Consider the following 57671-nt stretch of genomic DNA (forward strand, 5'->3'; position numbering starts at 1 on the left):
GTCCTCGGCGGCCAGCCCGGACGCGAACGCCAGGCCGCGGCGCCCGCCCTCCAGGGCCGCGAGGTTCTCCTCCAGTGCGGTCCTGGTGGGGTTGGCGCTGCGGCTGTACTCGTAGCCGCCACGCAGACCGCCGACGCCGTCCTGCTTGTAGGTCGAGACCTGGTAGATCGGCGGGACGACCGCGCCGGTGAGGGGATCGGCGGTGTTGCCCGCATGGATCGCGAGGGTCTCGAAGTGCTGACTGATGTGCCTGTCGCTCATGGGTCCTGAGCGTAGTGCGCGCCGGGCGCCGCCGCCGGACGGTGGCCCGTGAGCGCCGGGAGCCGAGGGTTTTCCCCAGGTGCGGGGGCCCGTGCCGGAGGTTTTCCACAGGCGGGCGGGCCGGGGTTGGCCAATTGTCGGCGGCGTCTGGTTCGCTTGAGGCATGGAGATTCTCTGGGTCCTGATGGCGCTGCTCCTGCTGAGCTTCGTGGCGGTTCCGGCGCTGCGTCGCAGGCGCGGCATGATCGAGCGCGTCTCGCCCGACCACCCGGACGCGGCGGACCCGGCGAACTACGGCTTCGTGCGCGAGGAGGAGCTGGACATCCGCATGCCCGGCCCCGACCAGGACCTCCTCGACGTCCTGGAGCTGGTCCAGCGCACCCAGGACTACCGCGCGGCGGCCCAGCTCCTCGCCGGGACGGAGACGGAGGGCGAGCTGCGCTGGCAGCGTGTGCAGGCGTTCGCGGGCGCGGCGGCGCTGGAGCTCCAGCAGCGGCCCGGCGGGGTCAGCGAGACGCCGGGCGGGCAGTGGCTGCGGGTGTGGCGGGCCGAGCAGCCCAAGGACGCGGGCGCGGCGGCGGTGCACGCGGAGTTCCTGGTGCAGCAGGCGTGGCGCACGTCGACGCCGGGCACGGACGACTTCCGGATCATCATGGAGGAGGCCAGGGACACCTGTGGGCAGGCCGCGCTGCTGGCCCCCGGCGACCCGGTGCCGTACATCGTCGAGCTGTCGGTCGCGCGCGGACTGAACTACCCGCGGCCGGAGTTCGAGAAGCTGTGGCTGAAGATCCTCGACCGCGCCCCGGCCCACATGGGCGCCCACCTGGCGGCCCTGCACTACTGGTGCGAGAAGTGGCACGGCTCGCGCGAGCTGGCGTACGAGTTCGCGCAGTCCGCGGCTGCCCGCGCCCCGCGGGGTTCCCTGCTGGCGGCGATGCCGCTGTTCGCGGTGTTCGAGCACCTGCCCGAGGTGAACCTGGTGAGCGGCTTCTACCGGAGCGAGGTCGTCACGAAGGCGATGCACGGCGCGCTGCACGCGGTGCACGCCGCGCGGGCCGACGACCCGATGGCGGCGCACGTGCGGCATCTGCTGGTCTTCTTCCTGGTGCGGGCCGAGCGCTGGGCCGAGGCCATGGACCAGCTGATACACGTCGACGGGCACGTGGGCGCGCTGCCGTGGACCCTGTCGCCCGAGCCGGCCGCCGAGTTCGCGGTCTACCGCGCCCTGGCGGTGGCGGGCTACGAGGCGAACGGAGGCAGCCCGGCGACGCTGCTGAGCTGAGCCGCGGCCGGGCCACACCGCGTCGCACGGACCCCGACCGGGCGGAGCCGGGAATCCGAATTGCCCCTCTGACCTGCGGTGGTGCATACTCCGCATCTGCTCGGCGTCCCCCCACACGCACCGACCACGATGACTGTGCACGGTCATCGGCCGCCGTTCGTTTTGTCATGTCCGGTTCTGGGGTCCTGTGGGGGGATCTGCCCGATGGGCGCAACTCTGCGCGCGCTGCGCGCTCTTGTACTGCTGTGCGGCTTCTATCTGCTGAGCCTCGTGCTGCTCGCGGTGCTGATAGGGCTCGACGTCGCCGCGTTCACCTGGCTGCACGGCCCGGTCGCGGGCAAGCTCGTGATCGTCTCGGTGGTCCTCGCGATCCCCGTCGTCCAGGGCCTGCTGATGCTCCGCACCCCGAAGGGCGAGGACCCGGCGGGCATCCTGGTCACCGAGGCCGACGAGCCCCGGCTGTGGGCACTGGTGCGGGAGCTGGCCGAGGCCGCCGGCACCCGGGCCCCGGGCCGGATCGTGCTCACGGGGGACGTCAACGCGGCGGTCGGCGAGGAGCCCCGGCTGCTCGGCCTGCTGCCGGGACCGCGCCGCCTCTACCTGGGCGTACCGCTGCTGACCGGGCTGAGCGAGGCCCAGCTGCGGGCGGTGATCGCCCATGAGTACGGGCACTTCACCGGTGGTGACACCCGGCTGTCCGCCCTCGTCGTGCGCGGCCGGGTGCAGATCGGGCGGATCGTGGAGCGGTTCCACGCCAAGGCGGACGGCAAGCGGGCCGCCGAGCGCGCCCGGCAGGAGGAGGCGGCCGCCAAGCGCGTCGCCAAGGGGAAGAAGGCCAAGGGGGTCGACACCTCGGGGGCCGGGGTGACGTACCGCGCGATGGCCGCGATCTACACGGCGTACGCCAAGGTCTATCTGCGGGCCACCCTGGCCACGGCCCGCGGCCAGGAGTACGCGGCGGACCTGACGGCCGCGCGGATCGCCGGCCGCGACGCCACCGCGTCCGCGCTGCGCGAGATACCCGCCCTGGACGCGGCGCACGGCTTCTACCTCGACTCGTACGCCGCGCTCGGCCTGCCCCTGCGGCTGATGCCGCCGCGCGGGGAGTTCTTCGGCGGGTTCGGCCGGATGCTGAGTGCCCGCGAGCTCGAACTGGTTCGGCTGCGCGCGGAGTTGCCGACCGAGCCGGAGTCCCCCTACGACTCGCACCCGCCGATCGCCGACCGGGTGCGGCGGATCGAGGAACTGCCCGCCGACGGCCGCGCCGACGAGGGCCGGGGCGCCGCCCTCGACCTGCTCACCGACCCGTCGCGGACGCTGGCCGCGCTGGAGGACGCGGTGCTGGTCGAGGACGTACGGGCGTTCCGGCGCACCGGCGGCTGGGAGGAACTGCTCGACGCCGCCATGACCGAGAACCTCACCGGCCTCGACACCCCGCTGCACCGGGCGCTCGCCTTCTACACCAAGGAGAAGCCGACGCTGCCCGTGCTGCTACGGGTGGTCGAGGAGGGGCAGCTGTGGCGGATGGCGCAGCGGCTGCCGCTGTCCGACCAGGCCGCGGCGGCGAAGGGCCGGGCGTTCCGGGAGTTCGTACGGCCCGTGCTGCGCGAGTCGCTGCGGACCATAGTGCTGGCCGAGTTCAGCGCGCGGTCGCTGCTGCGCTGGGAGTTCTCCTGGGAGCGGGCGGCGACGGCGCTGCTGCCCGGGGAGGCACCGGAGGGTGACGGAGCGGGTGCGCCCGGCTCGGCCGATTCCGCCGAGTCCGCAGGGCCAGCCAGGTCAGCCGGGTCAGCCGGGTCGGCCCGTGCGGGGCTGGAGGCGGCGCTCGACGCGATGCTGGCGGACCGGCCCGACACGGCTCCGCTGCGCGCACTGCTTCCGCCGGCTCCCCAGCCGGCCTGACCAGGCGCCGCACACTCCACGTCCCCGGCCGCACCCACGTCCCCGGCTTCCCCGCCAACCCCCACCCTTCCCCTGCCTCATCTACACCGTTCGCCCCACTCAACCCCCGTCCCCCGAATGAGAAACGGACGACCCCGATGACCGTACTGCTCTGGATCCTGGGCATCCTGGCCGTCCCCACGGCGTTGTTCGCCCTGTGGCTGGCCTGGGTGTTCGTGAAGGAGTTCTTCTCCGCGAGCGCCGACGCCGACGACACCGACGCGCAGGAGGACGCCGAGGCCGCGGAGGGCGCGGCGGCGGCCGAGAAGCTGGGCCTGCTGCCCGTCGAACGGCAGGACACGCGGTACGCCGCCCCGATCCCGGCCGAGTGGCAGTCCGCGCTGGACGCGGCGCGCGGCGGTGACTGGCGTCCGGCCGCCGAGGTGCTGGGCGGCATCGGCCGGGACTGGGACCGCCGGTCGGCGTTCGCGTATCTGCTGGGCAAGAGCGCGGCCGAGGAGGACGCCTGGCTGCTGGCCTGGGAGTCCGACCGCGCCGACGACCCGGACGCCGCGGTGGTCAGGGCGCGCAGCACGGTGATCCTGGCGTGGGAGATACGGGGCGCGAAGCGGGCGCAGTACACGACGCGGGAGCAGTTCGACGGCTTCCACCGGACGCTGGAGCGGGCCCGTGAGGACATCGCGCGGGCCGCGGCGCTCGACCCCGACGACCCGACGCCGTACGTCGCGGAGATCTGGGTCGCGCTCGGGCTCGGCTACCCCAACTCGGAGATGGACCGGCTCTGGAAGGAGATCACGGAGCGGGACCCGTACCACTACGAGGCGCACTTCTCGGCGTTGCAGTACTGGTGCAAGAAGTGGCGCGGCTCGGAGCGGCTGGCGTTCGACTTCGCCGAGCGTGCGGCGGCCACCGCGCCCCAGGGCAGTCTGCTGACGGTGCTGCCGCTGATCGCGCACTTCGAGCACGACGAGTCCGACACCAACGAGGTGGACCGTACGCCGGAGATGTTCGCCCGCGTCGACGCCGGCCTCGCGGACGCGGCCGCGGCGGACCCGGCCCACCCGCGCCTGCCCGAGCTGCGGCACCTGCTGGCGTACTACCTCCACCTCCAGGGGCGCGACGAGGCGGCGGTGGAGCAGTTCAGGCTGGTCGACGGCCATGTGGACGCGATGCCGTGGCGGTACCGGGGGAACAAGGCGGAGTACTACTGCCAGATCCGCAACGCGGCGGTACGGGGGGCGGCGGAGACGGCGTAGGGGGGTACGTCGGCGGGGGGCGGCCGGCCGGAATGCGAAGGGGGACGGGGGACGTTGGAGGGATTGCCGCTCAGGGCGGCACCCCAGCCGGACCGACAGGGAGACCCCATGTTCTTCGGCCGTACACCGCAGCTGCCCACCCGCGAGCAGGCGCTCCAGGGTCGGCCGGTTCCGGTGTTCCAGGTCCCCGACCGTCACACCGTCCTCGGCACCCCGCTGCTCGGCCCGTACCCGGAGGGGTTGGAGACCGCCGACTTCGGTCTGGGCTGCTTCTGGGGCGCCGAGCGCACGTTCTGGCAGCTCCCGGCGGGGGTGTGGACGACGCTCGTCGGCTACCAGGGCGGCTACACCGAGAACCCCACGTACGAGGAGGTCTGCTCGGGCCTGACCGGCCACACGGAGGTCGTCCGCGTGGTCTTCGACCCGGGGCTCGTCTCGTACGACCGCCTCCTGAGGACCTTCTGGGAGTCCCACGACCCGACGCAGGGCTTCCGTCAGGGCAACGACGTGGGCACGCAGTACCGTTCGGCGATCCACACCCACGGGGCCGGTCAGCAGGCCACGGCGGAGGCGTCCCGCGCCACGTACCAACAGGCCCTGACGGCCTCCGGCCACCGCCACCCCATCACCACAGAAATCCTCCCGGCGTCCCCCCGCCCCCTCTACCCGGCCGAGCACTACCACCAGCAATACCTGGACAAAAACCCGGCGGGCTACTGCGGCACGGGGGTCAAGCTAGGTACCCCGTAACGAACTCGGGAGCGTCCTGCCCCACGGTCATCGCGCCGACACCTCAGGAGGTTACGGACAAGTAGCCCGCACCTCGAAGAGCCCAGACGAAGGGTCGCAGCACCCTCGTTCGCAGTGGTACTGCGGCCGGTGCGGCTCGTCGTCGTTCCGGTATCGGGCGAGGTACTTGCGGCCCCATTCTCGAGAGCGTGTCAGATCCGGCTGCGACACCGCACCCGCGCCTGGCCCGCTGGCTGAGCGAGTTCTCCGTCATGCCTGCGCTCACGCTCTGAACCTTTGGCACCGCAGGCTTTGCCGGGGAGGGGTAAGCCAAGCACTCCGTTCGAGACAGACTGAGAAGCGTCGTGCACCACGGGAATCCCTAGATCACGCAAAACGATTCCAAGACCGGGTGGAACAGCTCGCGAGACACGCTGCCGTACCTGCTTGATCACCCTCCGGTTCGCACTAGTGACGCCTAAACCAGGCGCATCCTCTGCGTACGGACGGTAGATTGAGACTGGCGTTCGCATACAGATAAGCGGCGTTGACACGGGGGAAGGGGAGGACGCGTTGGCCTGGGACGAGTGGGAGCAGCTCAAGGCGCTAGCAGCTGAGCGGCACGCGACGAAGATGCAACTGAACCAGCTTCCGGCGGATGCAGGAGGGTCCTTCACGGCGCAGCCAGGGACGAGTTCAGGCGGTTATCACGTCAGCGCATCCTCGCTCGACGGGAGTTCGCATCTGCTCATCGAGATCGCCGGCGTGCTGTACGAGGGGCGCATGGATGGAGAGAACGCCACGATGTGCAGGTCCCCACGCGCCCACGAAGACGTGTCGACCAACGTCACCAACTTCGCCCGCTTCGCGCAGGACCAGTACAACGACATGGTCGTGCTGCTGGCCGCCTTGGCGGGCAATGTCGAGTCGGCGGGCAACACATACACGAAGTACGATCAGCGCGTGAAAGGTCAGTTGCACTCTGTCCTGGTTTGCGGAAGTTACGTAGACCCGAAGGACAGGTGACGGTCGTGGCCTATCGCAAAGACGTCGAGTTCCTGGAGGACTCGAACCCCGCGCTCATCGATCGGAACGCCGCCGAGTTCCGTCGCCTTCACAGGCTGATCGAGACAACGGACGATGGCTTCAGCAAAGCGAACAAGGTCAACTGGCAGAGCGAGGCTCGCGAGCTGTACGCAAGGCGCCTCAAGGAGGCAAAGGAGCTGGCCGACAAGCTTTCCGATGCCTTCCGGAAGGCGAGCGGCGCCTTGGCTACATACGCGGACGCCGTTACGGTGGCCAAAGAGCACTACAAGAACGGAAAATCCAGCGAGGTAAAACTCGTCGAGGTGATGTCACGGGAAGCAAAGGCGGTCACTCCGACGGCCAAGGCCGCCGAACCCCTCCGCCAGTGGGAGGACCTGAGGGCGACGACGGGTGTTGGCGACTGGTTCATGGAGCTGGGCGTCGACGTGGATTCAATCCGTGAGGAAGCCGAGCGCTACTACGGCCAGACGAAGGATCACTACAGCGACGCCTTGCGTGTGGAATCCGAAGCACGCGCGAAGTGCCTGGCAGACATCAAGGATGCCTACAAGTCGATTCCCGATTTCCGGAGTCCGGTCTCGAATCCTGGGGAGTTCCTCAAGAACCTGGGCCCCTTGCAGGCCGAGGCGCGGCAGGCGAGCAGCAACCCCTACGCTCAACTCCCAGGTACAGGTACGAAAGTGGACGCGATTCCCACTCAAGGGAGCAACGTCGTCGCCAATGAGGCTCTCACGCGCATTCAGACTCGCGTCGACGGGCTCCCTGAAGCTGCTGGCGGCAATTACTGGTTGCCGTCGAACTCGGACGACGAGCGCCGCAAGTACATCTCCGACAACAAGGAGCTCATCAAGGCTGCGGCGAAGGACTCCGGCCTGCCGCCCGAAATGATCGCCGGCATCGCATGGCAGGAAGTGCAGGGCGACCCGGGATGGCTGGACGACCTTGCCTACGAGGGGCGCCAGAACCTCCCTGGCACCGACGACCCCGACAGGACATCGATGGGACCCATGTCCATCCAGGTCCGCCGGGCAGCTGAGGTCCTCGGCTACGATCCGCACCACCTCACCGACATGCAACGCGAACAGGTCGTGAGCGCTATCAAGGATCCGGCGAAGAACATCTTCATCTCCTCCGAGTATCTGGCCCAACTCAAGGCGGAGAGCGGCTTCGCCGACACGCCACCGGAGCAGATGACGCGCGAGCAGATGAAGGAACTCGCCGCACGCTACAACGGCGGCCCGTATTACGAGAGTGGTGCCGCGCAAGCGTATGGTCGCGGCTTCGACAGTAAGCTTGACGACGCCAAAGGGGCTTTGCAGTGAACAACGGTGCTGCCTCCCGGGAAGAAACACGTCGAGAGAGCGAAGGTCCCGTTCCGAGCCGAACCGGAACAATCATCTGCGCCTTGCTCCTCATCGCCGGCCACCTGGTAACAGGATTCGTGACGGTCACGGCGTACATGGTCGCTCCGGCGGGCCCCTGGGACACGGAGTCGGTCGCCCACTCAGGCTTTGCCTCGGGCCTTGCACTGGCACTCGCCACGGCCACGGCGCTGCTGACACTCCTCTTCCGAAAAGCGGAGTGGCTGAGGCGCGGCTGGTGGTACGTCCTTCCGGCAGCCCTCGCGGCAGCGGCGCTGCTGCGGCTCTCACTGCTGGCGCCGGAAGTCTGAGCGTGGACGCCTTCCACACGACGAGCACGCCACCCACAGCAAGGGCTGAGGCCCCCGGATGTGTTCGCCCTCAACTCCGTACGAACAGAACGGTCACATGGCAGAGCAGGCTCGCTGGCACGGGCGTCTCCTGCCCGATCGGTGTGGCGCTGGCTGAGGGATGAGCGGCGACCTCGACAGGGACCGCCTGTCCGCACTGTGGCAGCGCCAGTATCCGAAAGGGCCTCCTGCCGCCCACGAACTGCGCACTGTCTACGGCGACGTCATCACCGTGGCATGGTCCTGGGAACCGGGCGGACCGGAACTCCCGGCAGAGCGGCACGGGGTGCACCCCCAGGGCGCCCGGTGGACGACGCTCGCTTACGACGACGATCCCGAACTCCACAGCCGCAGCGCGAGATCCGTGCGGCCCACGGAGCGTCCACGGTCACCGTTTATCAGGCGTACGGTCCGGAGCTCGGTCCGCCCGCCGCCCGGAGGGCAGGTTTCCCGCCGCCTGGAAGCGGGACCGGATGACCTGGATCAAGCCCTCCTTCCTGTGGATGATGTACCGCTGTGGCTGGGCCACGAAGGAGGGTCAGGAGACCGTGCTGGCTGTCGAGATCAGCCGTGACGGCTTCGACTGGGCGCTGCGGCACGCCTGTCTGTCGAGCTACGTCCGCGGTGTGCATACTGATCGCGCCGCCTGGCAGCGTGAGCTGCGACGGGCGCCGGCCCGTGTGCAGTGGGACCCCGAGCGGGATCTGCGCCTGCAACCCCTGCCGTACCGCTCCTTGCAGCTCGGCCTCTCCGGTGAGGCCGTACGGCGTTACGCCGACGAGTGGACGGTCGCCATCCGCGACGTGACCCCGCTCGCCCAGGAGATCCACGCCCTCGTCCGCAACGGCGACCTGGACTCCGCGGCCCGGCTGCTGCCCCAGGAACGTCCCTATTCGGTGGGAGACACGTCCCTCGCCCACCTCCACGGATGACGAACCGCGTCGCCCGGTCTCAGTGGTTCGGGTTCTTGTCGCGGTGGTGTGAGACCTGTTTTCTTGCCGTGTGCCAGCGGGAGCGGGTCTGGTCGACCACGCTGTTCCACTGTCGGCGGACCTCGTGTTCGGACGGGCGGTGGCCCTGGCGGATGCGGTCGAGTTCGTCGGAGACTTCCCGTCCCAGTGCCGCCGACGCGACGATGATGAGCATGGCCGCGAAGATGGCCGAGATCATCGCGAAGACGGCGCCGACCACCCCGTAGCGGGACGCGTAGGAATTGAAGAGTCGCGGCAGGTAGAAGCTCGCGCCCACCGAGTAGGCCGCCGTCAGGACGGCCGCGGTGATGCCGAAGGGGAGCAGGTCGGGTCGGCCGATCCGCTTCGCCGACAGGATCCAGCCACTCCACACGAGGAACACGGCGGTCACCAGTACCAGGCAGGCCGAGGCCGCCAGACCCAGCCAACTCCTGCCGGTGACCGCGGAGAGCAGGCCGGTGACCACGGCGTAGGCACCGAGCGTCAGGATCCACCACAAGCCGTTGCGCGTGTTGCGCACGCTGAGGGGCAGCAGCTCCCACGTCTGTTCGAACAGTCGCTGCGACGCCCGCGCGAAGCTCAGCACGGAGATCGTCAGGAACACCACCCCGAAGACACCCACGCTCACCTCGGCGCCTTCGGCCGGGGAGAAGAGGGAGCTGACCGCCGTGGCGCCCGCTCCGGTGAGGTTGTAGCGCCTGATGATCCGCTCTGCGGCGTCGTAGTGCACGAAGCTGCCCAGCACGGTGCCGACGAGGACGGAGAGCGGGACCAGTGCCGTCAGCGCGCTCGACGCCAGGGCCATCGAGCGGTCGAAACCCACGATCTTCTGAAAGCGGTTGACGACCCGCAACGCGAAGGCGGGGCGCAGCCAGAACGTCAGCGTCCTGGCGAGGCGTTCGCGATTGATCCTCGCCGTCCTGCCCTCCGTACGGATCGGAACCTGTGGAGCGGCGCGAGCCTAACGAAGGGTCGTCGGACGGCCGGAGAGCGACACACACGGCTCACCCGAAGGGCTGTCCCGGCCGTGACCGGCGCGGTGCTGATCGCGGTGGACATCGTCCGCCCCCGCGTCCAGAATGCTCGTGATTCGCAACCACCAACAGCACATCGAGATGTCTGCCCGGTGACGGAGTCGGCGCGGGGTGTGTGTCCCCCTCCGTGCCAGCACTGGACGGTTCCAGGCGGTGACCACGGGTCGGTACTTCGGACACCGACGACCCAGGTGGCCCGTCCCGCCGGGCGGCGAACAGGACTCGCCGTGTCATCGGCGAACTACCGTTCCCTGCTGCGCACCCCCGGCGCGGCGGCCTTCTTCCTGCCGGCCTCGCTCGGACGCGTCGGCGTCGCGATGACCGGCCTCAGCATCGTCTGGCTCGTGCACGGCCGCACCGGCACCTTCGCCACCGCCGGCCTGGTCGGCGGCGGGTTCGCGGTGGCCGAGGCGCTCGGGGCGCCTCAACTGGCCCGGCTCGTCGACCGGTTCGGGCAGACCCGGGTCCTGCCGCCCGCGCTGCTCGCCCACGCCCTCGCGGTCGCCGTCCTCGTGTCCCTGCTCGCCGCGGACGCCCCCATCCCCCTCCTGGTCCTGGGCGGTGTACTGGTCGGGGCCGGTGTTCCGCAGCTCGGCGCGTTGTCCGCGGCCCGCTGGGCGGCGCTCCTGCGCACCGGCCGGGCGGCGGAGCTTCCCACCGCCTTCGCCCTGGAGTCCCTCACCAACGCGACGGCCTACCTCGTCGGGCCGACGCTGGTCAGCGCACTCGCCGCGGCCGGACACCCCGTGCTCGGCATCGTGCTGGCCGCCTCCCTGTCGGTGGCCGGCGGGCTGCTCCTCGCCGCGCAGCACGGCAGCGCGCCCCCGCCGGCGGCCGACGGCGTCGCCCGTGCCCGCGAGGACCGGTCGCTGCTGCGCGGCGCGGTCTTCCTGCTGATGGGCCTCAATCTCGCCATCGGGCTCTACTTCGGCGCCATGCAGGTGTCGGTGACCGCCTTCGTCGTGGAGCACGGCGCCCCCGACGCCGCGGCCCCGGTCCTCGCCGTCTCCAACTGCAGCGGGCTGCTGGCCGGATGGCTCTACGGGCTGCGCCGGTGGCGTACCAGGGCCCCGGCGCAACTGACGGTGGCGACCGGTGTGCTGGCGCTCGGCACGCTGCTCCTGCTCACGGTCGGCTCGCCGTTCGGGCTCGCCCTGGTCGTGGTGGTGACCGGTGCCGCGGTCCCGCCCCTCCTGGCGCTGTTCTCCGTGCTCACCGAGTCGACCGTCCACCGGACCGTCCTGACCCAGGCGTTCTCCTGGCTCGGCTCCGCCAGTGCGGCGGGCTCGGCCGCCTCGGCCGCGGTCTCCGGCTGGGCGATCGACGCGCTCGGGCCGCGCGGTGGCTTCGCGGTCGCCGCCGCGGCCGCCGGCGCCATGGCGCTCCAGAGCCTGGCCGGCCCGCGCCTGCTCCGCCCGCCGGAGGAGGAGCCGACCCGTCCGGAGCCGGGGGCTCGGTGACACGGCCGACGGCACGATGGCAACACGGCAACACGGCAACACGGCAAGACGGCAAGACGGCAAGACGGCAAGACGGCCGTCGGCAGGAGGGTCCAACAGGCCCGTCCGGGCCGGAAATTCGTTTGCCCCCGGGCGACCCGATGCGCGGTAATACGGCGCATGGCGGATATCCAGGGCTCGTACGACGAACTCTTCACGGCGGTGCCGAACATGCTGGCCGGGTTGCTGGACGCCGGGGACGTCGGCGGCTCGGTCGCGGTCTTCGTGGACGGCGAGCCGGTGGTGGACGTCTGGGGCGGTTTCACCGACGCGGACCGCACGAACCCGTGGCAGCGGGACACGATCACCGGTGTCTGGTCCGTCACCAAGACGATGACGGCCCTGTGCGCGCTGATCCTGGCCGACCGCGGTGAGCTCGACCCGGACGCGCCGGTGGCCCGGTACTGGCCCGAGTTCGCCGCGGCGGGCAAGGAGGGGGTGCTGGTACGGCACCTGCTCTCGCACACCGCGGGTCTGCCCGACTGGGACGGGCCGATCGACGAGCTCTACGACTGGCAGGCCGCCACCGCGCGGCTGGCGGCGCTGGCCCCGCAGTGGGAGCCGGGGACCGCGGCCGGCTACCACTCGCTCACGCAGGGGTATCTCGTGGGCGAGGTCGTACGGCGGATCACCGGCCGGAGCGTGGGCGAGTTCTTCGCCGAGGAGGTGGCCGGACCGCTGGGGGCCGACTTCCACGTCGGGCTGCCCGCCGAGCACGACCACCGGGTGGCGCTCGCCGTCCCGCCGCCGTCGCGGGACGAGGACTACGCCGCGAGCGCGCCCGGCGGCAGCACGTCCGCCTCCGGCGCCACGGCCGTACGGCTCCGGGACGGGAACAGCACGGCCTGGCGTCGCGCGCAGATCCCCGCGGCGAGCGGCTACGGCAACGCCCGCTCGGTCGCCCTCGTGCAGTCGGTGCTCGCCTGCGGAGGCGCGGTGCGCGGGGTACGGCTGCTGTCGCCGGCGGGCTGCGACCGTGCGCGGGAGGAGCAGTTCAACGGCGAGGACCGCCTGCTTGGCATGCCGGTCCGTTACGGGCTGGGCTACGGGCTGTTCGGCAACACCTTCGGCTGGGGCGGTTGGGGCGGCTCCCTCGTCATGGTCGACCCCGACAGCCGTATGACGGTGGCGTACGTCACCAACCAGATGCGCGAACCCGGAAACGACACCCGCGGCCTGGAACTGGTGATGTCGTCCTACGACGGCCTCAAGGGCCTGCGCGCCTGATGCGAAGGGCGGGCGAAGCGCGGGAGGGGGCGTGAGCGGGGTGGGCCGCTCCGCCCCAGTGGTGTGTGCCGCTCCGCCCCGGTGGAGGGCGGAGCGGCACACGCCCGGAAAGGGATTCGGCGGTTCGTTCAGTGGGTGCGGGTCGGGAGGATCTGGAGGGTGTCGCCCACGGGACGCTCCCCCGTCGCGTCGGACGGGTTGTTGACGAGCGCGCCGCGCACGGCCATCGCCGTCGAGCCGCCCCCGTCCAGGTTCAGCGCCTGCACCGCGCCGAGCGAGCGCATGAAGTCGGCCGCCTCACGGATGGTGAAGCCCTCGCTGCCTCCGGTCTGCCGGCCGTCGACCGTGACGAGCAGCAGCCGGCCGTCCTTGTCGACGCCCGCCATGGTGCGCGGCTGGCGGACGTTGGCCCACGCGTAGCCGAAGGACAGGTCCTTCGGGTCGACGACGCCCTCGGCCGCGGCGTCGATGTCGACCCGGCCGTTCTTCACGAGGGTGGGCGCGGCGCTCACGATCGAGTCGTCGCCGTCGAGTTCGACCCGCCGGCCGCTGGTGTCGCGTACGACCTCGTCGACGCGGACCCGGCTGCCGGGCGCGGCGTGCGCGGTCAGCCAGTCGGCGGCGGAGCCGATGCCCTGGAGGACCCGTCCGCCCGCCGGCACCCGTCCGCCGCGCGCCCCGACCGAGACGACGCGGCCGGACCCGTCGAGGACCGCCTGGACGCCGGGCCCGGTGGGCAGGTCGGCGCCGAACGCGGGCGTGAACTGCACCAGGTCGTCGGTCAGTCGGCAGGTGACGTCCTGCCAGGGCAGGTCGCTGGGGGAGGCGCCGGGGCGACCGCAGTCGCGGACGAGTCCCGGCACCCGGTTGACGCCCTGGACGGCGTACGAGGACCGGCCCGCGCGGGCGGTGACGGTGGTCGTCAGGTCGGCGACGCGGATGTGCCGGCCGCCGTCGCCGAGGATCAGCGCGGCGCGGGAGCCGGCCGCCATCGAGCCGAGCCGGCCGTCGTAGGCGCCGAGGCCGGACATGGTGCCCTGGACGCCGTCGGCGTTGGAGGTGACGAAGAAGCCGCCGTTGACGGCGACCAGGGAGCCGAGGCGGGCGGCGACGGACGACGTGGTCGCGCGCTGGGCGACGTTGCCGTCGTGGGTGCCCTCGATCGTGCCCTTGAAGACGCGCGGGTCGACGACGGCGACGTGGATGTTCTCGCGGTCGGCCGGTACCTGGGCGTCGTAGCCGGTCCAGGTGACGGCGGTGTGGAAGCCGGCCGAGGTGAGCGCGGTGGCGGCGGTCTGGGCGGCGGCCTGGGTGGGGAAGGAGCCGACACGGACGCGCAGGCCCATCAGGCCCTGCGGGGTGTCGGCGTAGCCGGGCCAGCGGACGCTCTCCACGCGCGGGTCGTGGCCGGCGGCGCGCAGCTTGTCGGCGGTGGTGTCGGCCCAGTCGCGGGTGCCGACCTCGGACCAGGTCGCGGCGCCGGTCAGTCTGCTGACGGCCGGGGCCTGGACGGCGACCGTCCAGGTGGGGGTGGTGTCGTTGCGGACGGTTCCCGTACGGACCTGGACGCCCGGCGCGACGGTCTCGGTCGACCACTGCGCGCTCGCCGCGCCGTGCCGCGCGGTGCCCGCCTGCGCGGTGTCGGCCTGCGCGGCGGCGGGGACGAGGGTGGGGGCGACGACGGCGAGTACGGCGGCGGTGGCACCGAGGCCGGCGCGCACGCGGGGAGTACGGCGACTGTGGTTCATGACTTCCTCACGGCTGGAGCGCGGTGGCCGGTGGGGGCAATGTCTTGCGGCCGTGTGCGCGCCCCATCCCAGACAACGCCCACGACCACCGCCACTCACCCATGTGAAGCCCAGGAAAGAGACCGGCGAACAACGATCGGCCCCGCAGAGTCCTCCCCGGTTCAGCCCAGGCGTTCCTCCAGGAAGTCCTCCCAGGTGTGCTTGCCTTGGTCGGCGTCCTTCAGGGTGAGGTTGGCGCCCGCTCGGTAGGCGCGGCCCGCCTTGCCGGGGATGCGGACCGGGAGGGCGGGGCGGCGCTTGCCGCGGAGGCGGAGGTAGGGGGCCGCGAGGGCGCGGATGTCGTAGACCCGGGGACCGGTCAGGTCGGGGACCGGGCCCGACGGCTCACCGAGCGTCAACTCGGCCATCCGTGTGGCGACTTCGCGTGCGTCGACCGGCTGGAGGCGCAGGCCCCCGGGCACCGGGAGGACGGGCAGCAGGGTCATCTTCTCGACCATGGTCAGGGCCAGGTCGTGGAACTGGGCCGCCCGCAGTGTCGTCCACGGGATGCCCGACCCGGCCACGGCCCGCTCCGCCTCCAGCTTGGCGCGCAGCCACGCCAGCGGCACGCGGTCCGCGCCGACGACCGAGATGTACACGAGGTGCCGTACGCCCGCCGCGGTCGCGGCCCGCACCAGGTTGCGGGTTGCGACGTCGTCGCCCTTGGGGCCCCCGGCCAGGTGCAGCACGGTCGTCGTGCCGGCCACCGCCGCCTCGACGCCGTCGCCGGACAGCAGGTCGCCGGTGACCTGGTGGACGCCGTCCGCCGACGGGCGCGCGTGCCGGCTGAGGACGCGCACGTCGTGGCCGGCCGCGCGCAGCAGCGGGACGACATGGCCGCCCAGCGTGCCCGTGCCGCCGGTGACCAGGATCGGGGTCGGTGCGTTCATGGCTCCTCCTTCGTCGGACACGGCCGCCGCCTCGCCGGGCACGGCCGCTCCCTCGTCGGACCGGGACCCTTCGGTGGTCCCCCTCCGCTCCCCTGACCCCCGGCGAAGAAGGGATGTGACAGGGCGGCGGAAGGAGCACCGCGCACCCGCCCGCGAGCCCGTCACAAGGGCAGCGGAAGGCCGAGCACGCCAAGCGCACGGAAAGAGCCCCGGCGGGGAGTACCGCCGGGGCCCTCGGTGGGTGGTCAGGCCGTGATCGTCTCCGTGTCGATCACGAACCGGTAGCGGACGTCGCTCGCGAGCACCCGCTCGTACGCCTCGTTGACCTGGTCGGCGCGGATGACCTCGATCTCCGCGCCGAGCCCGTGCCCGGCGCAGAAGTCCAGCATCTCCTGGGTCTCCCGGATGCCCCCGATGCCGGAGCTGCTCAGGGTGCGGCGGTTGCCCATCACCGAGGACAGCAGGATCTCGACCGGCTCCTCGGGCACGCCGACGTTGACCATCGCGCCGTCCGTGCGCAGCAGCGACAGGAAGGCGGCGAAGTCGATCGGCGCGGACACCGTGTTGAGGATGATGTCGAAGGTGCCCTTGAGGTCCTCGAAGGTCTGCGGGTCGCTGGTCGCGTAGTAGTGGTCGGCGCCCAGCTTGACCCCGTCGTCCTTCTTGCGCAGGGACTGCGACAGCACGGTCACCTCGGCGCCGAGCGCGTGCGCGATCTTGACGCCCATGTGGCCGAGCCCGCCGAGACCGACGACGGCGACCTTCTTGCCGGGGCCCGCGTTCCAGTGCCGCAGCGGGGAGTACGTGGTGATGCCCGCGCACAGCAGCGGCGCGGCCTCGTCCAGCGCGAGGCCGTCCGGGATCCGGACGACGTAGTTCTCGTCGACGACGACCTTCTCGGAGTAGCCGCCGTAGGTGGGCTCGCCGTCCTTGCCGATGCCGTTGTAGGTCATCGTGGCGCCCTTGGAGCAGTACTGCTCCAGGCCCGCCCTGCAGTTGTCGCACTCGCGGCAGGAGTCGACCATGCAGCCGACGCCGACGCGGTCGCCGACGGTGAACCGGGTGACACCCGGGCCGACCTCGGAGACGATGCCCGCGATCTCGTGACCGGGCACCATCGGGAAGATCGCCTCGCCCCAGCCCTCGGTGGCCTGGTGGATGTCGGAGTGACAGATACCGGCGAACTTGATGTCGATCAGGACGTCGAATTCGCCCACCGCGCGCCGTTCGATCGTGGTCCGCTCCAGCGGGGCCTTCGCGGCGGGCGCGGCGTACGCAGCAACAGTGGTCATTCCGGAGTTCTCTCCTTGTGGGGTTTCGCGTCCGGCTCTCTTGTCCACCGGCCGCTCCCCCAGCGTGCCCGCGCCCGCGCCCGTCACCCAGACCACACCTCTGCCTACGTCCAGGGTTCCTACCACTGGCGGGGTCAGGCTGGCGGGCGTACGACGGCGCGGGACGACCGATACTGGCCCCATGGAGTCCATGGACGTACAGGCCGAACCGGCCGGCCGGACCCTGGACCGGCGTGCCGAGCTGAGCGAGTTCCTGCGCACCCGGCGGGCCCGGCTGAAGCCGGGGGACGTCGGGCTGCCGGACTTCGGCCGGCACCGGCGGGTGCCCGGGCTGCGCCGGGAGGAGCTGGCGCAGCTGGCCGGGGTGTCCGTGGCGTACTACACCCGCCTCGAACAGGGCAACGGGCGGAACGTGTCGGCGGAGGTGCTGGACTCGATCGCGCGGGCGCTGCGGCTGAGCGACGCCGAGCACGCGCACCTCACGCATCTGGCGAAGCCGAAGCAGCACAAGAAGAAGCCGGCGGGCCGGGCCCAGCAGGTGCGCGTGTCGCTGCGGCAGCTGCTGGACACGATGGACGGCGTCCCGGCGTACGTCGTCGGCCGGCGCGCGGAGATCCTGGCGTGGAACCGGATGGCGGCGGCGCTGTTCGGCGACTGGGCGGAGCTGCCGCCCGCGGAGCGCAACTGGGCGCGGCTGGTGTTCCTGCGCCCCGACTACCAGGACCTGTTCGTCGACTGGGAGCAGAAGGCGATCGACATCGTGTGCGCGCTCCGGATGGACGCGGGCTGCTACCCCGACGATCCGCGGCTGTCCGCGCTCGTCGGGGAGCTGTCCGTGAAGAGCACGGACTTCCGCCGGCTGTGGGCGACGCACGACGTCAAGGAGAAGAGCTTCGGCGTCAAACGCTTCCACCACTGCCTGGTGGGCGAGCTGTCCCTGAACTACGAGTCCTTCAAGGTGACCGACGACAGCGACCAGTCCCTGGTCGTCTACCACCCCGAGCCCGCCTCCCCGTCGGCGGAGGCCCTGCGGCTGCTGGGCAGCTGGGGGACGGACGCGACACGGACCGTGCCGTCGGGGTGAGACCGTGCCGCCGGGGCGGGCCGGGCGCCGGTCTCAGGCGCCGGCGTTCTCCTTGACGGTGATGCGGCCCTTGCGGATGGTCGCGAGCCTGGGGGCCTTGCGGGCTATCGCGGAGTCGTGGGTGACCATGACGAACGTCAGCCCGTGCTCCTTCCACATGCGTTCGAGCACGTCCATGATCTCGTCGCGCATGCTCTCGTCGAGGTTGCCGGTGGGCTCGTCGGCGAGCAGCACCTTGGGCTGCTTGACGAGGGCTCGGGCGATGGCGACGCGCTGCTGCTGGCCGCCGGACATCTCACCGGGCAGATGGCCGAGGCGTTCGCCGAGGCCGACGGAGGTCAGCGCCTCGGCGGCCCGCTCGCGCCGCTCCTTGGTCTTCACGCCCAGCGGGACGAGGGCGGTCTCGACGTTCTCCTGCGCGGTGAGCGTGGGGATGAGGTTGAACGACTGGAAGACGAAGCCGATGCTCTCGCTGCGGACCCTGGTCAGCCGGGCCTCGGACAGCTTGGCGAGGTCGGTGCCGTCCAGGACCACCTCGCCGGAGGTCGGCCGGTCCAGGCCGCCGAGCATCTGGAGGAGGGTGGACTTGCCGCCGCCGGTGGGACCCTGGATGACCAGGCGGTCGCCGTCGGGGATGGTGAGGTCGACGTCGTCGAGGGCGTGGACGGTGTCCTTGCCCCGGGTGTAGCGCTTGGTGACGTTTCTGAGGTCGTACATATGTTCTGGCTCCTCTTTGGCGGTTCGGGGGTGCGGGTTTTCGTCGAGTGCGGGTGAGTGGGGGCTGGTCGCGCAGTTCCCCGCGCCCCTGAAGGGGTGCGTTCGTCGCATCCCTTGTGACAAAGTCGCGTACGGGCCGCTACTCCACCCTGCGCAGGGCGTCCGCCGGGCGCAGCCGTGAGGCGCGCCAGCCGCCGAACGCGCCCGCGATCAGTCCGCCGGCCACCGCGAGGAGCACCGCGAGAGCGATCGTCGTGGCGCTGACCGGTGCGGTGAGCGCCACCTCCAGGGTGCGCGCCGTCTGCCGGCCGCCGCCCCCGAAACCGCCGCCGCCTCCGCCGCCGAAGCCGCCGCCCCCGCCGCCCGGTCCGCCGGCGTTGCCCCCGCCGGCGCCGAGCTGCGCCTGGAGGGTCGGGCTGATCGCGGAGACGACGTAGGCGCCCGCGAGACCGAGGGCGATGCCGAGCGCGCCGCCGACGAGTCCGTTGACGACGGCCTCGCCGACCACCTGCCGGGTCACCCGGCCCGACTTCCAGCCCAGCGCCTTCAGCGTGCCGAACTCGCGCACCCGGCGGGAGACCGCGGAGGAGGTGAGCAGCCCGGCGACCAGGAACGCGGCCACCAGCACCGTGATCGACAGCCACTTGCCGACGCTGGTGGCGAGGCTGGAGGCGGTGGACAGGGAGCCGGAGACGGTCTTGGCGAGGTCGGCGGAGGTGGTGACCGTCGTACCGGAGACGTTCTTCTGGATGGCGCTCTTGACCGTGTCGATCTGCTGGGAGTCGGCCGTCTTGACGTAGATCGTGGTGACCTTGTCCTTCTGGTCGGCCAGCGTCTGCGCCTGCTGGAGCGGGATGTACAGGTTGGCGGCCGAGTCACCGCTGTCGGCGGTGGCGATGCCGACGACCTTGTACTTCACGTCCTTGATCGTGACGGTCGAACCGACCGCGTACTTCTTCTCCTTGGCGTACGCCGAGTCGACGACGGCCACCTTGGCGTCGGTCTCGTCCGCCGTGAACGTACGACCGCTGGTGATCTTCGAGGAGGTCAGCGGGCCGAGCGCCGACTTGGTGACGTCGGTGCCGTAGACGGTGTACTGGTTGATGTCGAAGTTGGCGCCGCCGCCCTGAACTTCGCCCTGCGGGGCGCCGCCGCCGCGCTGGAATCCGCCACCGCCGCCGTTCTGCTGGAACTGGCCGCGGGTGAACTGGCCGCTGACCTTGAAGACGTGGAGGTTCAGCCCGCCGACGGCGCCCGAAACCCCCTTCTGGCCCGCCACCTGGGTCACGGTCGAGGAGGCGAGGGTGGTGAAGCCCTGCACCGTGACCCGGTCGCTGCTCTGGGTGGAGGTGTCGCCGGAGCCGCGCGCGTCGAACTGGAAGCGGGGCCGCTGCGAACTGCTCGCGGTGGGCGCGGATGCCTTGGTGACGGTCATGTCCGTACCGAGGCCGTAGAGCGACTGGAGGACCTTGTCCTGGGCCTTCCCCATGCCGCTGGACACGGAGGTGACCACGATGACAAGTGCGATGCCCAGCGCGAGACCGGAGGCGACGACGAGGGCCGCCTTTCTGCGGCGGCGCAGTTCGCGCCTCAGGTAGGTGAAGAACATGGCCCGCAAGCTAGGTACGGACCCTGATGACTCGATAAGGCGGCTATAAGAGACGGATGAGAACACCCCGTGAAAACGACGGTGCCGCCCCGGGGAGGGGCGGCACCGTCGTGCTGCTGCGGGCGGGCGCGGGTCAGGCGGCCGAGCCGGCCTTCCACTGCGACCAGCTCATGTTCCAGCCGTTGAGGCCGTTGTCCGGGGCGACGGTCTTGTCGCCGGTGTTGGAGATGACCACGACGTCGCCGACGATCGAGTGGCTGTAGAACCACGAGCCGGGCGTGTTCGGGTCGTTGGCGCCCTTGGTGTCCGACAGACCCACGCAGCCGTGGCTGGTGTTGACCGAGCCGAAGATGGACTTCGCGCCCCAGTAGTTGCCGTGGATGAAGGTGCCGGAGTTGGTGAGGCGGATGGCGTGCGGCACGTCCTTGATGTCGTACTCGCCCTTGCCGTCGTCGTCGGTGAAGCCCACGGTCGCGCCGTTCATGCGCGTCTCCTTGAACTTCTCCGACATCACCATCTGGCCCTGGTACGTCTTGTTGTCGGGCGAGCCGGCGGAGATCGGGATGGTGCGGACGGTCTTGCCGTCCTGCGTGACCTTCATCTCCTTGGTCTTGGCGTCCACGTAGGAGACCTGGTTGCGGCCGATGTGGAAGGTGACCGTCTTCTGCTGCACGCCGAGCACGCCGGGGGCGCCCTCGACGCCGTCCAGGGCGAGCTTCATCGTGACGGTGGAGTTGCCCTGCCAGTACTGCTCGGGACGGCAGTCCATGCGGTTGGCGTTGAACCAGTGGCAGGCGACCTCCTGGCCGCTGCTGGAGGTGACCGTGATGCCCTTCTGCACGGCCGCCTTGTTGGTGATCGCCTTGTTGAAGTTGATCGACACGGGCATGCCCACGCCGACGGTGGAACCGTCCTCCGGCGTGAAGTTGCCTATGAAGCTGTTCGCCGGCGAGACCGTGGTGAAGGACCCGTTCTCGTGGGCGATCCGGCCGTCGGAGTCCTTGGCCTCGGCGGCGACCTTGTACGTGGTGGAGCGCTCCAGCTGGACGCTGGGCTTCCAGCTGGTCTTGTCCGCGGACAACTGGCCCTGGACGGCGGTGCCGTCGGCCGTCGTCATCGCGACGGACGTGAGGGTGCCCTTGCTGACCGTGACGGCGGCCGAGTTGTTGATGGACGCGTTGTTCGAGCCGTCCTTGGGTGTGATCGAGATCTCGGCGACGGAGGACTTCTGGGCCGCCGCCTCGTCGACCTTGGACTGTGGGGTGTCGCCGCCACCGCCGGAGGCGTTGGCGTCGCCACCGGAACAGCCCGTGAGCACCAGCACACCGCCGAGCAGTGCGGACGCGGCCATCAGGCCCTTGCGCCGCTTACTGTCCGTCATCACACGCTTCTCCATCGTTGCCGAATCCGCGAAACCCCGAGAGCCCCGTACAAGAGCCATCAACGCTACGACCGATTCGTCCCGTTCCACACCCCCTCAGGGTGTGGGTCGCACCACGTCGTCGACGACGGGCGGCGCGGGAGTCGGTCCGTGCGCTCCCTGAGACGAGAAAACCCGGACGGCGGTTGCCGTCCGGGATGACGAATTCCCCCGAACGCTCAGCCGATGCGGTCCTCTTCCTCGTCTTCCACGACATCATCCTCGTCGAGGTCCCAGTCCGGCGAGTCGGGGTCGTAGTCCACGCGCTCGCTGGACCAGGAGGCCTGCTGGAGCTCGACGCCGGGCACCTCACTGACCAGGTCGAACGGATCGACGAGATACGCCAGCGCCTCCGCGGTGTCTTCCGTCACAGCGGCCTCGGCCTGCGTGCGTTCGTCGTCGGGCAGGTCGGGATCGTCGGCGAGGTGCCGCAGTGCCAGTTCGCTCACGGCGGCGGCGTCCTCGATCTCGAGGACCAGTTCCACCCGAAGGCGGACGAAACGCGATGTCTCTGGAGTGCTCATGGCCGGAGCGTACGGCCGAAACCTCTCGTGACTTTCCCGTGACCCGCGATTGTCACTAACATCGGCTCACTGGGCCAATTCACCAGCGTCAGAAGGGGATCGATATTCCGTGTCATCCGCTCGCCGCCCGCTGCTGACCGCCACCGCCGCGGGCACCCTCCTCGCAGCCCTGTGGTTCGTCCCGTCCGCCAACGCGACGCAGAACGACGCCCCGGCGAGAACGCAGACCACGGCGGCGCAGGTCACACAGCAGGCCCGCGCGCTCTCCGCGGCCACGGCGCAGGACGCCGTGGATGCAGCGGACGCCGTGGACCCGGTGGACACCACCCGCCTCGCCGACACCGGAAGCTTCGACACGACGCCGTACGTGATCGTCGGGACGCTGTTCCTCGGGGTCGGCGCGGGCTTCGTCGTCTACTCGGTACGCCGCGAACGCCTCGGTTTCTGACGCGCCGCTAGGGCGTGTTTCGAAAGTGGCGCCGTCCGCCCGGAGGGCGGGGCCCGCGGCGTCTGGTGCGTGCAATCGCAAGGCGGAGGATCGCCCTCGTACTGGATGTACTTGGGCGTTCCGACAACGCAGCGAGTGTGCGTGCCAGGCGTCGCGGGCCAGGCGGGACTTTCGAAACACGCCCTAGCGCAGGGGTCCTGTGACCTTCTCCACAGCGGTCACGAGTGCCCCGTCGCGCACGAACGTTTCGGCCGCGGCGAGGTCGGGTGCCAGGAAGCGGTCCGGGCCAGGACCGCCGACCCCGGCCGCCCGCGCGGCCTCGACGACGGCGCGCGAGGCGGGCGCCGGGACGAGGCCCTCGCGCAGCTCGACGGCGCGCGAGGCGGCGTAGAGCTCGATGGCGATGATCCGGGTCAGGTTGTCGACGGCGGTGCGCAGCTTGCGCGCGGCCGACCAGCCCATCGACACGTGGTCCTCCTGCATCGCGGAGGACGGGATCGAGTCGGCCGACGCCGGTACGGCGAGCCGCTTCATCTCGCTGACCAGGGCGGCCTGCGTGTACTGGGCGATCATGAGCCCCGAGTCGACGCCCGCGTCGTCCGCGAGGAACGGCGGCAGTCCGTGGCTGCGGTTCTTGTCGAGCAGCCGGTCGGTGCGGCGCTCGGCGATGGAACCGAGGTCGGCGGCGGCGATCGCCAGGAAGTCGAGGACATAGGCGACCGGGGCGCCGTGGAAGTTGCCGTTGGACTCCACCCGCCCGCCCCCGGGGCCGCCCTCGGGCAGCACCACCGGATTGTCGACGGCGGCGGCGAGTTCGCGCTCGGCGACCAGCCGGGCGTGCGCCACGGTGTCCCGGCCGGCGCCGGCGACCTGCGGGGCGCAGCGCACCGAGTAGGCGTCCTGGACGCGCGGGGCGTCGTCCTGGTGGTGGCCGGTGAGCTGTGAACCCTGGAGCACGGCCAGCATGTTGGCGGCGCTGGCGGCCTGGCCGGGGTGCGGGCGGATGGCGTGCAGCTCGGGCGCGAGCACCTTGTCGGTGCCGAGCAGCGCCTCCAGGGAGAGGGCCGCGGTGACGTCGGCGCACTTGTAGAGGGTGTCGAGGTCGGCGAGGGCCATGATCAGCATGCCGAGCATGCCGTCGGTGCCGTTGAGGAGGGCGAGGCCCTCCTTCTCGCGCAGTTCGACGGGGTCGATGCCGTGCTCGGCGAGCAGTTCGCCGGCCGGGCGGACCGTCCCGTCGGGTCCCTCGGCGTCGCCCTCCCCCATGAGGGTCAGCGCGCAGTGGGACAGCGGGGCGAGGTCGCCGGAGCAGCCCAGGGAGCCGTACTCGTGCACGACCGGGGTGATCCCGGCGTTCAGCACGTCGGCCATGGTCTGCGCGACCTCGGGCCGTACGCCGGTGTGTCCGGAGCAGACGGTCTTGAGCCGCAGGAACATCAGCGCCCGTACGACCTCCCGCTCCACGCGCGGGCCCATGCCTGCGGCGTGCGAACGGACGATGTTGCGCTGGAGCTGGGCGCGCAGTTCCGGGCTGATGTGCCGGGTCGCCAGGGCGCCGAAGCCGGTGCTGACGCCGTAGACCGGCTCGGGCTTGGCCGCGAGCGCGTCCACGATCGCGCGGGCCGCCGCGAGGGCGGCCACCGCCTCGGCCGAGAGCTCGACGCGGGCGCCGCCGCGCGCCACGGCGAGGACGTCGGACGCGGTGACACCCGACGTCCCCACCACCACAGAATGCATATCCATATTCAGGAGCGTACGCAGTGAATGCGGTCGTTGTCACCAGTGGGGTTCGGGGTTGCCCCTTACTCCTTCGCGGCCCGCGGCCTTCTCACGGCGTACGGCCCCGGAACCGGCGGCGCTCGGCCGGGACGCCGGGGGACGGGGCGTCCGCGAGCCGGACCACGGGGTCGTCGGGGCCCTCCCGGCCCGCGACGACCGGCCGGTCCGCGCGCTCCGCCTTGGCCCGGTACTGCGCCGCGTCGGCGAGCCGGAACAGCCGGCGGGCCGAGCGCACAGGACCGATGGCGTCCCCGGTCGAGGCGACCCCGCACGCGACGCCGTCGCCGCGCTCCAACTCGGCGGCCCGGCGGCACAGTTCGTCCGCCGTCTTGACCACGTCGTCCGCCGCGGCGCCCACCACGAGCAGACAGAACTCGTCCCCGCCGAGCCGCGCGGCGAGCGCGCCCGGCAGCATCGCCCCGCACAACGACAGCACGGAGCCGAAGCGTTCGAGGAGTCGGTCGCCGACGGCGTGCCCCTCGGTGTCGTTGACCCGCTTGAGCCCGTTGAGGTCGCAGACGACGAGGCTGATCACCACGCCCTCGTCGCGGTGCTGCTCGACGGCCTCCTCCAGGCGTTCGTCGACGGCGCGGCGGTTGGCCAGCCCGGTCAGCGCGTCGGTGTACGCCAGCCGCCTGGCCTCCTCCAGCCGTTCGGTCTGCGCGAGGCCGGCGGCGACGACGGCGGCGAGGACGGTCGCGAAGTCGGCGTCGGCCCGGTCGAAGACGGGGGCGGCGGCCGGGCGGGCTACGTACAGCTCGCCCCACGCGCGGCCGTTCAGCACGACCGGGGCGACCACACAGCAGCCCCGGCCGCGGCGGCGCAGGGCGGCGACCCGCTGGTGGAAGTAGCCGGGGCGGCCCGCCGCCGGGCCGTCGGCGGTCTCGACCCAGGCGTTGGGGCCGCCGCCGCCCGCCCAGCGCTCGTGCAGGAACTCGGTGATCTCCGGGAACTGGTGCACCGGGTACGCCTCGGCGTCCGGGAACTCCTCCTCGTCCGGGGCGCGCTCCCCCACGTTCACCAGGACCCTGAGCCGGCCCCGCTCCCGCTCCCACGCGGACAGCGCGGCGAAGCCGCCGTCCAGCGCCCGGCACGCGCCGAGTGCGGCGGCCCGCCAGGACTCACGCGGGGTGTGCGCCGCGGCCATCCCCTGAGCCAGCGCCACGACGTCCGCGAGCCGCTTGTCCTCACCCATCACTCCAGGTTAGGGACGTTTCCGACAAAGGGGGGCATTGGTGCGGCGAACAGGGGAGGAACCGCCGTACGGCAGGGCAGCCCCGCCCGTCCGCGGGGTCCGTCACTCGCCCGGCCACTCGGGCTTGCGCTTCTCGTTGAACGCCGCCACGCCCTCCGCGCGGTCGCCCGAGAAGGCCACCGAGCGCCAGGCCGCGTCCTCGACGTCCAGGCCGGCGCGCAGGTCGAGGCCGTGGCCGAGCCGCAGGGCGCGCTTGGCGGCGCGCAGGCCGACCGGGGAGTTGGCGGCGATGCGGGCGGCGAGGGCCAGGGCCTCCGTGCGGTCGGCGCCCTCCTCGACCAGTTGGTCCACCAGGCCCAGCGCACGCGCCTCGTCGGCCGGCACCCGGCGCGCGGAGAAGATCAGCTCGGCGGCGCGGGCCGCGCCGACGCGGCGGGGCAGGAGCTGGGTGCCGCCACCGCCGGGGATCACACCGACGGAGACCTCGGGCAGGCCGACGACGGCGGTGGGGTCGGCGACGATCAGGTCGCAGGACAGGGCGAGTTCGAAGCCGCCGCCGAGCGCGTAGCCGTGCACGGCGGCGACGGTGGGCATCGGCAGCTCCAGTACGCCGGTGTACGCGGCGCGGGCGACGGGGCGCTGGCGGACCAGGTCGGCGTCGCTGAAGGAGTTGCGCTCCTTGAGGTCGGCGCCGACGCAGAACGCGCGTTCGTGCGACGAGGTCACGACGACCACGCGGGCGTCACGGTCGGCGGCGAGGGCCGTGCAGGCGGCGGCGAGGGAGCGGGCCATCTCCGTGGAGACGGCGTTCATCGCCTTGGGCCGGTCCAGCACCAGTTCCGCGACGTGGTCGTGCCGGCGCACCAGCACGAACTCCCCGAACCGCTCCTCGCCCATGACATCCTCCGGTTAACGCGGGTTAACTCCTGTCGCCCCGATCATCGCAGGCCGACCGCGTCAGGAAAAGTACGGCCCCGAAAGCCCCCGTTCGAGTGACATTTCGGCTCACTCCCGCCGGATCGCACACGAGAACGCATAACGTGCCGAGCGCCGGGCGCACGGGGGCGCGCGGCGGGGGCGGGATCCGGGGAGGGAACCATCGATGACGAACACACGACCGACCGACGGCACAACGGGAAGACCGACGCCGGGAAAGAACACGGCGCAGGCGAAACCCACCCCCTTAAAGCCCTCCCACCCGACCTACACAGCCCCCCACGCCCCAAGCACGTCCCCGACGGGCAACACCTCCCCGAAGGGAAAGCCGGGGTCGGGAGCCACCGCTACGCCCCCGACGCATGCCTCGGCCCCGCGGGGGGACACGCGCCCACACCCAGCGACCGCGACCGCTCCCCGGGCGGCCCTGCGCCAGGGCAGCGACAACACCCGAAAGCCGCCCACCGCCAAAAACACACCCCCGAAGCCGCCCACCGCCGTCGGCGACACGGCCCCGAACCCCGCCGGCCCCGCCCGGAGCGCCCCGCTCACGGGGAGCACGAACCCGCAACCACCCGGCAGCGGCGGCGAACCCCCGCAGGCCGGTACGGCCGCCCATTCCGTCGCCCCCACCCGGACAACCACGCCCACCGGCAGCGCAGCCCCGAAAGCTCCCGGCAGCGGCGGCGAACGCCTGCGGGGTGGCACGGGCGTGTGTCCCGGCGGAGTCGGTCGGGAAGGTCCGGGCGTGGGCGGCGCGGCGCCGCAGGCGGGTGTCGGCGGGGGGTTCTCCGGGGGCGGGCGGGTAATCCCATCCGTGGTCGGTGGGGCGCCCGAGGCTCTTGGTGGGCGTGGTGCGGCCCCGCAGGGCGGTCGTGTCCTCGGGGGAGACGTCGACGGGGGTGGGCGCTGGTGGAGGCGGGGGCGGCATCGGCGGCCCCGGCGGCGTGGGGTTGTCCTCGTGCTCGGGGGGCTCGTGCTGGTCGTCGGGGTGCTCGGGCTCGTTCGTGTGGCGCCCGAGTCCGGGGGCGGCGGAGGCGACACCGCCGAAGCCGGGCCACGGCCGTCCGCCGACCGGGTCACCGAACGGTCCACACGCACCGCCGCGACCTCGGCCCCCGCCCCTCCCGGATCCTCCGCCCACCCCTCTACCGCCTCCGTCACGGACGGCGGCAACGACAACGGCAAGGGCAGCGATCCGGACTCCGCGGCGACCCGCACCCCCACCCCGGACGGCTCTCCCACCCGCCCGGCCCCGCCGGAGGCGCCCCGCTCCCACCCCGTCGTCACCCCCGGGGCACCGACCGCCCCCACGGCGAACCCCCCGGTCACCCCGTCGAGGCCCGCCCCGGCCCCGTCCCGGAGCACCGGCACACCGCCGCCCCCTCCGGACCGCCCGGGAGGGATCTGCGTACCGCTCATCGGTCTCTGTGTCGACCTCGGTCTCTCCCAGGACGGCGACGGCCGGTGACCCCGGCCGGCGTCAGGACTCGCCGACGTCCCTCCGGGTGAGCAGCCACGGCTCCACGACCCCGAGACCACGCACCGGCCGCTGCCACATCGGCTGGAGCGCGAAGCGGTACGTCGGCGGCTCCTCGCCCTCCTTCTCGGCGGCCGCCGCGGCCTCGGCCGCCTCCGCCTCCGAGGCGGGCGCCTCACCCGTGCGGATCAGCTCCTCCGCGAACGCGCTGTCGACCAGCACGGAGTCCCGCGGCGCTATCGACGTGAGCCGGGAGGCGAGGTTCACGGTCGTACCGAACACATCGCCCATCCGGGTGGTGACCGTGCCGAACGCCATGCCGACCCGCAGCTCCGGCATCGTCTCGTCGTGCGCCATCGTCTCGATGAGCCGCAGCGCGATCTCCGCGGCCGTACCGGCGTCGTCGGCGGCGTAGAGCACCTCGTCGCCGAGCGTCTTGATGAGCCGGCCGCCCCGCGCGGCCACCAGGTCGGCGGCGGTCGTCTCGAACGCCTCGACCAGCTCGCCCAGCTCCTCCTCCTCCATCCGCCGGGTCAGGCGGGTGAAGCCGACGAGATCGGCGAAGGCGACCGCGAGCCGCCGGTCCACCATCTCCTCGTCGTCACCGGCCTGGACCACCCGGCCGGTCGCGGCGGCGAGCTGGCGGCGCCACACATAGACCAGGAACTCCTCCAGCTCGGGCAGGAGCAGCTCGATCAGCGGGTACGTCACCTCGGTGCGCGTCATACCCGGCTCGGGGGGCTCGGTCAGCCCCTCCAGGAAGGAATCGATCTGCCATTCGGCCAGCCGGGCGGTGGTCTGGCCCGTGGACCGGGCGACCTGCACCGCCATCGCCTCGCTGAGCAGGCCGGCCTCGACCAGACCGGCGAGCCGGCGCAGCGCCAGGACGTCGGCCTCGGTGAGGGCCTTGGCCTGGCCGATGTCGGCGAAGCCCATCGCCCGCCAGAAGCGCGACGCGAGCTCCATGGAGACGCCCGCGCTGCGGGCCGCCTGGAACGGGGTGTAGCGCCGCTCCGCGCCCAGGATGAGGGTTTCCAGCCGCAGGGCGAGAGGATCCTCGCCGGGATCGGCGCCCGGGGAGTCCCCCTGGTCGAGCGAAGCCGAGACTGGGGGAGGGTCCACCCGGCCGTCCGCGTCCGCGCCGGAGCCCGTGTCGTCGACGGTCACGCCTGCTGCCCTTCCGATCTGCCGCGGTCACGTATCGACCGGCCTCAACTCTACGGCAGGTGTGCGCCAGCTCACTCCGTTCGGTTCGGCCGACGGGTCCACTTCCGTCGGGGTCCCGGACCAGGGTGTCGGGGTGGGCGTCCCCGAGGGCTGCCGCCCCCGGGCCCCCGCATCCGCCTGCGGCCCCATACTCGTCTGCGGCCCCGCCGGGGCTGGTCGCGCCCACGCGACGGAGTCGCACATCGACACGGCCCCGCGCCCCTTCGGGGCGCTTCCGCTCGGGGGGCTTCCCGCTCAGGGCGCTCCCCGCTCAGGTACTCCCCGTTCAGGCCGGCCGCAGATGGACGATGTCGCCCGCCCCCACCGGCTCCTGGACCCCCTCCGACGTGGCGATCACCAGGCGGCCGTCGCCGTCGAGGGCCACCGCCTCGCCGGTGATCGAGCGGTCGCCCGGGAGCTCGGCCCGTACGGTGCGGCCCAGGGTGGCGCAGCCCGCCGCGTAGGTCTCCTGGAGGCCGCTCGCCGCCGGGTCGCCCCCGGCGGTGCGCCAGCGGTCGTACCAGTCCTCCAGGGAGCGCAGCACCGCCCGCAGCAGCGGGTCCCGGTCCGTGGTCGCCGCGCCGGCCAGCACCAGCGACCCGGCCTGCGGTACGGGCAGCTCGTCCGCGCGCAACGAGACGTTCACGCCGACGCCCACGACCACCCCGTCCGCGCCGACCCGCTCCGCGAGGATCCCGCCTGCCTTGCGCTCCTCGCCGCCCACCGTCACCAGGAGGTCGTTGGGCCACTTGAGTGCCGTGTCGACGCCGGCCGCCTCCGCGAGGCCCGTCGCCACCGCCACCCCGGTGAGCAGCGGCAGCCACCCCCACCGTTCCACCGGCACCCCGGCGGGCCGCAGCAGGACCGAGAAGAACAGCCCCGAGCGGGCGGGCGCCGTCCACTGCCGGTCCAGCCGCCCCCGCCCGGCCGTCTGCTCCTCGGCGACGAGCACCGCGCCCTCGCCCGCCTCGCCGCGCCCGGCGAGTGCGACGAGGTCGCTGTTGGTGGAGCCGGTGCGCTGCACCACCCGCACCTCGGACCACAGGCCGCCCTCCCGCACCAGCCCCCTGCGCAGCGAGGCGGCGTTGAGGGGCGGCCGGTCCAGGTCGGACCAGCGGCTGTTGTCGGGGTCTGAGGCATCTCGCGGCGTCATGCAAGCCACCCTAGGTGTGGGGAACGCCGCACTGCCGATCGGTGGGGCCCCCACTACGCTACGGCTGAGTAACCGTCCCCCTTTTGAGCAGGCAGGGAGCCGCATCCCGATGTCCGAGCCGGAAGAGCGTCACGAGACCGACATTCATACGACCGCCGGGAAGCTCGCGGATCTCCGGCGCCGTATCCAGGAGGCGACGCACGCCGGCTCCGCACGCGCCGTCGAGAAGCAGCACTCCAAGGGCAAGCTGACGGCCCGTGAGCGCATCGAACTGCTGCTGGACGAGGGGTCCTTCGTCGAGCTGGACGAGTTCGCCCGGCACCGCTCCACCCACTTCGGCCTGGAGAGCAACCGGCCGTACGGGGACGGTGTCGTGACCGGGTACGGCACGGTGGACGGCCGTCCCGTCGCCGTCTTCTCACAGGACTTCACCGTCTTCGGCGGCGCGCTCGGCGAGGTCTACGGGCAGAAGATCGTCAAGGTCATGGACTTCGCGCTGAAGACGGGCTGCCCGGTCATCGGCATCAACGACTCCGGCGGCGCCCGCATCCAGGAGGGCGTGGCCTCCCTCGGCGCGTACGGCGAGATCTTCCGCCGCAACACCCATGCCTCCGGGGTGATCCCGCAGATCAGCCTGGTCGTCGGCCCCTGCGCGGGCGGCGCGGTCTACTCCCCCGCGATCACCGACTTCACGGTCATGGTCGACCAGACCTCGCACATGTTCATCACCGGACCGGACGTCATCAAGACCGTCACCGGCGAGGACGTCGGCTTCGAGGAGCTGGGCGGCGCCCGCACCCACAACGCCGTCTCGGGCGTGGCCCACCACATGGCGGGCGACGAGAAGGACGCCGTCGAGTACATCAAGCAGCTGCTGTCCTACCTGCCGTCGAACAACCTCAGCGAGCCCCCGGCGTTCCCGGAGGAGGCCGACCTGGCGCAGACGCCGGACGACCTGGAGCTGGACACCCTGGTCCCGGACAGCGCCAACCAGCCGTACGACATCCGCACGGTGATCGAGCACGTCCTGGACGACGCCGAGTTCTTCGAGACGCAGCCGCTGTACGCCCCGAACATCGTCACCGGGTTCGGGCGGGTCGAGGGCCGGCCCGTGGGCGTCGTCGCCAACCAGCCGATGCAGTTCGCGGGCTGTCTGGACATCAAGGCGAGCGAGAAGGCGGCCCGGTTCGTGCGGACCTGCGACGCCTTCAACGTCCCGGTCGTCACGTTCGTGGACGTCCCGGGCTTCCTGCCCGGCGTCGACCAGGAGCACGACGGCATCATCCGGCGCGGCGCCAAGCTGATCTACGCCTACGCCGAGGCCACCGTCCCGCTCATCACCGTGATCACGCGCAAGGCGTTCGGCGGCGCGTACGACGTGATGGGCTCCAAGCACCTGGGCGCCGACCTCAACCTGGCCTGGCCGACGGCCCAGATCGCGGTGATGGGCGCGCAGGGTGCCGTCAACATCCTGCACCGCCGTACCATCGCCGAGTCGGACGACGCCGAGGCGACGCGGGCGCGGCTCATCCGGGAGTACGAGGACACGCTCCTCAACCCGTACGTCGCGGCCGAGCGCGGCTACGTCGACGCGGTGATCATGCCGTCGGACACCCGCCGCCACATCGTGCGCGGCCTGCGTCAACTGCGCACCAAGCGGGAATCCCTGCCCCCGAAGAAGCACGGCAACATCCCCCTCTAGCCCCAGGGAGCAGCATGAACATCAAGGTCGTACGGGGCAATCCGACCCCGGAGGAGCTGGCGGCGGCCGTGACGGTCGTCCGGGCCCGGGCCGCCGCCGCGGCGGCCGTGCCCACCGGCGAGCGCACACCGCGCGACGCCTGGTCGGACCCCTCCCGCATCGCCTCCCGCCGCCTCCCCCGGCCCGGCCCGTCCTCCTGGTCCCACACCTACTGGCCGAGCTAGGCGCGGCCGGCGGCGGTTCAGGGGCGCGGGGAAGCGCGCACGCGGGTGACACGCCGGGTGCCGATCTGAGTACCCGTACTCAGGCGGTGTCCCGGGCCGGGCGTCACGCTGGTGGAATGCTGTGGTCCGACCCGGAGAACGAGCCGCCGAAGGAACTGCGCGACACGCAGGAGATGTTGCGGCGGCTCGGCCTCCTGGTCGCCCTGGCCATGGTCCTTATCATGATTGTGATCGGCGTGCGATGAGCCGTCCCGGCCGCACTAGGCTGATCGCATGACCGCACAGCCCCGCAGGCGCCTCGTCCTGGCCTCCCAGTCCCCCGCCCGCCTCGGACTGCTCCAGCAGGCCGGCCTCGCCCCCGAGGTGATCGTCAGCGGCGTCGACGAGGACGCCGTCACCGCCCCCACCCCGGCCGAGCTGGCCCTCGCGCTGGCCGAGGCGAAGGCGTCCGTCGTGGCGGCACGGCCGGACGTGCAGGGGGCGCTGGTGATCGGCTGCGACTCGGTGCTGGAGCTGGACGGCCAGGCGCTGGGCAAGCCGGCGGACGCCGAGGAGGCCACCGCACGCTGGAAGTCGATGCGCGGACGGTACGGGATCCTCCAGACGGGGCACTGCGTCTGGGACACGGAGCACAAGCGCTACGTGTCGGCGACCGCGTCCACGGTGGTGCACTTCGGCGATCCGAGCGACGAGGAGATCGCCGCGTACGTCGCCTCGGGCGAGCCCCTCCACGTCGCCGGGGCGTTCACCCTGGACGGGCGCTCGGCGCCGTTCATCAAGGGCATCGACGGCGACCACGGCAACGTCATCGGCATCAGCCTGCCCCTCGTGCGCCGGCTGCTGCGCGATCTGGGCGTCGGGATCACCGAGTTGTGGACACCGCCGGCCGACTGAGCCGCACGGGGCCGCCTTCGTGCGGCTCCCCCGGGCCGCTCCCGGCCCCCTCCGCGCCCGGCGCCGGTGTGGTCGCCCGCGCGTCCGCACGCGGCGCCCCTGGGGCGTCCTCCGCCGCGGGCGTGCCCCCGCCCGCCGCGTCGCCGGGTCCGGCCCCGGCGACGCCGTCCTGGCCGTCGTACGTCATCAGGAGCAGCACGACGAGCGCCAGGACGACGATCATGAACACGAACGCGGGTGGGCCGAACGGGCCCCAGGCGAAGGCGCCGAGCAGGCCGTGGACGACGGCGGCGGTGATCAGCAGGACGCGGCCGAGGCCCGCCGGGGAGCGATCGCGCACCGCGACGAGCAGGGCGACCACCCCGCACAGCAGGAAGTAGAGGCCGAAGACCACGCCGCCGATCTTCGAGGACGTGGCCATCGTGTCCGGGTCGAGGCCGGCCAGGGACATGTCCTGGCGGTCGACCACCACCCCCAGGAACCAGTTGAGCGCCGCGACGCCGAACGCCTCCGCGAACAGGACGACCGCCACGACCCACGCCACCGGTCTGCGCACCACCGGTCCACCCACTTTCGACCGCGGCCCAAGGAAGGCTGCTGTTACCTGAAGTACGTTCGAGACATCGCGAACGCTACTAACGGGTAAACCGCGGGACAAGGGTTCCGCCCCGGGCAAAGAAACGTTGGGCCATTCGTAGGGACTCCACAAAGAAACGCCGTGGGGCGCAGCACGCTCTCACAGAGACCTTGACCACATGACGGGGCTAGGGTTTTCCGGAGGAGTCCTGCGTACCAAGGTGCGACAAGGACTTTCGCGGGTCGAGCGAGCCTCGAATCACGCTCCGTGTGGGCAAGCTCACCATTGGGGACGGGTCGAAGTGCCGTGTCGGCAGTCCCTAAACTCGGCTTGTTTCAAGGAGGGAGCCTCAATCGTGCGCAAGGTGCTCATCGCCAACCGTGGCGAAATCGCTGTCCGGGTGGCCCGAGCCTGCCGTGACGCCGGGATCTCGAGCGTGGCCGTCTACGCCGACCCGGACCGGGACGCTCTGCACGTCCGGGCCGCGGATGAGGCGTTCGCCCTGGGCGGTGACACTCCGGCGACCAGCTATCTGGACATCGAGAAGGTCCTCAACGCCGCGCGGGAGTCCGGCGCGGACGCGGTCCACCCCGGCTACGGCTTCCTCTCCGAGAACGCGGAGTTCGCCCAGGCCGTGCTGGACGCGGACCTCATCTGGATCGGCCCGCCGCCGCAGGCCATCCGCGACCTGGGCGACAAGGTCGCCGCCCGGCACATCGCGCAGCGCGCCGGCGCCCCGCTCGTGGCCGGTACGCCGGACCCGGTGAACGGCGCCGACGAGGTCGTGGCGTTCGCCGAGGAGCACGGGCTGCCCATCGCCATCAAGGCGGCGTTCGGCGGCGGCGGTCGCGGTCTGAAGGTCGCCCGGACCCTCGAAGAGGTGCCGGAGCTGTACGACTCGGCGGTGCGCGAGGCCGTCGCCGCGTTCGGCCGGGGCGAGTGCTTCGTCGAGCGCTACCTGGACAAGCCGCGGCACGTGGAGACGCAGTGCCTGGCCGACCAGCACGGCAACGTGGTCGTCGTGTCCACGCGTGACTGCTCGCTCCAGCGCCGCCACCAGAAGCTGGTGGAGGAGGCTCCGGCGCCGTTCCTGTCCGAGGCCCAGCTCGCCGAGCTGTACGCGTCCTCGAAGGCCATCCTGAAGGAGGCCGGCTACGTCGGCGCCGGCACGGTGGAGTTCCTCGTCGGCAACGACGGCACGATCTCCTTCCTGGAGGTCAACACCCGGCTCCAGGTCGAGCACCCGGTGACCGAGGAGATCGCGGGCGTCGACCTGGTGCGCGAGATGTTCCGCATCGCCGACGGCGAGGAGCTGGGCTACGGCGACCCGGTGCTGCGCGGTCACTCCTTCGAGTTCCGCATCAACGGCGAGGACCCGGGCCGGGGCTTCCTGCCGGCCCCCGGCACGGTGACCCGCTTCGACCCGCCGACCGGTCCCGGTGTCCGGCTGGACGCGGGGGTCGAGGCCGGTTCGGTCATCGGCCCGGCGTGGGACTCGCTGCTCGCCAAGCTGGTCATCACCGGCCGCACCCGCAAGGAAGCCCTGGAGCGGGCGTCCCGCGCCCTGGAGGAGTTCCAGATCGAGGGCATGGCCACGGCCGTCCCGTTCCACCGCGCGGTGGTGAAGGACCCGGCGTTCGCCCCCGAACTGACCGGTTCCGAGGAGCCGTTCACGGTCCACACCCGGTGGATCGAGACCGAGTTCGTCAACGAGATCAAGCCCTTCGCCGGTCCGGGCGACACCGAGGCGGACGAGGACGGGGGCCGTGAGACGGTCGTCGTCGAGGTCGGCGGCAAGCGCCTGGAGGTCTCCCTGCCGGCGTCGCTCGGCATGACGCTGGCCCGCACGGGTCTCGCGGCGGGCGCGAAGCCCAAGCGCCGGGCGGCCAAGAAGTCCGGCCCGGTGGCCTCCGGCGACGCCCTCGCCTCGCCGATGCAGGGCACGATCGTCAAGGTGGCCGTCGAGGAGGGCCAGGAGGTCAAGGAGGGCGACCTGGTCGTCGTCCTGGAGGCCATGAAGATGGAGCAGCCCCTCAACGCCCACAAGGCGGGCACCGTCAAGGGCCTCACCGCAGAGGTCGGCGCGTCCCTCACGTCGGGCGCGGTCATCTGCGAAATCAAGGACTGACCCACCCACCCCAAAGCCCGGCCCCCACAACGGAGGCCGGGCTTCCGGCATCCCGCCCCCGACAAGGACGCCCCCAAAGGGGCGCGGGGAACTGCGCGACGAGCCACAACAAACCCGCACCCACCCACACACCGCCACCCCCGAAAGGGGCGCGGGGAACTGCGCGATCGGCCACGACGTACCCGCACCCGCCCACCACCTCGGCCCCCACGGCGAACCCCACCCGCACAGCCGCGCAGCGCCGCGCGCAGCGCACAGCACCTCCGGCCAACAAAACGGCACGTGGCATCCTGAACCGACCCGAACACCACAGGAAAGGTCGGCGACAAGCATGGCCAAACCGCCGGAGGCCCTCCGCTCGGACGCCCGCCGCAACTACACCCGCCTGCTGACCGAGGCCCGCACCGCCTTCGCCGAGCACGGCACGGACGCCTCACTGGAGGACGTGGCCCGCAGGGCCGGCGTGGGCATCGGCACCCTGTACCGGCACTTCCCCAACCGGCACGCCCTGCTGAGCGCGGTCTTCGAGGACACGGTGGCCGAACTCCTCGCCCGCTCCCGCGAACTGCTGCTCGCGCCCGACCCCGGCACGGCCCTGCTGACCTGGCTGCGCGAGAACGTCGCGCGCGCCGGCACGTACCGAGGGCTCTCCAGGGCGCTGATGTCGGTGTCGTCGGACTCCGCCGACCCCGATTCGGAACTGGCCCGTTGCTGCGCGCCGATCCGCGAGGCGGGCGGCGCGCTGCTGACCCGGGCGCAGGAGGCGGGCGCGGTGCGCGGGGGCGTCGCGATAGGCGACCTGCTCCAGCTCACCCACGCCATCGCGCTGGCGGCGGAGGAGTCGCCCCGGGACCCGGCACTGGCGGACCGCCTGCTCCAGCTGACGCTGCGCGGCCTGACCACCTGCCCCGCCTGACCGGCTCGACCACCCGAACGCCCGACCCGCTCGACCACCCGAACGCCCGACCACCCGAGCGCCCGACCACCCGAGCGCCTGAATCGCTCGAACGCTCGAACGCCGTTCAGCGGCGGCGCAGATCCGCCACCCGGGCCCGTTCGGTGCCGGTGGGCTGGTCGGCGCCGAGCACCGTGGCCGTACGCAGTCCCGCCCCCGGGACCTGGCCCCGGCGCGGCCCCGGAAGCGGCACGTCCCGACGCGGATGCCGCGCCGGGACGTGGTCACCCCCCGGGTTTCCCGACGCCCCGGCCACGGCGATCTGCACCCCCTGATCGGCGAGGGCCTGGAGTTCGGTGGCCGCGCGGTCGTCGTGCGCGGGCGGGTCGTCGGTGACGAGCCGGGTGATCAGGTCCGTGGGGACGGTCTGGAACATGGTGTCCGTGCCCAGCTTGGTGTGGTCGGCGAGGACGACGACCTCGGCGGCGGCCTGGACCAGGGCGCGGTCGACGGACGACGACAGCATGTTGGACGTGGACAGTCCGCGCTCGGCGGTCAGCCCGCTGCCGGACAGGAACGCCTTGGAGACCCGCAGCCCCTGGAGGGACTGCTCGGCCCCGGAGCCGACGAGGGCGTAGTTGGAGCCGCGCAGGGTGCCGCCGGTCATCACGACCTCCACGCGGTTGGCGTGGGCCAGCGCCTGGGCGACCAGCAGGGAGTTGGTGACGACGGTCAGCCCCGGCACCCGGGCGAGCCGGCGGGCCAGCTCCTGGGTGGTGGTTCCCGCCCCGACCACGATGGCCTCGCCCTCGTCGACGAGTCCGGCGGCGAGATCGGCGATGGCCGTCTTCTCGGCGGTCGCGAGATGTGACTTCTGCGGAAAGCCGGATTCCCGCGTGAAACCGCCCGGCAGTACCGCACCGCCGTGCCGGCGGTCGAGGAGTCCTTCTGCCTCCAGTGCGCGCACGTCCCGCCGCACGGTCACTTCGGAGGTCTGGACGACGCGGGCGAGTTCACGGAGCGACACGGCCCCGTTCGCTCGCACCATTTCGAGGATCAATTGACGACGTTCTGCAGCGAACACGAAACTGACAGTAACCCCAACGACCGTCTGCTTTCAGCAGTTTGCGCCGAATAACAGAAGTTGTTCGCACGACAGGGCGGGGAGTGGTATACGGGTCTATCCTCCCCGCCTATGCCGCACGCATGCGCGGCAACTCCCCGTCACCGGAAGGGAGTCGGCGCCTCCCGTCAGGCTTCGCCGGTCGCCTTGCGGGTGTGGAGCTGACGGGCGACCTCCGCGATGGATCCCGAAAGAGAGGGATAGACGGTGAAGGCGTTCGCGATCTGTTCGACCGTCAGATTGTTGTCGACCGCGATCGAGATGGGGTGGATCAGCTCCGAGGCGCGGGGCGCCACGACCACACCGCCGACGACGATCCCGGTGCCCGGCCGGCAGAAGATCTTCACGAAGCCGTCCCGGATGCCCTGCATCTTGGCGCGCGGGTTGCGCAGCAGCGGGAGCTTGACGGCGCGCGCCTCGATCCTGCCCTCGTCGATGTCGGCCTGGGTGTAGCCGACGGTGGCGATCTCCGGGTCGGTGAAGACGTTGGAGGAGACCGTCTTGAGGTCGAGCGGGGCCACCGCGTCGCCGAGGAAGTGGTACATGGCGATGCGTCCCTGCATCGCGGCGACCGAGGCCAGGGCGAAGACGCCGGTGACGTCGCCGGCCGCGTAGACGCCGGGCGCGCTGGTGCGGGAGACCTTGTCGGTCCAGATGTGCCCGGAGTCGCGGACCTTGACGCCCGCCTCCTCCAGGCCGAGGCCCGCGCTGTTGGGGACGGCGCCGACGGCCATCAGGCAGTGCGAGCCGGTGATCACGCGGCCGTCGGAGAGGGTGACCTCGACCTTGTCGCCGACGCGCCGGGCGGACTCGGCGCGCGAGCGGGCCATCACGTTCATGCCGCGGCGGCGGAAGACGTCCTCCAGGACGGCGGCGGCGTCCGGGTCCTCGCCGGGCAGCACGCGGTCGCGGGAGGAGACGAGGGTCACCTTGGAGCCGAGGGCCTGGTAGGCGCCGGCGAACTCGGCGCCCGTGACGCCGGAGCCGACCACGATGAGCTCCTCGGGCAGCTCGGTGAGGTCGTAGACCTGGGTCCAGTTGAGGATGCGCTCGCCGTCGGGGCGGGCGTCGGGCAGCTCGCGCGGGTGACCGCCGGTCGCGATGAGGACGGCGTCCGCGGTCAGGGTCTCCTCGCTCCCGTCGGCGGCGGTGACGATGACCTTGCGGGAGCCGTCCAGGGCCTGCATGCCCTCCAGACGGCCCCGGCCGCGCAGGACACGGGCGCCGACCCGGGTGACGGAGGCGGTGATGTCGTGCGACTGGGCGAGCGCGAGGCGCTTCACCCGCCGGTTGACCTTGCCGAGGTCCACGCCGACCACCCGGGCCGCCTGCTCCAGCGGCGGGGTGTCGTCGGCGACGATGATGCCCAGCTCCTCGTAGGAGGAGTCGAAGGTGGTCATCACCTCGGCCGTCGCGATGAGGGTCTTCGACGGCACGCAGTCGGTCAGCACCGACGCGCCGCCGAGGCCGTCGCAGTCCACGACGGTCACCTCCGCGCCGAGCTGGGCCGCCACCAGCGCCGCTTCGTATCCGCCGGGTCCGCCACCGATGATCACGATCCGAGTCACGTACCCCATTGTCCCGCACGCCCCGGGGTGCCACGGCCCGGGGGCGGAACAGGTGTGCGTTCCGTTACCCGTGGGAGTCCCGGGGCGCAAGGGGCGGGTGGGACCGCTGCCGTACGCTCGGAGCATGTCGCTCTATGCCGCGTACGCCGGCAATCTCGACGCCCGGCTGATGTCCCGCCGCGCCCCCTGCTCGCCACTGCGCGCGACCGGCTGGCTGAACGGCTGGCGGCTGACCTTCGGCGGCGAGCAGCTGGGCTGGGAGGGCGCGCTCGCGACGATCGTCGAGGATCCGGGGTGCCAGGTCTTCGTGGGGCTGTACGACATCGCGCCCGGCGACGAGGAGTCCCTGGACCGGTGGGAGGGCGTCGGGCTCGGCGTCTACCGGCGGCTGCGGGTGCGGGCGCACACGCTCGACGGGCAGGAGCCGGCGTGGACGTACGTGCTCAACGGGTACGAGGGCGGGCTGCCGTCGGCGCGCTACCTCGGGGAGGTCGCCGACGCGGCGGAGTCGGCGGGGGCGCCGCACGACTATGTGATGGAGCTGCGCAAGCGACCGTGTTAGGGCAGGTTTGTCCGCCCTTGTTGGAAACGACAAGACAACGATCGCCACTGCGCGAACTCCATCATCTACGCGCGTAGGCCGGGACCGGCTAATCTCATGGGCGTGAACGCATCTCTTCTTCCGGACGACATCCAGGGCGACCCCCACGCCGCCGCCGACGCGGCCGCCGCCCGCCTGCGCGAGCTGACCGGCGCGGAGACCCATGACGTCGCCCTCGTGATGGGCTCCGGCTGGGCTCCGGCCGTCGACGCCCTGGGCGCCCCCGACGCCGAGTTCCAGGTCACCGAGCTGCCCGGCTTCCCCATGCCGGCCGTCGCGGGACACGGGGGCAAGGTCCGCTCGTACACCGTCGGGAACAAGCGCGCGCTGGTCTTCCTCGGCCGTACGCACTACTACGAGGGCCGGGGCGTGGCCGCCGTCGCGCACGGGGTGCGCACCGCGGTGGCCGCCGGGTGCAAGACCGTGGTGCTGACCAACGGGTGCGGAGGGCTGCGCGAGGGCATGCGGCCGGGGCAGCCGGTGCTGATCAGCGACCACATCAACCTGACGGCGACCTCGCCGATCGTGGGCGCGAACTTCGTCGACCTGACCGACCTGTACTCGCCGCGGCTGCGGGCGCTGTGCAAGGAGGTCGACCCCACGCTGGAGGAGGGCGTCTACGCCCAGTTCCCCGGGCCGCACTACGAGACGCCCGCGGAGATCCGGATGGCGCGGGTGATCGGCGCGGACCTGGTGGGCATGTCGACGGTGCTGGAGGCCATCGCGGCGCGGGAGGCCGGGGCGGAGGTGCTCGGGATCTCGCTGGTGACCAACCTCGCCGCGGGCATGACCGGGGAACCGCTCAACCACGAGGAGGTCCTCCGGGCGGGCCGCGACTCGGCGTCCCGCATGGGCGAGCTCCTCGCGCAGGTGCTGCGCCGGCTCTGACCGGTTCCCGCCCACCCGCCCGACCCGGTAGGCCGAAGGGCCCCACCTCGGGGCTCCGCCCCCTCCCCCCGCTCACCCCACGCCCCCCCGATGTCCCGCCTCCCGGCCGAGTGGGTCGGGTGGACGGGCGGGCGATCACCGAGAGGTTGGAACGACGTGCACGACGATCTCATCGCGCGGGCCACGGCGTGGCTCGCCGAGGACCCCGACGCCGAGACCCGTGACGAACTCGCGAAGCTGATCGACGCGGGGGACGTCACGGAACTGGCCGACCGCTTCGGCGGCACCCTGCAGTTCGGTACCGCCGGGCTGCGCGGCGAACTGGGTGCCGGGCCCATGCGGATGAACCGGGCCCTCGTCATCCGCGCCGCCGCCGGACTCGCCGCGTTCCTGCGGAAGCAGGGCCGGGGAGACGGTCTGGTCGTCATCGGTTACGACGCCCGCCACAAGTCCGCCGACTTCGCCCGCGACACCGCCGCCGTCATGACCGGCGCCGGGCTGCGCGCCGCGGTGCTGCCCCGCCCGCTGCCCACCCCGGTCCTCGCCTTCGCGATCCGGCACCTCGGCGCGGTCGCCGGCGTGGAGGTCACCGCCAGCCACAACCCGCCCCGGGACAACGGCTACAAGGTCTACCTCGGCTGGGGGTACCCGCGGGCGGAGTCCGGGGGAGGCTCGCAGATCGTCCCGCCCGCCGACGCGGAGATCGCCGCCGAGATCGACGCGATCGCCTCGCTGCACGACGTACCGCGCCCGGACTCCGGCTGGCAGACCCTGGACGACTCGGTCCTGGACGCCTATCTCGCCCGTACGGACGCGGTCCTGGCCGCCGGTTCCCCCCGTACGGCCCGGACCGTGTACACGGCGATGCACGGCGTGGGCAAGGACGTCCTGCTCGCCGCGTTCGCCCGCGCCGGTTTCCCCGAGCCGGTGCTCGTCGCCGAACAGGCCGAGCCCGACCCGGACTTCCCCACCGTGGCGTTCCCCAACCCGGAGGAGCCCGGCGCGATGGACCTCGCGTTCGCGCTGGCCCGCGAGAGCGACCCCGACCTGGTCGTCGCCAACGACCCCGACGCCGACCGCTGCGCCGTGGCCGTGAAGGACCTCGGCGCCTGGCGGATGCTGCGCGGCGACGAGGTCGGCGCGCTGCTCGCCGCCCACCTCGTCGGGCGCGGCGCCACCGGCACCCTCGCCGAGTCGATCGTCTCCTCGTCCCTGCTGGGCCGCATCGCCGAGAAGGCCGGCCTGCCGTACGAGGAGACGCTCACCGGCTTCAAGTGGATCGCCCGCGTGGACGGCCTGCGCTACGGCTACGAGGAGGCCCTCGGCTACTGCGTCGACCCGGACGGAGTGCGCGACAAGGACGGCATCACCGCCGCCCTGCTGATCACCGAGCTCGCCTCCGAGCTGAAGGAGCGCGGCCGGGGTCTGACCGACCTGCTCGACGACCTCGCCGTGGAGCACGGGCTGCACGCCACCGACCAGCTGTCGGTGCGGGTGGAGGACCTGTCGGTCATCTCCGACGCGATGCGGCGGCTGCGCGAGCACCCGCCGACCGCGCTGGCCGGTCTCGCCGTCACCCGGGCCGAGGACCTCACCGAGGGCACGGACCGGCTGCCGCCCACCGATGGGCTGCGCTACACGCTCGACGGTGCCCGGGTCGTCGTCCGGCCCAGCGGCACCGAGCCGAAGCTCAAGTGCTACCTGGAGGTCGTCGTGCCGGTCGCGTCGCACGCCGGACTGCCGGCCGCCCGCGCCCGCGCCGCCGAGCTGCTCGACGCGGTCAAGCGCGACCTCGCCGGGGCCGCTGGCATCTGAACCACCCGCGGGGTGCCCCCAGGGCACCCCAAAGGGTGATTTCACGGCTACGGCTGACGCATCCGCCGTGTCGCACCACCCCCGCCCGGGACACGGTGATCCGGTACCGCCCGCCGAGTACTGGAGCCGCCGCCGTGTCCTCGACCGCCCCCGACACCGCCCCCGGTGGGCACCTCCCGGGCACCCGACGACCGCCCGCCCCGCGTCCGTCAGCACCGCGTCTGCCGCGCGCGACGGCCGCGCTGCGGCACGCGGCCCCGGCGCTCGGCGCCTTCCTCGCCGTCCACCTGTGCGGGCTGCTGTTCCTGACGGTGTGGGCGCACCGCAGGCACCACGGGGTCTGGCCGCTGCTCGCCACCCAGTGGGACGCGGACTGGTACCTGGGCATCGCCGAGCACGGGTACGCGCATCGGCTGGGCACCGCGTACGACGCGAACAACCTCGCCTTCTTCCCGCTCTACCCGCTGCTCGTGAAGGCCGTCGCCGTGCTCACCCCGGGCAGCAGGGCCAGTACGGGCCTTGGCCTCACCGTGCTCGCCTCCTTCGTCGCCGCGTGGGGGGTGTTCGCGGTCGGCGACCGGCTGCACGGGCGGCGGGTCGGGGTGCTGCTCACCGCGCTGTGGGCGGCGCTGCCGGTCTCGCTGGTGCAGTGGATGGGGTACACCGAGTCGCTGTTCACGGCGCTGGCCGCGTGGACGCTGTACGCGGTGCTGCGGGAGCGGTGGGGCTGGGCCGCGACGGGCGCCTGTCTGGCGGGGCTGACCCGGCCGACGGGGATCGCGGTGGCCGCGGCCGTCTCGGTCGCCGCGCTGCTCTCGCTGCGCCGCGACCGCTCCCCGCGGGCGGCCGTCGCGGCGGTGGCCGCACCGCTCGGCTGGTGCGGGTACGTCGGCTGGGTGGGCCTGCGGCTGGACCGCTGGGACGGCTACTTCGCCGTGCAGCGGCTGTGGCACAACGAGGTGGACGGCGGCGTCGCGACACTGGGCCGGGTGCGGCAGCTGCTGGGCCAGGGGTCGCGGCCCGAGCTGTTCCTGATCATGGTCACGGTCACGCTGTTCGTGTCGCTGGCCCTGTTCGCCGTGTCGGTGTGGGACCGCCAGCCCGCGCCCCTGCTGGTGTTCACCGGGGCGCTGCTGGCGATCGTCGTCCTCAGCGGGGGCGTCTACTTCCCCCGGGCCCGCTTCCTGCTCCCCGCCTTCCCGCTCCTGATCCCCCTGGCCCGCCATCTCTCGGGCACCTCCCGCCGGCACCGGGGGCTCGTCCTCGCGACGGCGGTGGCGGTGTCGGCGTACTGCGGCTCGTACATGCTGCTGGTGTGGCCGAGCGCCCCGTGATTCACGGGGAGTTGGGGCGCCGCATGCCCCTCGGCCGCCCGCGTCGGCACCGGTTGACCCACGCTGGTGGGGAGTGCGGTCGCCGTCCTGCCCCCCTTTGGACGCCGCCGTCTCCCCCGGTGTCCCATGCCCCCGTTCTGCGAACGCGGGACGCCGGGCAGGGCCGGACACGGGGTTCGGCCGGCCCCCCAGGCTTCTGAACCCCGTGTCGGGCCCCCTGTCGCCCGGCCTCAGCCGGTCGGCAGGCCGGTCGCCGGGTCCTGGACGGCGGTCTCCGACGGACCGGGCTCGGGCGCCGTCTCCGTGGGACCGGGGGTCGCCGTGTCGGCGGGCGGCTGAGGCGTCGGGGCGCCGTCCGAGGGACCGTCCGTGGGCACGGGCCCGCTCCCGCCGTCGGTGGGCGACGGGGAGGCCGTCGTGGGGCTGGGTGTCGGGTCGGCGGAGGGCGACGGGGACGGACTCGCGGAGGGCACCGGCCGCACGGAGGGCGTGGGCGACGGGCCGCGTCCCGGTCCGGTGGGCACGGCGGGGGAAGGGGCGGTGCCACCGCCGGGAGCGGAGCCGTGGGGTCCCTCTCCCTCGCCCTCTCCCTCTCCCTCGCCGCCGCCGCCTCCGCCTCCGCCTCCGGTCCCGCTCCCTCTCCCGGTCCCGCCCTCGTGCACCGGTTCCGTGGCCGGGGTCTCGCCGCCCGCTCCCGGACTGCGCGGGACGACCCCCTCACCGTCGGGCACGGTGTGCACGCCGCGGAGGTAGAACTCCATCCAGCCGAGCACGAGGTCGAGGTAGTCGCGCGAGTGGTTGTAGCTGAGGATCGCGCGCTCCAGGCCCGCCGCCGTACCGAGGTCGCGGGTGCCGGCGCAGAGGTAGTGGCCCGCGGCGAGCGCGGCGTCGTGGACGTTGTCGGGGTCGGCGACGCCGTCGCCGTTGCCGTCCGCGCCCCAGGTCTTCCAGGTGGAGGGCAGGAACTGCATGGGGCCCACGGCTCGGTCGTGGAGCCGGTCGCCGTCCCAGACGCCATTCTCGGTGTCGAGGATCAGCGCGAAGCCGTTGCCGTCGAGCGCGGGCCCGGTGATGCGGGTGAGGGTGTCGCCGTTCGCGGCGACCGCGCCGCCGCCCGCGTGCCCGGACTCCACCTTGCCGATGGCGGCGAGCAGTTCCCACCGCAGTCGGCAGCCCGGGTCGGTGCGGCCCACCGACCCGGCCGCCCGCCGGTAGGCGTCGAACACGCTCGCGGGCAGTCCGGCCTCGGCCGCGACACGTCGCGCCGAGGGCTTCCCGGCCGGCCCGTCCCACGGCCGCGCGCCGGCCGACGCGCCCTCCAGCGGCGGCAGTTCGACGTGGTACGAGCCGTCGCCCTGCGAGGGGACGTCCGGGAGCGGGGTGTCGGGGGCCACGAATCCGCCGGGCACGCGCGGGCCGTCGTCCTCCGGCGCCCGGGGCGCCGCCGCGGGGTGCGGGACCGGTGCCTGGGACCCGGCGGTGAGGAGGGCCGCGGCGACCGTGGCGATCGTCCCCACGGCGGCGGCACGCAGGCCGCGCCGGGTGCGCAGCCGTGCGCCGGCGCGGCGCAGCGGTCCGGTGAGCGGACGGGGCATGGGAGTACTCCTGACGGTCGGGAGTTCGGGGCGGGTGCGGGGCGCTCGCCTCAGACCCGCATCAGGTAGCTGAAGCCCGTGTCGGGGCCGATGCAGGACTGGAGGGTGAGGTCGCCCCAGTAGAGGCCGTGGGAGGGGGTGCCGCGGCCGGGTGAGACGTGGTGGGCGTAGACGCGGTAGGTGAAGGTGCCGCGCGGTGTCGTCGCCGTGACGTCCGTGCCGACGGGCAGCGTGGCGAACCTGTCGAAGCCGCAGTGGTCGTGGCCGACGACGACGGCCGTGCGCAGCGCGTAGCCGTCCTCGGTGCCGAGGGCGGGTCCCGTCCACTGCACGGCGTCCCGGCAGGCGTCCACCTCTTCCTGTCCGCCGCGCACGACCCGGGCCGACCAGGAGCCGATGCGGAGGGTGGTCGAGCCGTCCCGGCTGCGGGGGCCGGGCGTGCCGAGGTCGGCCGTGCCGGGGCCGGGCGTGCGCGTGCCGGGGGCGACGGACGGCTTCGGCCGCGGTCCGGGGGGCGTGGTGCGGGGGTGGGCCGGTGGGGTGGGGCGGTGGGGGCGGGGTGGGTCCGTGGGCGTCGTTTCCGGGGAGTCGGCGGGCCCGCTCGGGAGGGGCGGGGGTTCGGCGGCGGGGCTGTCCCGCTCGGGTGCCGCGGGGGTGGGTCCCGGCGCGGCCGTCCCGGCCGGGGAGGCGCCGGGCCCCGGCTCGGCGGGCGCCGTCGTCCGCGGGTGGAGTCCGCCCTCCGCCGACGCCGACACCGCGGGCGGCATGCCCGTGTTCCGCCCGGGGGCGGCGCAGCCCGCGAGGGCGGTGTACGAGGCCGCGGCCAGGACGGCGGTCACCCGGAGGGTGACTCTCGTCCGATGGCTCCGTTTCGTCCCTCTCACCCCCGTCGACCTCCGTACTCCCCGTCCGGCCCGTCGCGGCCCTATCCGAAGCGGCCGTTCACGTAGTCCGTGGTCCGCTGGTCCTGCGGGCTGTTGAACATGGCGTCCGTGGGGCCGTGTTCGACGATGGCGCCCGGGGTCCCCTGCTCGGCGAGGAAGAAGGCGCACTGGTCGGAGACGCGGGCGGCCTGCTGCATGTTGTGGGTGACGATCACGATGGTGACCTCGTCCGACAGTTCGTGGATCGTCTCCTCGATGCGCCGGGTCGAGGTCGGGTCCAGGGCCGAGCAGGGCTCGTCCATCAGCAGGACCCGGGGGCGCACCGCGAGCGACCGCGCGATGCACAGGCGCTGCTGCTGGCCACCGGAGAGCGCGCCGCCGGGCTGCCGGAGGCGGTCGCGGACCTCCTTCCACAGGCCCGCCTTGGTCAGGCACTCCTCGACCAGCCGGTCCTTCTCGTCGCGCCCGGCCCTGATCCCGCTCATCTTGAGGCCGGCGGTGACGTTGTCGTAGATCGACATGGCCGGGAAGGGGTTCGGCTTCTGGAAGACCATGCCGATCTGGCGGCGGGCGTGGGTGATGCGGCGGCCCCGGTCGTAGATGTCGTCGCCGTCCAGCAGCACCCGGCCCGACAGCGAGGCGGAGCCGACCAGTTCGTGCATGCGGTTGAGGATGCGCAGGAAGGTGGACTTGCCGCAGCCGGACGGTCCGATGAGCGCGGTGACCCTGCGGGCCGGCATGGTGAGCGAGACGCCCTCCAGGACCTTGTGGTCGCCGAACCAGGCCGAGACGGAGTCGGCCTCCAGGGTGGCCGGTGCGCCGCCGGGGGCGGGCGTGCCGGGACGTCCGTCGCGGGGGGCCCGCATGCTCCGCGTCGGGTCGAGGATCTCGTCGACGAGCGTGTCGGACGTGTCGGTGGTGTCGGACATGACGGGTGGACTCCTCGTCGACTAGAGCAGGTTGGGCAGCAGACGGGTGGCGGCGCCGGAGACGGCGAGACCGAGGGCGGCCAGCACGGGCGTGCCGACGATCCAGGTCTGCCAGCGGCCCCACGCGCGGTGGGCGGCCACGGTGAGCAGGGCCGCGCCGAGCAGTCCCTGCGCCCAGAGGAAGACCGGGAGCCAGGCGGCGCCCTCGGTGCCGAGGGCCTGCTCGGACGCGTCGATCCAGCCGGGCGGCAGCGAGCGGGGCGGGCTGGGCCGTACGTCGCCGGTCAGGGTCGCGTCGACGCGCAGGATGCCGGAGGGGGTGTAGGGGCCGCCCTCGGCGGTGATCAGCGTCAGCCGACCCTCCCCCTGCTTGAGCGGGGGCGGCAGCGGGTCGCCCTCGCGGCGGACGGACGTGACCGCGTAGGTGGCCGTGCCCTGACCGGTCGTCACCCGGATCTCGGCGCCGGCGGGCAGCTGGTGCAGGTCGTTGAACGGGCTGCCGTAGCCCCATTGGCGGCCCATGATCACGCTGGTGCCGGCCTGTCCCGGCAGCGGGGTGTCGCGGCGGTGTCCGGGGCCGGACACCAGCACACCGGAGGTGGTGCCCTCCCCCACCGCTTCCCTCAGGCCCAGGGCCGGGATGCGCAGCAGCGCGACGGGGGCGCCCGGCTCCAGTGCCGCGCCGTCGTACGTCCGCTGCCCCACCGGGGCGATGCCGAGGGCGAGTTGGCGGCGCAGTTCGTCGTACGCGGTCTGCTGGTCGCGGGCGTGCTGGAGATGGCCGACGATCGTGAGGTTGGCCGCGAAGCCGAGCAGCAGGGCGGCGAGCACGCACAGCGCGGTCCCGGCGAAGACGAGGCCGGCACGGTCCGCCGACGGCCGCCCGGCGGCGGGTTCGGGCCCGGATGCGGGCGCCGGTGCCTGCGGCGCCGCGGCCGGCGGGGGCGGAATCAGCACGGTCACGGGCAGCGCTCCTGTGGAAGGTCGGTGGTCCGGTGGACGGGGGATCAGGGCCGGGCGGGCGGGAAGACCGGACGCCGGGCGGGTGGGAAGAGGGGCGCCGGGCGGGCGGGAAGAGGGGCGCCGGGCGGGCGGAAACGGGGACGTGTGCCGGGTGGGAAGACCGGGCGCCGGGCGGGCGGAAACGGGGGCGTGGGCCGGGCGGGGAGACCGGGTGCCGGGCGGGCGGGAGAACGAGGCGGGGACCGGGCGGGAAGACGAGTGGCGGGGTGTGGCGGCAAACGCTGAGGCGGGGGGACGGGAAGGGGGGCGCGGGCTGGGTACTCGGCGTCACGCGAGGACCCGGGCCCCGGCGTGAGACGCAGGCGTGGGGCCGGAGGCGGAGCGCAGGCGTAGGGCCGGAGGCGGAGCGCAGGCGTAGGGCCGGAGGCGGAGCGCAGGCGTGGGGCCGGAGGCGGAGCGCAGGCGTGGGGCCGGAGGCGGAGCGCGGGCGGCCGGGTGGGGGGCCGCCCGTGCTCCGTCCGCCGTTACGGGCGGGGTTCGCCGAAGCCCAGGAGGCGGTGGCGGCGGCCCTGCCGGAACAGGACGACGCCGGCCGCGGTGAGGACGACGGCGCCGATGCCGGAGAACAGCGCGACCTGGCTGCCGGTGGAGGCGAGGCCGCCCTGCGGGGAGGCGCCGCCGGAACCGGCCCCGCCGCTGGTGCCGCCGCCGTCCACGGAACCGCCGGCGCCGCCCGAGACGGTGCCGGACGTGTCGTCCGTCGGGAGGTCGCTCGGCTCGTCGGAGGGGAGGTCCGTGGGGTCGTCCGACGGGTCGTCGGAGGGATCGTCGGACGGGTCACCGCTGGGGGACCCGGACGGCTCCGGAACCGTGAAGGACACCGCGGCCACCTCCCCGCTCGCCAGGTAGGCGCATCCCGGCGTCCAGGTCCACGAACCGGCGCCCGCGACCATGTCGTCCGGCACGGTGAGGGCGTTCCAGGTCACCACTCCGTCGGCGTCGGCGGTGGCGCTCGGGAACGTGTCGTCGCGGTTGGTCAGGGACATCGGGTACGACCTGCCCGGTTCGCAGCCCCTGACGACGACCTTGACCTGCTGGCCCCGCTGGAGTTCGGGATAGGGGTCGCCGGTCAGCCGCCGGCCGCCCTCGTCCTGGATCTCGGCCGTCGGCTCGGCCGCGGTCACCCGCTGGGGCTCCGAAGCGGAGGCCCCCCAGACGGAGGTGTCCGTCGGGGTGAACTCGGCCACGATGTCGTGCGCCCCCCTGGCCAGCGTCGTCGTCAGCTCGGCCGTACCGCCGGAGGCCGTGACAGGACCCGCGCCCAGCGCCGTCGCGCCGTCCAGGAAGGTCACGGTGCCGGTGGCCTCCGACGGGGAGACCGTGGCGGTGAGCTTCACGTCGCGGCCGGGCTCGGGCCTGAAGTCGTCGGGGACGAGGGCGACCGTGGTGGCCTTCGCGCCTTCGCCGACCGCCCAGTTGTCACCGGTGACGGTGATCTTCTGGGACCAGAACGGGTCGCCCGGCACCGATCCCTCGTCGGGGGGCGACCAGTCGAAGTTGTCCACGCACCGCAGGCGCAGCTCGTAGGTGCCGTCGCCGGTGACGACGCTCGACAGACGGCTGTTGTCCACGTCCAGGCCCGGGTTGTCGGCGGGGGCCAGCGAGACGGTCGACGTCGGCTCGGTGAAGGGCGCCCCCTGGGTGATCCCCTTGAGGACCGGCGCCTGGGTGTCCGTGGCGCTGTTGTACACGTAGAGGTTGAGGACGTTGTTGTAGTTGAGGTCCTCCACCGCGAAGTCGGGGCACGTGCCGGGGATCTCCACGGAGCCGCCGAAGGGCTGCGGATCGCTCAGGCTGCCGCTCGTCTGCGTCATGGTGAACGTCCCGACGGACGCCGCCCGGGCGGGCCCGGACTGGGCGACCACCAGGGCCGTGGTGCCCGCGGCCAGCGCGGCGGTGGCGGCCACGATCGCGGCCAGTCTTCGGAAGGGATGAAGCACTCTCATGGTGGTGGGCTCCCCCGGGGAACGGTGGACGGATGGATCCATGGACAGCGCGGGTGGCCGGGCACCTGGAAGGTGCCCGGCCGTCACGCGGAGATCAGAGGGCGGTCGGGGTCACGAGTTGCCCTTGAGGGCGGTGTCGCCGCAGTTGGTGTCGGAGCGGCCGTCGTCGGCGAGGTCGCCGAAGCCGTAGTTCTTGATGACCGCGAGGCTCGCGGCGGAGCAGACGTCCGCGGTGGAGCCGACGAAGGCCTCCGTGATCGTCGACTCGCCGAGGCGGGCGGTGGAGACCACGTTGTAGACCTCACGGGCCGCGGGGAAGGTCGCGTTGAGCGCCGTGGCGCTGCCCGTGCCGGTGGTCGGGGACACGTTGTCGATGCTGCGCAGCCGGGACTGGCCGCGACGGTTCGGGACGTCCGAGAAGCCCTTGCCCTGGGCCAGCCACTGGGCGACCGAGTACGGCATGACCTGGTCGTTCGCGGTCAGCGCGGTACCGTCGTGCTCCTGCGGGGCCTCCGCGAGACCCTCGTTGACGCACGAGCCGGGCGTGATCGGCGTGCCCGGGTTCGGGTTGACCGGCGCGGGCGTGTTGCCCAGGTACTGCAGCCAGAACGAGCGGGTGCCCGAACCGGCCTGCGGCAGCAGCGGCTTGATGCCGGCGGGCCGGTCGGCGGCGCAGGTGTAGAGCTTGTACAGCTGCGCCTGCGTCAGGTTCGTCGGGGCCGTGCTGCCCAGGCGGGAGGCGAAGGTGACGGCGTCCTTGGCGAACGGGACGAAGGTGAGCTTCGTGCCGGTGGTCGCCGGGCCGCGCGAGGAGCGGGCGAAGTCGACACAGTCGGCCGTGGCCGTGTTGTCGATCTCGGCGATCAGCTTGTTGATGCCGTTCGAGGAACCGTTCACCGTCGAGCGCGCGAACGTGCAGTTCCCGGTCGGCTTGGTGGTGATGTTGTCCGCGGTGCCCGACGGCGGGATGGCGTCCCACGACTGGAGGAGCTTGGCGCCGCCGGCGTCCACGACGGTGGAGCCGCTGGCGAGGGCGCTCACGACGTACTGCGTGGTGTCCGAGCCGACGCCCGCCAGGATGCCCGGGCCGGTCGAGTCGGCCGACGCGGGAGCCGCCAGGACGCCGAGGCCGAGGGACAGGGCGCCGAAGACGGCACCGGCCTTTGCGAAGGACTTGACGTTCACTTCTGAACCCCTTGTTTTCTGGATTTCCGAAGACTGGACGTTCAAGCTGAATCCGGATTTTCGCGCTGCCGACCCGTCGGCCGACCACCCCATACAATTCCAGGGCGCCCGCTCGGTGGCCAACCAATTCCGAAAGAGGGAAAGGTTACAGGGAGGCTTCATAGATATCTCCTAGGGAGTCCGCCGCTGCGCGAGCCGAAGCATCACCGGACCCGCGAGTCCCGCCGCTCCTCCGACGAAGAGAACGACGAGAAGAACCCAGCGGACAATTCCCAGTACGTCTCCGGGAGTGAATCCGCGCTTGGCGTCCGCGACGTTCTGCTGGGCTCCGGGTCCCGCGGAGGCGCCACCCGCGCCGCCGGGCGGGGCCGACGCCGACGGATCGGTTCCGCCGCCGCTCCCGCCGGTCGGGGACCCGCCCGCGGCGGCCGTGCCACCCGCGGCTCCCCCGGCGCCGCCCCCGGGTCCGGCCCCCGCGGAGTCACCGCCCCCGCCACCGCCGGCGCCGTCCGAGCCCGGCCCGTCGGTTGCCTCCGGCACCGCCCCGCGCTCCAGGTCGCCGGCGGCGGCCACGGCCTGCTTGCGCAGGTCGGCCGGGAGCGGCGCGTAGCCGTCGGGCAGCTCGCCCGCCGCGGGGCCCGGCGTCTGACCCGGTCCCGCGGCGTACCTGATGAAGTCCGCGTATGCCTTGCGGTCCTTCGCGTCCTGGTTCACGGACGCCGCGGCGTAGGTCACCGCGGTCAGCGGGTACGCCTGGCCCCCGGCCCGCGCCGGATCGGGTTCGAGCACACCGGTGCCGCCCGGCCACGGCCGCATGGCGCCGACGCCCGCCAGCAGCGTGTCCGCGGTGGGCTTCACGAACCGGCCGTCCGCGTTGCGCAGCGAGGCGGTCTTCAGGCCGTAGCGCTGCGCCGAGGCGGCGTCGACCACGGCCAGGGAGGTGCGCAGGCCGCCCGGAGCCAGGTTCTTGAGCTCGTTCTTGTTGATGGCCTGCGGATCGAAGACGATCTTGTTGTTGTTGTTTCCCCTGCGGGTCCGCACGGCGGCCTCGTGCAGGTCCTCCGTGTACGGGTCGAGCGCCGTGACCCCGTAGGTGGGCTTGTCCTCGGCCCACTGGAAGTCCTCGGCGTCGACGGCGATGGCGGTCGTCGGGTCGTTCTTGGGGAAGTCGGAGCGCGAGGTGTCGTCGGCCAGGTCCAGTTCCCGGAAGTAGGAGTTCACCCGCATCCCCCAGGGATCGGGCTTCCCGGACAGGAAGTCCCGGGCCTCCTGGTCCGACCGGAGCCATTTCCACAGCAGTCGCGTGGTGTCGGAGTTTCCGTTCGGGACCATGAGACTCAGTTGCCCCGACATCTGCTCGTCCCGGCCGAAGTCGGCGAACCCCGGATTCAGCGCCTTGAAATCGGGGTCGTCGAAATAGGAATAGGGGTTCCCGGCCACGTGCGCCGGCGTGGGTGAACTCTTGTTGAACGGCACGGTCCGCACATAGGAATGCGTGAGCATTTTGGCCACGAGCCGCGGAGTCAGTCGCATCTCCTGGAGCACACCGCTGGTCGCGCTCTCGACGGAGAAGCCGATCGCGAGCCCGGACACGGCCAACGGCGCCTGGACGACGTCCGGTTGGCCCTCCTCGTGGGCGACGGGGTCGACGGTGACACCCAGCAGCGGTGTCTGGCTCGTGGTGCTCGACACGCTGTTCCTGGCGAGTTCCTCGCTGTCCGGGTCGTAGGAGAACGCGCTGTCCGTGGTGGTGCACAGCTTCGGCTGCCACGAGGTGACGGCGTCCGTCGCCAGTTCGGAGCCGGTCACGGGCCGCTCCGCGCCGCCGGACGGGCAGAAGTCGTCCACGGGCAGGAAGTCCAGGCGGAAGACGATCCGCTGCGCCCAGTTCGTGGTGGACAGGGGCGAGCTCTGGAGCCGCGTGCCGCGTGCCGGATCGGCTTCGGTGCCGTTCGCGTCGTGGCTGCCGCGCGGGACCACGACCAGCCAGCAGGGGCGCGGAGCGGGAGCGGCGCCCGCGGCGGCCGTGTTCAGACCGCACCCGAGGTGGCCCGCCTCGATCCCGTCCTGCAGCTCGAACTCCGCCTCGCCGGTGCCGTCGGCGGCCGTGCGGTCGAGCGTCTGCTCGTTGGTGTCCAGCGGCCCGAAGTAGGTGTAGTCGAACGCGCTGGTGGTGGGGGGCTCCCCGCCGACGGGGCGGAAGGGGACGAAGGCGTCCGCGCCGGTGTACTCCGTCTCCGCGGGATCGGCGCCCGCCCCCGCGGTGCCGGCGACGACGGTCCGCGTCACGGCGTTGCCGCCGGCCTGCTCCTGGCTCCCGTACACGCACTGCTCGCGCCGGGGCCCGTCCTGGGCGTCGCCCCAGCACTGCATGATCTGCAGGTAGTTGGCGCCGGGATACGTCGGCGCCCCGCCCTCCCACGTGATCCGCACGCCCTGCGAGCGCAGGTTCGCGGTCTGGTGGACGGTCACCTTCAGCCGGGAGAAGTCGTCGTGGGTCCCCCTCGTCCCGGTCTTCGTCACCGCGGAGCCGTCCGCCGCCGCGGCCGGGGCCGTGACGGGCGGCAGCGGCAGCAGCGCCACCACGAGGCCGGCGAGCAGCAGGCCCACGGCGCCGAGCACCCGCGGCCGGGGCCGCGCCGGTACGGCCCTCATGCCGCACCTCCTCTGCGGCGGGCCCGGCCGGCCATCGCACGGGCGACGATCGGCGGCCCGACGACGACGCCCACCAGCAGTACGGCCGACAGGGCCATGAGCGCGGTCCGCAGCCCGAGCGCGTCGCCCGAGCCGAGGGAGACTGGGCTGGCCACGACGGAGGCGTCCCCGGCGGCCTGGTCGCCCAGCGGCACACCGGTGTCGGGGTCGACGGCGGCCCCTCCCGCCGTCCCGCCGGTACCTCCCGCCGCGCCGCCGCCGGTGCCCGCGGAACCCGCGCCGCCGGACGTGCCGGACCCGCCGCCGGTGCCCGTGCCGCCGGTGGTCACCGAGCCGCCGGTCGCACCCGAGCCGCCGGTCGTGCCGGACCCGCCCGTGGCACCCGTACCGCCCGTGCCGCCCGTGGCACCGGCCCCGCCGCCGCCCCCGTTCAGCGAGGTGTTCTGCCGCGCGCCGCCGGTGCCGGTGGCGCACTGGGTGGCGCCCTTCTTGTCGCACGCCTGCGGATACGGGGCGTTCTTCGCCAGCAGGTTCTTGCCGTCGCTGGAGAAGGTGGGGTTGTTGCAGTTCTTGATGCTGATGTCCGACGCCACGGCACCGGGGATCCTGCGGACCTGGTCCATGGCGGCCGCCACCAGGTTGACCGGCAGCGGCGAGTAGCCGAGCCGGTCGGCCTGCTGCTGGCCCTCGCACAGGAAGTAGTTGTCGAAGGCGCTGAGGGTGCGGCCCTTGGCCTTGGTGAAGCCCATCTCCTCCTTGGTGGGGACGATCATGTAGCTGTAGCTGGAGAGGGGATAGGTGCGCCGGTCCGCGAAGGTGTACACCTCGTCCAGGTTCTGGGTGAGGTAGGTGGCGGAGCGCGGGTCGTTGTTGATCCTCGCCCTGGTCAGGGCGACGGCCACGCTGGAGGCGGTCGGTTCGACGTAGTAGCCGGCCCTGTTGAGGACCTTGGCCACCGGGAAGCCCGCGTTCCTGGCGTAGGAGTACTCGACGTAGGTGATGGCGCCCTCGGCCTGGGACTGCCGGGTGTAGCCCGAGACACCGAGCGAGCTGGACTGGGCGACGAAGCCGGAGCCGGCGATCACCGGGAAGAAGGACGTCAGACCGCAGGGCGTCCGCTTGCCCGCGCGGCGGCAGTAGTCGTTCCACTGGGAGCCGTACTGCTTGGACATCCACAGGGTGAACTGCGCGGTGGTGCCGGAGCCGTCGGAGCGGACGACGGGGACGATACGGCGGGCCGGGAGGGCGAGCTGGGGGTTGTCCGCCTTGATCTCCGGCGCGTTCCACTGGGTGAGCCTGCCGGTGAAGATCTTGGTGAGGACCTCGCCGGAGAGCCGGAGGTTGGTGACCTGCCTGCCGCCGATCTTGAGGTTGTACATGAAGGAGGTGCCGCCTGCGACGATCGGCATGTAGGCGTACTTGCGGGTGGGCGGGGGGTCCTGCTGGCCGAGGTCGTCGAGTCCGTAGGGGATCTCGGACACGCCGAAGTCGGAGGTGCCGTTCTTGAACTGCTGGCGGCCGACGGTGGACCCGACCGACGCGTAGTTCACGGTCATGCCCTGCTGGCGGACGTTGCGGCGCCACTGCTCGATGGCGTTGGCGCTCCAGGTCGAGCCGGAGCCGCTGATCTTCGTGTAGCTCTCCGCGTAGGCGTTGGGCGGATGGACGGCCGGCAGCACGCAGACCGCGGCGGCGAACAGTGCCAGCGCCAGCGCCCGGAACGGGCGTCCGGCACGCGGGCGACGGACAGGTGCGGGTGTCACGGGGTGCTCCTCGTCGGTGCGGGACGGTCGGTCGGCCGGTCGGCGCGGGCGTACGCGGTGAAGCGCTTCGTGTCACGGAGGGAGGCCCGGACCCGGCGGTGCTCCTGGCGCCGGGTCAGCCGCCCCGGGCCACGGCCGCCGATGACACGGGCGATGACGAACAGGACGAGGACCAGCACGAGCAGCACCGCGGCCGTGCCGAAGCCACGGGCGACGTAGGTGGGCTCGGGGGACTTGACGAGTTCGAAGGCGGCCAGCGGCAGCGACACCATCGGGTCGTGCAGCGGATCGGTGTTGAGCTCCGCCGTGTAACCGGCGGTCAGCAGGACCGGCGAGGTCTCGCCCACCCCGCGCGCCGTGCCCAGGATGATCGCCGTGGTGAGCCCGGAGCGGGAGGTCGGCAGCACCACGTGCCACACCGTGCGCCAGCGCGAGGTGCCGAGCGCGTACGACGCCTCGCGCAGGGTGCCTGGCACGAGCCGGATCACCACGTCCGCCGCGCGGATGATGATGGGCAGCATCATCACGGAGATCGCGAGCGCGGCGGCGAGCCCGGAGCGCTCGAAGCCCAGCGCCAGGATGAAGGTCGCGTAGATGAACAGGCCGGCCACGATGGACGGCAGCGCCGTCATCGCCTCCACGATGGTGCGTACGAACCGGCTGAAGGCGCCCGGGACCTCGTTGAGGAAGACCGCGCACACCACGCCCGCGGGGACGCAGATCACCAGGGCAATGCCGATCTGCCACAGGGTGCCGACGATGGCGTGCAGGATGCCGCCGACGCCGAGCGGCTCGACGGGACCCGCGTCGGCCATCGACTCGGTGTAGAAGTTCAGGTGCGGCAGCGCGTCCCGGCCCTCGTAGAGGGTGTAGACGACCACGAACGCCAGCACGGCCAGCATCACCGCGCCCAGGCTCTGGACGACGGCGGCGGCCACCCGGTCGCGCACCGCTGGACCGTCCTCGTCGAAGGAGACCAGGAGCGCGTACAGCCCGATGAACAGCGCGTAGGCGATCACCAGGAAGCCCAGCGCGCCGTCGAAGGGCAGCAGCCGGTCGAACATCAGCCAGGTGAGGGAGAGGGCTGCCGCGGCGGCGCCCGTCATGGCGTAGACGTCGGTGGCGCGCAGCGTGGCCAGGTTGCGGCGCGACTCGGCGCGCGTGCCGCCGCGGCGGGGCAGGACGGTGCCCGCCGCCTGTTCCGGCGGTCCGGCGGCGTCCGTGCGCGGCCCCTGGTCGCCGGGCGGGCTCTGTGCGGTGGTCACGGTCATCGGCCCGGCCTCCTCAGGAGTCGCTCGCCGCGCCGGAGCGGCTGCGGGCGACGATCGACGATGCGGCGAAGTTGACGACGAGGGTCATCAGGAAGAGCGCGAGGCCCGCGGCCATCAGCGCCGACATGCCGAGTTCGCTCGCCTCGCCGTAGCGCAGGGCGATCAGCGAGGAGACCGAGCTGGTGCCGTTCTGCAGGATGTGCGGCTGGATCACGAACACCGGCGAGATGAT

49 protein-coding genes and 1 pseudogene (2 of these 50 cut by a window edge) are annotated in these 57671 nt (G+C 72.5%); 23 read left to right on the top strand and 27 right to left on the bottom strand.

Features of this window, described 5'->3' with window-relative positions:
* Window positions 1-261 carry the 5' end (the start) of a cystathionine gamma-synthase gene (locus tag AB0F77_RS01245; RefSeq protein ID WP_361939387.1) on the bottom strand. Its footprint begins 894 nt before the window's first position, so 261 of the gene's 1155 nt are visible here — the first part of the coding sequence; the start codon lies at window positions 259-261; its stop codon lies beyond the left edge, outside the window.
* Window positions 262-424: 163 nt separating this feature from the next.
* Here AB0F77_RS01245 and AB0F77_RS01250 point away from each other — a divergent pair, with 163 nt between their 5' ends.
* From AB0F77_RS01250 to AB0F77_RS01285, 8 genes and pseudogenes are all read left to right on the top strand, one after another.
* Window positions 425-1543 (top strand): hypothetical protein, encoded by a 1119-nt coding sequence (locus AB0F77_RS01250; RefSeq protein WP_361939390.1) that lies wholly within the window; start codon window positions 425-427, stop codon window positions 1541-1543.
* A 204-nt stretch (window positions 1544-1747) separates the two neighbouring features.
* Window positions 1748-3445: a M48 family metalloprotease gene (locus AB0F77_RS01255; RefSeq protein WP_361939393.1), complete on the top strand. Its 1698-nt coding sequence runs from the start codon at window positions 1748-1750 to the stop codon at window positions 3443-3445.
* Between the two features lie 137 nt (window positions 3446-3582).
* On the top strand, window positions 3583-4701 hold the full coding sequence (locus tag AB0F77_RS01260) for a hypothetical protein (RefSeq protein ID WP_361939396.1): 1119 nt from the start codon (window positions 3583-3585) through the stop codon (window positions 4699-4701).
* Between the two features lie 108 nt (window positions 4702-4809).
* On the top strand, window positions 4810-5451 hold the full coding sequence (gene msrA / locus AB0F77_RS01265) for a peptide-methionine (S)-S-oxide reductase MsrA (protein ID WP_361939399.1): 642 nt from the start codon (window positions 4810-4812) through the stop codon (window positions 5449-5451).
* 552 nt (window positions 5452-6003) lie between these two features.
* Window positions 6004-6456 carry a hypothetical protein gene (locus tag AB0F77_RS01270; RefSeq protein WP_361939402.1) on the top strand — a complete coding sequence of 151 codons (453 nt, stop codon included), beginning with the start codon at window positions 6004-6006 and terminating at the stop codon, window positions 6454-6456.
* Between the two features lie 5 nt (window positions 6457-6461).
* Window positions 6462-7799 (top strand): putative T7SS-secreted protein, encoded by a 1338-nt coding sequence (locus tag AB0F77_RS01275; protein WP_361939405.1) that lies wholly within the window; start codon window positions 6462-6464, stop codon window positions 7797-7799.
* Window positions 7800-7882: 83 nt separating this feature from the next.
* Window positions 7883-8149, top strand: coding sequence for a hypothetical protein (locus tag AB0F77_RS01280; RefSeq protein WP_361939408.1), 267 nt, complete (start codon window positions 7883-7885; stop codon window positions 8147-8149).
* A gap of 276 nt (window positions 8150-8425) precedes the next feature.
* Window positions 8426-9120 (top strand): annotated as a pseudogene (locus AB0F77_RS01285) (DUF4291 domain-containing protein).
* A gap of 19 nt (window positions 9121-9139) precedes the next feature.
* Here AB0F77_RS01285 and AB0F77_RS01290 read toward each other — a convergent pair.
* Complete coding sequence (locus AB0F77_RS01290) at window positions 9140-9982, bottom strand: hypothetical protein (protein ID WP_361939411.1); 843 nt, start codon at window positions 9980-9982, stop codon at window positions 9140-9142.
* A gap of 438 nt (window positions 9983-10420) precedes the next feature.
* On the opposite strand from AB0F77_RS01290, the gene AB0F77_RS01295 reads away from it, so the two are divergent.
* Both AB0F77_RS01295 and AB0F77_RS01300 read left to right on the top strand, forming a co-directional pair.
* Window positions 10421-11653: an MFS transporter gene (locus AB0F77_RS01295; protein WP_361939414.1), complete on the top strand. Its 1233-nt coding sequence runs from the start codon at window positions 10421-10423 to the stop codon at window positions 11651-11653.
* Between the two features lie 159 nt (window positions 11654-11812).
* Window positions 11813-12919 carry a serine hydrolase domain-containing protein gene (locus AB0F77_RS01300; RefSeq protein WP_361939417.1) on the top strand — a complete coding sequence of 369 codons (1107 nt, stop codon included), beginning with the start codon at window positions 11813-11815 and terminating at the stop codon, window positions 12917-12919.
* Between the two features lie 128 nt (window positions 12920-13047).
* On the opposite strand, the gene AB0F77_RS01305 is transcribed toward AB0F77_RS01300, so the two are convergent.
* The 3 genes from AB0F77_RS01305 to AB0F77_RS01315 form a co-directional block, all read right to left on the bottom strand.
* Window positions 13048-14667: a phosphodiester glycosidase family protein gene (locus tag AB0F77_RS01305; RefSeq protein WP_361939420.1), complete on the bottom strand. Its 1620-nt coding sequence runs from the start codon at window positions 14665-14667 to the stop codon at window positions 13048-13050.
* Between the two features lie 161 nt (window positions 14668-14828).
* The gene (locus tag AB0F77_RS01310; RefSeq protein WP_361939423.1) at window positions 14829-15596 is read right to left on the bottom strand and encodes an NAD(P)H-binding protein; all 768 of its coding nucleotides are present in this window, start codon (window positions 15594-15596) and stop codon (window positions 14829-14831) included.
* A 245-nt stretch (window positions 15597-15841) separates the two neighbouring features.
* Window positions 15842-16888, bottom strand: coding sequence for an NAD(P)-dependent alcohol dehydrogenase (locus tag AB0F77_RS01315; protein ID WP_361939426.1), 1047 nt, complete (start codon window positions 16886-16888; stop codon window positions 15842-15844).
* Window positions 16889-17078: 190 nt separating this feature from the next.
* Between AB0F77_RS01315 and AB0F77_RS01320 the strand changes: the two genes are divergently transcribed.
* Window positions 17079-17972, top strand: coding sequence for a helix-turn-helix transcriptional regulator (locus AB0F77_RS01320; protein WP_361939654.1), 894 nt, complete (start codon window positions 17079-17081; stop codon window positions 17970-17972).
* Window positions 17973-18005: 33 nt separating this feature from the next.
* Here AB0F77_RS01320 and AB0F77_RS01325 read toward each other — a convergent pair whose 3' ends face one another.
* From AB0F77_RS01325 to AB0F77_RS01340, 4 genes are all read right to left on the bottom strand, one after another.
* Window positions 18006-18689, bottom strand: coding sequence for an ABC transporter ATP-binding protein (locus AB0F77_RS01325; RefSeq protein WP_361939429.1), 684 nt, complete (start codon window positions 18687-18689; stop codon window positions 18006-18008).
* Window positions 18690-18828: 139 nt separating this feature from the next.
* Complete coding sequence (locus AB0F77_RS01330) at window positions 18829-20298, bottom strand: ABC transporter permease (protein ID WP_361939432.1); 1470 nt, start codon at window positions 20296-20298, stop codon at window positions 18829-18831.
* Between the two features lie 133 nt (window positions 20299-20431).
* Complete coding sequence (locus tag AB0F77_RS01335; protein WP_361939435.1) at window positions 20432-21679, bottom strand: Ig-like domain-containing protein; 1248 nt, start codon at window positions 21677-21679, stop codon at window positions 20432-20434.
* A gap of 218 nt (window positions 21680-21897) precedes the next feature.
* Window positions 21898-22242, bottom strand: a complete 345-nt coding sequence (locus AB0F77_RS01340; protein ID WP_361939437.1) for a hypothetical protein — start codon at window positions 22240-22242, stop codon at window positions 21898-21900.
* A 109-nt stretch (window positions 22243-22351) separates the two neighbouring features.
* Between AB0F77_RS01340 and AB0F77_RS01345 the strand changes: the two genes are divergently transcribed.
* A complete protein-coding gene (locus tag AB0F77_RS01345; protein WP_361939440.1) occupies window positions 22352-22690 on the top strand; it encodes an LPXTG cell wall anchor domain-containing protein in 339 nt (112 codons plus the stop codon).
* A 183-nt stretch (window positions 22691-22873) separates the two neighbouring features.
* Here AB0F77_RS01345 and hutH read toward each other — a convergent pair whose 3' ends face one another.
* From hutH to AB0F77_RS01360, 3 genes are all read right to left on the bottom strand, one after another.
* Window positions 22874-24427, bottom strand: coding sequence for a histidine ammonia-lyase (hutH, locus tag AB0F77_RS01350; protein WP_361939657.1), 1554 nt, complete (start codon window positions 24425-24427; stop codon window positions 22874-22876).
* A gap of 91 nt (window positions 24428-24518) precedes the next feature.
* Window positions 24519-25664, bottom strand: coding sequence for a GGDEF domain-containing protein (locus tag AB0F77_RS01355; RefSeq protein ID WP_361939443.1), 1146 nt, complete (start codon window positions 25662-25664; stop codon window positions 24519-24521).
* 102 nt (window positions 25665-25766) lie between these two features.
* The gene (locus AB0F77_RS01360) at window positions 25767-26561 is read right to left on the bottom strand and encodes an enoyl-CoA hydratase-related protein (protein WP_361939446.1); all 795 of its coding nucleotides are present in this window, start codon (window positions 26559-26561) and stop codon (window positions 25767-25769) included.
* A gap of 1000 nt (window positions 26562-27561) precedes the next feature.
* Here AB0F77_RS01360 and AB0F77_RS01365 point away from each other — a divergent pair.
* Window positions 27562-28071, top strand: coding sequence for a hypothetical protein (locus tag AB0F77_RS01365; protein WP_361939449.1), 510 nt, complete (start codon window positions 27562-27564; stop codon window positions 28069-28071).
* Between the two features lie 12 nt (window positions 28072-28083).
* Here the strand turns inward: AB0F77_RS01365 and AB0F77_RS01370 are convergent, their stop codons facing one another.
* A complete protein-coding gene (locus AB0F77_RS01370; RefSeq protein WP_361939452.1) occupies window positions 28084-29247 on the bottom strand; it encodes an adenylate/guanylate cyclase domain-containing protein in 1164 nt (387 codons plus the stop codon).
* A gap of 325 nt (window positions 29248-29572) precedes the next feature.
* The gene (locus AB0F77_RS01375) at window positions 29573-30439 is read right to left on the bottom strand and encodes a biotin--[acetyl-CoA-carboxylase] ligase (protein WP_361939455.1); all 867 of its coding nucleotides are present in this window, start codon (window positions 30437-30439) and stop codon (window positions 29573-29575) included.
* Window positions 30440-30548: 109 nt separating this feature from the next.
* Here AB0F77_RS01375 and AB0F77_RS01380 point away from each other — a divergent pair, with 109 nt between their 5' ends.
* From AB0F77_RS01380 to AB0F77_RS01395, 4 genes are all read left to right on the top strand, one after another.
* A complete protein-coding gene (locus AB0F77_RS01380; RefSeq protein WP_361939458.1) occupies window positions 30549-32141 on the top strand; it encodes an acyl-CoA carboxylase subunit beta in 1593 nt (530 codons plus the stop codon).
* 14 nt (window positions 32142-32155) lie between these two features.
* Window positions 32156-32365 (top strand): acyl-CoA carboxylase subunit epsilon, encoded by a 210-nt coding sequence (locus AB0F77_RS01385; RefSeq protein WP_361939461.1) that lies wholly within the window; start codon window positions 32156-32158, stop codon window positions 32363-32365.
* A gap of 116 nt (window positions 32366-32481) precedes the next feature.
* On the top strand, window positions 32482-32610 hold the full coding sequence (locus AB0F77_RS01390) for a hypothetical protein (RefSeq protein ID WP_361939464.1): 129 nt from the start codon (window positions 32482-32484) through the stop codon (window positions 32608-32610).
* A 28-nt stretch (window positions 32611-32638) separates the two neighbouring features.
* A complete protein-coding gene (locus AB0F77_RS01395) occupies window positions 32639-33259 on the top strand; it encodes a nucleoside triphosphate pyrophosphatase (protein ID WP_361939467.1) in 621 nt (206 codons plus the stop codon).
* Here the strand turns inward: AB0F77_RS01395 and AB0F77_RS01400 are convergent.
* A complete protein-coding gene (locus AB0F77_RS01400) occupies window positions 33228-33818 on the bottom strand; it encodes a hypothetical protein (protein ID WP_361939470.1) in 591 nt (196 codons plus the stop codon). The genes AB0F77_RS01395 and AB0F77_RS01400 overlap by 32 nt on opposite strands.
* Window positions 33819-34191: 373 nt before the next feature.
* On the opposite strand from AB0F77_RS01400, the gene AB0F77_RS01405 reads away from it, so the two are divergent.
* Complete coding sequence (locus tag AB0F77_RS01405; RefSeq protein ID WP_361939473.1) at window positions 34192-35964, top strand: biotin carboxylase N-terminal domain-containing protein; 1773 nt, start codon at window positions 34192-34194, stop codon at window positions 35962-35964.
* A 331-nt stretch (window positions 35965-36295) separates the two neighbouring features.
* The gene (locus tag AB0F77_RS01410; RefSeq protein WP_361939475.1) at window positions 36296-36880 is read left to right on the top strand and encodes a TetR/AcrR family transcriptional regulator; all 585 of its coding nucleotides are present in this window, start codon (window positions 36296-36298) and stop codon (window positions 36878-36880) included.
* Window positions 36881-36986: 106 nt separating this feature from the next.
* Here AB0F77_RS01410 and AB0F77_RS01415 read toward each other — a convergent pair whose 3' ends face one another.
* Both AB0F77_RS01415 and AB0F77_RS01420 read right to left on the bottom strand, forming a co-directional pair.
* A complete protein-coding gene (locus AB0F77_RS01415) occupies window positions 36987-37943 on the bottom strand; it encodes a DeoR/GlpR family DNA-binding transcription regulator (RefSeq protein ID WP_361939478.1) in 957 nt (318 codons plus the stop codon).
* Window positions 37944-38110: 167 nt separating this feature from the next.
* The gene (locus tag AB0F77_RS01420; RefSeq protein ID WP_361939481.1) at window positions 38111-39559 is read right to left on the bottom strand and encodes an NAD(P)H-quinone dehydrogenase; all 1449 of its coding nucleotides are present in this window, start codon (window positions 39557-39559) and stop codon (window positions 38111-38113) included.
* A 115-nt stretch (window positions 39560-39674) separates the two neighbouring features.
* On the opposite strand from AB0F77_RS01420, the gene AB0F77_RS01425 reads away from it, so the two are divergent.
* The 4 genes from AB0F77_RS01425 to AB0F77_RS01440 all read left to right on the top strand — a co-directional run bounded on the left by AB0F77_RS01425 (window position 39675) and on the right by AB0F77_RS01440 (window position 44188).
* The gene (locus tag AB0F77_RS01425) at window positions 39675-40112 is read left to right on the top strand and encodes a gamma-glutamylcyclotransferase (protein WP_361939484.1); all 438 of its coding nucleotides are present in this window, start codon (window positions 39675-39677) and stop codon (window positions 40110-40112) included.
* A 102-nt stretch (window positions 40113-40214) separates the two neighbouring features.
* Window positions 40215-41039, top strand: a complete 825-nt coding sequence (locus AB0F77_RS01430; RefSeq protein ID WP_361939487.1) for a purine-nucleoside phosphorylase — start codon at window positions 40215-40217, stop codon at window positions 41037-41039.
* Window positions 41040-41195: 156 nt separating this feature from the next.
* Complete coding sequence (locus AB0F77_RS01435) at window positions 41196-42854, top strand: phospho-sugar mutase (RefSeq protein ID WP_361939490.1); 1659 nt, start codon at window positions 41196-41198, stop codon at window positions 42852-42854.
* A gap of 134 nt (window positions 42855-42988) precedes the next feature.
* On the top strand, window positions 42989-44188 hold the full coding sequence (locus AB0F77_RS01440; protein ID WP_361939493.1) for a hypothetical protein: 1200 nt from the start codon (window positions 42989-42991) through the stop codon (window positions 44186-44188).
* Window positions 44189-44418: 230 nt separating this feature from the next.
* Here AB0F77_RS01440 and AB0F77_RS01445 read toward each other — a convergent pair whose 3' ends face one another.
* The 10 genes from AB0F77_RS01445 to pstC form a co-directional block, all read right to left on the bottom strand.
* Window positions 44419-45783, bottom strand: a complete 1365-nt coding sequence (locus AB0F77_RS01445) for a lytic murein transglycosylase (RefSeq protein WP_361939496.1) — start codon at window positions 45781-45783, stop codon at window positions 44419-44421.
* A 50-nt stretch (window positions 45784-45833) separates the two neighbouring features.
* Window positions 45834-46622: a hypothetical protein gene (locus AB0F77_RS01450; protein ID WP_361939499.1), complete on the bottom strand. Its 789-nt coding sequence runs from the start codon at window positions 46620-46622 to the stop codon at window positions 45834-45836.
* 86 nt (window positions 46623-46708) lie between these two features.
* Window positions 46709-47533 carry a phosphate ABC transporter ATP-binding protein PstB gene (pstB, locus tag AB0F77_RS01455; RefSeq protein ID WP_361939660.1) on the bottom strand — a complete coding sequence of 275 codons (825 nt, stop codon included), beginning with the start codon at window positions 47531-47533 and terminating at the stop codon, window positions 46709-46711.
* A gap of 84 nt (window positions 47534-47617) precedes the next feature.
* A complete protein-coding gene (locus tag AB0F77_RS01460; RefSeq protein WP_361939502.1) occupies window positions 47618-48559 on the bottom strand; it encodes a class E sortase in 942 nt (313 codons plus the stop codon).
* Between the two features lie 524 nt (window positions 48560-49083).
* On the bottom strand, window positions 49084-50565 hold the full coding sequence (locus AB0F77_RS01465; RefSeq protein WP_361939505.1) for an Ig-like domain-containing protein: 1482 nt from the start codon (window positions 50563-50565) through the stop codon (window positions 49084-49086).
* A gap of 111 nt (window positions 50566-50676) precedes the next feature.
* A complete protein-coding gene (locus AB0F77_RS01470) occupies window positions 50677-51750 on the bottom strand; it encodes a hypothetical protein (RefSeq protein ID WP_361939508.1) in 1074 nt (357 codons plus the stop codon).
* Between the two features lie 171 nt (window positions 51751-51921).
* Complete coding sequence (locus AB0F77_RS01475; protein ID WP_361939511.1) at window positions 51922-54405, bottom strand: hypothetical protein; 2484 nt, start codon at window positions 54403-54405, stop codon at window positions 51922-51924.
* Window positions 54402-56168, bottom strand: coding sequence for a phosphate ABC transporter substrate-binding protein PstS (gene pstS / locus AB0F77_RS01480; protein WP_361939514.1), 1767 nt, complete (start codon window positions 56166-56168; stop codon window positions 54402-54404). Before pstS ends, AB0F77_RS01475 begins: the two co-directional genes overlap by 4 nt.
* On the bottom strand, window positions 56165-57439 hold the full coding sequence (gene pstA / locus AB0F77_RS01485; protein WP_361939517.1) for a phosphate ABC transporter permease PstA: 1275 nt from the start codon (window positions 57437-57439) through the stop codon (window positions 56165-56167). The genes pstS and pstA overlap by 4 nt, the downstream gene beginning before the upstream one ends.
* A 13-nt stretch (window positions 57440-57452) precedes the next feature.
* Window positions 57453-57671, bottom strand: the end of a protein-coding gene (gene pstC / locus AB0F77_RS01490) for a phosphate ABC transporter permease subunit PstC (protein WP_361939520.1). The gene runs 723 nt beyond the window's last position; 219 of the gene's 942 nt are visible here — the last part of the coding sequence; its start codon lies beyond the right edge, outside the window; it ends in the stop codon at window positions 57453-57455.

Source organism: Streptomyces sp. NPDC026672 (assembly GCF_040638185.1).
Classification (GTDB): Bacteria; Actinomycetota; Actinomycetes; order Streptomycetales; family Streptomycetaceae; genus Streptomyces.

Bases quoted from the DNA above. Each gene is read 5' to 3' on its own strand.
- AB0F77_RS01250 (WP_361939390.1), top strand. From the start codon at position 425: ATGGAGATTCTCTGGGTCCTGATGGCGCTGCTCCTGCTGAGCTTCGTG.
- AB0F77_RS01255 (WP_361939393.1), top strand. From the start codon at position 1,748: ATGGGCGCAACTCTGCGCGCGCTGCGCGCTCTTGTACTGCTGTGCGGC.
- AB0F77_RS01260 (WP_361939396.1), top strand. From the start codon at position 3,583: ATGACCGTACTGCTCTGGATCCTGGGCATCCTGGCCGTCCCCACGGCG.
- msrA (WP_361939399.1), top strand. From the start codon at position 4,810: ATGTTCTTCGGCCGTACACCGCAGCTGCCCACCCGCGAGCAGGCGCTC.
- AB0F77_RS01300 (WP_361939417.1), top strand. From the start codon at position 11,813: ATGGCGGATATCCAGGGCTCGTACGACGAACTCTTCACGGCGGTGCCG.
- AB0F77_RS01305 (WP_361939420.1), bottom strand. From the start codon at position 14,667: ATGAACCACAGTCGCCGTACTCCCCGCGTGCGCGCCGGCCTCGGTGCC.
- AB0F77_RS01310 (WP_361939423.1), bottom strand. From the start codon at position 15,596: ATGAACGCACCGACCCCGATCCTGGTCACCGGCGGCACGGGCACGCTG.
- AB0F77_RS01315 (WP_361939426.1), bottom strand. From the start codon at position 16,888: ATGACCACTGTTGCTGCGTACGCCGCGCCCGCCGCGAAGGCCCCGCTG.
- AB0F77_RS01320 (WP_361939654.1), top strand. From the start codon at position 17,079: ATGGACGTACAGGCCGAACCGGCCGGCCGGACCCTGGACCGGCGTGCC.
- AB0F77_RS01325 (WP_361939429.1), bottom strand. From the start codon at position 18,689: ATGTACGACCTCAGAAACGTCACCAAGCGCTACACCCGGGGCAAGGAC.
- AB0F77_RS01330 (WP_361939432.1), bottom strand. From the start codon at position 20,298: ATGTTCTTCACCTACCTGAGGCGCGAACTGCGCCGCCGCAGAAAGGCG.
- AB0F77_RS01335 (WP_361939435.1), bottom strand. From the start codon at position 21,679: ATGACGGACAGTAAGCGGCGCAAGGGCCTGATGGCCGCGTCCGCACTG.
- AB0F77_RS01340 (WP_361939437.1), bottom strand. From the start codon at position 22,242: ATGAGCACTCCAGAGACATCGCGTTTCGTCCGCCTTCGGGTGGAACTG.
- hutH (WP_361939657.1), bottom strand. From the start codon at position 24,427: ATGCATTCTGTGGTGGTGGGGACGTCGGGTGTCACCGCGTCCGACGTC.
- AB0F77_RS01355 (WP_361939443.1), bottom strand. From the start codon at position 25,664: ATGGGTGAGGACAAGCGGCTCGCGGACGTCGTGGCGCTGGCTCAGGGG.
- AB0F77_RS01360 (WP_361939446.1), bottom strand. From the start codon at position 26,561: ATGGGCGAGGAGCGGTTCGGGGAGTTCGTGCTGGTGCGCCGGCACGAC.
- AB0F77_RS01375 (WP_361939455.1), bottom strand. From the start codon at position 30,439: ATGACGCCGCGAGATGCCTCAGACCCCGACAACAGCCGCTGGTCCGAC.
- AB0F77_RS01380 (WP_361939458.1), top strand. From the start codon at position 30,549: ATGTCCGAGCCGGAAGAGCGTCACGAGACCGACATTCATACGACCGCC.
- AB0F77_RS01385 (WP_361939461.1), top strand. From the start codon at position 32,156: ATGAACATCAAGGTCGTACGGGGCAATCCGACCCCGGAGGAGCTGGCG.
- AB0F77_RS01390 (WP_361939464.1), top strand. From the start codon at position 32,482: ATGCTGTGGTCCGACCCGGAGAACGAGCCGCCGAAGGAACTGCGCGAC.
- AB0F77_RS01395 (WP_361939467.1), top strand. From the start codon at position 32,639: ATGACCGCACAGCCCCGCAGGCGCCTCGTCCTGGCCTCCCAGTCCCCC.
- AB0F77_RS01410 (WP_361939475.1), top strand. From the start codon at position 36,296: ATGGCCAAACCGCCGGAGGCCCTCCGCTCGGACGCCCGCCGCAACTAC.
- AB0F77_RS01420 (WP_361939481.1), bottom strand. From the start codon at position 39,559: ATGGGGTACGTGACTCGGATCGTGATCATCGGTGGCGGACCCGGCGGA.
- AB0F77_RS01425 (WP_361939484.1), top strand. From the start codon at position 39,675: ATGTCGCTCTATGCCGCGTACGCCGGCAATCTCGACGCCCGGCTGATG.
- AB0F77_RS01445 (WP_361939496.1), bottom strand. From the start codon at position 45,783: ATGCCCCGTCCGCTCACCGGACCGCTGCGCCGCGCCGGCGCACGGCTG.
- pstB (WP_361939660.1), bottom strand. From the start codon at position 47,533: ATGCGGGCCCCCCGCGACGGACGTCCCGGCACGCCCGCCCCCGGCGGC.
- AB0F77_RS01465 (WP_361939505.1), bottom strand. From the start codon at position 50,565: ATGAGAGTGCTTCATCCCTTCCGAAGACTGGCCGCGATCGTGGCCGCC.
- AB0F77_RS01475 (WP_361939511.1), bottom strand. From the start codon at position 54,405: ATGAGGGCCGTACCGGCGCGGCCCCGGCCGCGGGTGCTCGGCGCCGTG.
- pstA (WP_361939517.1), bottom strand. From the start codon at position 57,439: ATGACCGTGACCACCGCACAGAGCCCGCCCGGCGACCAGGGGCCGCGC.